Origin of the sequence: Haloarcula sp. CBA1115, from assembly GCF_000827835.1 — an archaeon.
Lineage (GTDB): Archaea > Halobacteriota > Halobacteria > Halobacteriales > Haloarculaceae > Haloarcula > Haloarcula hispanica.
In genome coordinates, this window is the sequence record NZ_CP010529.1 from 731,789 (window position 1) to 784,945 (window position 53,157).

General features: G+C 63.8%; 65 protein-coding genes and 1 tRNA gene (2 of these 66 only partly in view). 25 read left to right on the top strand and 41 right to left on the bottom strand.

Annotated elements, in window-relative coordinates; all coding sequences use genetic code 11:
- Positions 1–1,276, top strand: partial view of a DNA topoisomerase I gene (locus tag SG26_RS03505; RefSeq protein ID WP_050036857.1) — the 3' portion only. It extends 1,250 nt beyond the left edge of the window; the window shows 1,276 of its 2,526 coding nt (coding positions 1,251–2,526); its start codon lies beyond the left edge, outside the window; the stop codon is at positions 1,274–1,276.
- Between the two features lie 24 nt (positions 1,277–1,300).
- On the opposite strand, the gene SG26_RS03510 is transcribed toward SG26_RS03505, so the two are convergent.
- The 3 genes from SG26_RS03510 to SG26_RS03520 form a co-directional block, all read right to left on the bottom strand.
- Positions 1,301–1,492 (bottom strand): hypothetical protein, encoded by a 192-nt coding sequence (locus SG26_RS03510; protein ID WP_050036858.1) that lies wholly within the window; start codon positions 1,490–1,492, stop codon positions 1,301–1,303.
- Positions 1,489–1,890: a Rieske 2Fe-2S domain-containing protein gene (locus SG26_RS03515; RefSeq protein WP_050036859.1), complete on the bottom strand. Its 402-nt coding sequence runs from the start codon at positions 1,888–1,890 to the stop codon at positions 1,489–1,491. The genes SG26_RS03510 and SG26_RS03515 overlap by 4 nt, the downstream gene beginning before the upstream one ends.
- 62 nt (positions 1,891–1,952) lie before the next feature.
- Entirely contained in the window at positions 1,953–2,429 is a 477-nt protein-coding gene (locus SG26_RS03520; RefSeq protein ID WP_050007016.1) for a hypothetical protein, read from the bottom strand.
- Positions 2,430–2,590: 161 nt separating this feature from the next.
- Between SG26_RS03520 and SG26_RS03525 the strand changes: the two genes are divergently transcribed.
- Positions 2,591–3,304, top strand: coding sequence for a phosphoglycerol geranylgeranyltransferase (locus tag SG26_RS03525; RefSeq protein ID WP_050036860.1), 714 nt, complete (start codon positions 2,591–2,593; stop codon positions 3,302–3,304).
- Here the strand turns inward: SG26_RS03525 and SG26_RS03530 are convergent, their stop codons facing one another.
- The 6 genes from SG26_RS03530 to SG26_RS03555 form a co-directional block, all read right to left on the bottom strand.
- Complete coding sequence (locus SG26_RS03530; RefSeq protein WP_050036861.1) at positions 3,305–5,509, bottom strand: APC family permease; 2,205 nt, start codon at positions 5,507–5,509, stop codon at positions 3,305–3,307.
- 2 nt (positions 5,510–5,511) lie between these two features.
- Complete coding sequence (locus SG26_RS03535) at positions 5,512–5,976, bottom strand: NAD-binding protein (protein ID WP_044952261.1); 465 nt, start codon at positions 5,974–5,976, stop codon at positions 5,512–5,514.
- 126 nt (positions 5,977–6,102) lie between these two features.
- On the bottom strand, positions 6,103–6,594 hold the full coding sequence (locus SG26_RS03540; RefSeq protein WP_014040911.1) for an Lrp/AsnC family transcriptional regulator: 492 nt from the start codon (positions 6,592–6,594) through the stop codon (positions 6,103–6,105).
- A gap of 148 nt (positions 6,595–6,742) precedes the next feature.
- Positions 6,743–7,315 carry a hypothetical protein gene (locus SG26_RS03545; protein WP_014040912.1) on the bottom strand — a complete coding sequence of 191 codons (573 nt, stop codon included), beginning with the start codon at positions 7,313–7,315 and terminating at the stop codon, positions 6,743–6,745.
- The gene (locus SG26_RS03550; protein WP_050036862.1) at positions 7,312–8,061 is read right to left on the bottom strand and encodes an ABC transporter ATP-binding protein; all 750 of its coding nucleotides are present in this window, start codon (positions 8,059–8,061) and stop codon (positions 7,312–7,314) included. Before SG26_RS03550 ends, SG26_RS03545 begins: the two co-directional genes overlap by 4 nt.
- Positions 8,058–8,957, bottom strand: a complete 900-nt coding sequence (locus SG26_RS03555; protein ID WP_050036863.1) for an ABC transporter permease subunit — start codon at positions 8,955–8,957, stop codon at positions 8,058–8,060. Before SG26_RS03555 ends, SG26_RS03550 begins: the two co-directional genes overlap by 4 nt.
- 193 nt (positions 8,958–9,150) lie before the next feature.
- Between SG26_RS03555 and aspS the strand changes: the two genes are divergently transcribed.
- Positions 9,151–10,455 (top strand): aspartate--tRNA(Asn) ligase, encoded by a 1,305-nt coding sequence (gene aspS, locus SG26_RS03560; protein ID WP_050036864.1) that lies wholly within the window; start codon positions 9,151–9,153, stop codon positions 10,453–10,455.
- A 423-nt stretch (positions 10,456–10,878) separates the two neighbouring features.
- On the opposite strand, the gene SG26_RS03565 is transcribed toward aspS, so the two are convergent.
- The 7 genes from SG26_RS03565 to SG26_RS03595 all read right to left on the bottom strand — a co-directional run bounded on the left by SG26_RS03565 (position 10,879) and on the right by SG26_RS03595 (position 17,797).
- Entirely contained in the window at positions 10,879–11,061 is a 183-nt protein-coding gene (locus tag SG26_RS03565; RefSeq protein ID WP_014040916.1) for a hypothetical protein, read from the bottom strand.
- 133 nt (positions 11,062–11,194) lie between these two features.
- Positions 11,195–12,025, bottom strand: coding sequence for a halorhodopsin (hop, locus tag SG26_RS03570; RefSeq protein WP_044951950.1), 831 nt, complete (start codon positions 12,023–12,025; stop codon positions 11,195–11,197).
- A 143-nt stretch (positions 12,026–12,168) separates the two neighbouring features.
- Positions 12,169–12,930 (bottom strand): aldo/keto reductase, encoded by a 762-nt coding sequence (locus SG26_RS03575; RefSeq protein WP_050036865.1) that lies wholly within the window; start codon positions 12,928–12,930, stop codon positions 12,169–12,171.
- Positions 12,931–13,010: 80 nt separating this feature from the next.
- The gene (locus SG26_RS03580) at positions 13,011–13,370 is read right to left on the bottom strand and encodes a hypothetical protein (RefSeq protein ID WP_008312718.1); all 360 of its coding nucleotides are present in this window, start codon (positions 13,368–13,370) and stop codon (positions 13,011–13,013) included.
- 156 nt (positions 13,371–13,526) lie between these two features.
- Entirely contained in the window at positions 13,527–16,295 is a 2,769-nt protein-coding gene (locus SG26_RS03585; protein WP_050036866.1) for a PAS domain S-box protein, read from the bottom strand.
- Positions 16,296–16,532: 237 nt separating this feature from the next.
- Entirely contained in the window at positions 16,533–17,138 is a 606-nt protein-coding gene (locus SG26_RS03590) for a hypothetical protein (protein WP_014040921.1), read from the bottom strand.
- A gap of 17 nt (positions 17,139–17,155) precedes the next feature.
- A complete protein-coding gene (locus SG26_RS03595) occupies positions 17,156–17,797 on the bottom strand; it encodes a hypothetical protein (RefSeq protein ID WP_014040922.1) in 642 nt (213 codons plus the stop codon).
- Positions 17,798–17,872: 75 nt separating this feature from the next.
- Between SG26_RS03595 and SG26_RS03600 the strand changes: the two genes are divergently transcribed.
- Entirely contained in the window at positions 17,873–18,475 is a 603-nt protein-coding gene (locus SG26_RS03600; protein ID WP_023843365.1) for a metal-dependent hydrolase, read from the top strand.
- A gap of 64 nt (positions 18,476–18,539) precedes the next feature.
- On the opposite strand, the gene SG26_RS03605 is transcribed toward SG26_RS03600, so the two are convergent.
- The 3 genes from SG26_RS03605 to SG26_RS03615 all read right to left on the bottom strand — a co-directional run bounded on the left by SG26_RS03605 (position 18,540) and on the right by SG26_RS03615 (position 19,368).
- Positions 18,540–18,791, bottom strand: coding sequence for a KEOPS complex subunit Pcc1 (locus tag SG26_RS03605; protein WP_014040924.1), 252 nt, complete (start codon positions 18,789–18,791; stop codon positions 18,540–18,542).
- 107 nt (positions 18,792–18,898) lie between these two features.
- On the bottom strand, positions 18,899–19,033 hold the full coding sequence (locus SG26_RS03610) for a DNA-directed RNA polymerase subunit P (RefSeq protein WP_004517024.1): 135 nt from the start codon (positions 19,031–19,033) through the stop codon (positions 18,899–18,901).
- Positions 19,034–19,059: 26 nt separating this feature from the next.
- Positions 19,060–19,368, bottom strand: a complete 309-nt coding sequence (locus SG26_RS03615; protein WP_004591489.1) for a 50S ribosomal protein L37ae — start codon at positions 19,366–19,368, stop codon at positions 19,060–19,062.
- 75 nt (positions 19,369–19,443) lie between these two features.
- Between SG26_RS03615 and SG26_RS03620 the strand changes: the two genes are divergently transcribed.
- Both SG26_RS03620 and SG26_RS03625 read left to right on the top strand, forming a co-directional pair.
- Entirely contained in the window at positions 19,444–19,668 is a 225-nt protein-coding gene (locus SG26_RS03620) for a hypothetical protein (RefSeq protein WP_008312705.1), read from the top strand.
- A gap of 35 nt (positions 19,669–19,703) precedes the next feature.
- A complete protein-coding gene (locus SG26_RS03625) occupies positions 19,704–20,348 on the top strand; it encodes a hypothetical protein (RefSeq protein ID WP_050036867.1) in 645 nt (214 codons plus the stop codon).
- Between the two features lie 21 nt (positions 20,349–20,369).
- Here SG26_RS03625 and SG26_RS03630 read toward each other — a convergent pair whose 3' ends face one another.
- Both SG26_RS03630 and SG26_RS03635 read right to left on the bottom strand, forming a co-directional pair.
- Complete coding sequence (locus tag SG26_RS03630) at positions 20,370–21,098, bottom strand: DUF2103 domain-containing protein (RefSeq protein WP_014040927.1); 729 nt, start codon at positions 21,096–21,098, stop codon at positions 20,370–20,372.
- 60 nt (positions 21,099–21,158) lie between these two features.
- The gene (locus SG26_RS03635) at positions 21,159–21,995 is read right to left on the bottom strand and encodes a pantoate kinase (RefSeq protein WP_014040928.1); all 837 of its coding nucleotides are present in this window, start codon (positions 21,993–21,995) and stop codon (positions 21,159–21,161) included.
- A gap of 144 nt (positions 21,996–22,139) precedes the next feature.
- On the opposite strand from SG26_RS03635, the gene SG26_RS03640 reads away from it, so the two are divergent.
- The 4 genes from SG26_RS03640 to SG26_RS03655 all read left to right on the top strand — a co-directional run bounded on the left by SG26_RS03640 (position 22,140) and on the right by SG26_RS03655 (position 23,716).
- Positions 22,140–22,442, top strand: coding sequence for a UPF0175 family protein (locus SG26_RS03640; protein ID WP_004517029.1), 303 nt, complete (start codon positions 22,140–22,142; stop codon positions 22,440–22,442).
- Positions 22,439–22,948, top strand: coding sequence for a hypothetical protein (locus SG26_RS03645; RefSeq protein WP_014040930.1), 510 nt, complete (start codon positions 22,439–22,441; stop codon positions 22,946–22,948). Before SG26_RS03640 ends, SG26_RS03645 begins: the two co-directional genes overlap by 4 nt.
- Before the next feature lie 137 nt (positions 22,949–23,085).
- Positions 23,086–23,475 carry a prefoldin subunit beta gene (locus SG26_RS03650; protein WP_004591484.1) on the top strand — a complete coding sequence of 130 codons (390 nt, stop codon included), beginning with the start codon at positions 23,086–23,088 and terminating at the stop codon, positions 23,473–23,475.
- A gap of 4 nt (positions 23,476–23,479) precedes the next feature.
- Positions 23,480–23,716 carry a hypothetical protein gene (locus SG26_RS03655; RefSeq protein WP_005537965.1) on the top strand — a complete coding sequence of 79 codons (237 nt, stop codon included), beginning with the start codon at positions 23,480–23,482 and terminating at the stop codon, positions 23,714–23,716.
- Between the two features lie 34 nt (positions 23,717–23,750).
- On the opposite strand, the gene SG26_RS03660 is transcribed toward SG26_RS03655, so the two are convergent.
- The gene (locus SG26_RS03660) at positions 23,751–24,086 is read right to left on the bottom strand and encodes a hypothetical protein (RefSeq protein WP_050036868.1); all 336 of its coding nucleotides are present in this window, start codon (positions 24,084–24,086) and stop codon (positions 23,751–23,753) included.
- Positions 24,087–24,166: 80 nt separating this feature from the next.
- A complete protein-coding gene (locus SG26_RS03665; RefSeq protein ID WP_050036869.1) occupies positions 24,167–24,670 on the bottom strand; it encodes a hypothetical protein in 504 nt (167 codons plus the stop codon).
- Between the two features lie 306 nt (positions 24,671–24,976).
- Between SG26_RS03665 and SG26_RS03670 the strand changes: the two genes are divergently transcribed.
- The 5 genes from SG26_RS03670 (at position 24,977) to SG26_RS03690 (ending at position 30,492) form a co-directional block, all read left to right on the top strand.
- Positions 24,977–25,438: a bifunctional nuclease family protein gene (locus SG26_RS03670; RefSeq protein ID WP_050036870.1), complete on the top strand. Its 462-nt coding sequence runs from the start codon at positions 24,977–24,979 to the stop codon at positions 25,436–25,438.
- A gap of 43 nt (positions 25,439–25,481) precedes the next feature.
- A complete protein-coding gene (locus SG26_RS03675) occupies positions 25,482–26,156 on the top strand; it encodes an HAD family hydrolase (RefSeq protein ID WP_014040934.1) in 675 nt (224 codons plus the stop codon).
- 90 nt (positions 26,157–26,246) lie between these two features.
- Positions 26,247–28,700, top strand: coding sequence for a bacterio-opsin activator domain-containing protein (locus tag SG26_RS03680; protein WP_050036871.1), 2,454 nt, complete (start codon positions 26,247–26,249; stop codon positions 28,698–28,700).
- A 99-nt stretch (positions 28,701–28,799) separates the two neighbouring features.
- Entirely contained in the window at positions 28,800–29,099 is a 300-nt protein-coding gene (locus tag SG26_RS03685) for a HalOD1 output domain-containing protein (RefSeq protein WP_014040936.1), read from the top strand.
- Positions 29,100–29,523: 424 nt separating this feature from the next.
- Positions 29,524–30,492 (top strand): hypothetical protein, encoded by a 969-nt coding sequence (locus SG26_RS03690; RefSeq protein ID WP_050036872.1) that lies wholly within the window; start codon positions 29,524–29,526, stop codon positions 30,490–30,492.
- A gap of 84 nt (positions 30,493–30,576) precedes the next feature.
- Here the strand turns inward: SG26_RS03690 and SG26_RS03695 are convergent, their stop codons facing one another.
- Together SG26_RS03695 and SG26_RS03700 are read right to left on the bottom strand one after the other, a co-directional pair.
- Entirely contained in the window at positions 30,577–32,085 is a 1,509-nt protein-coding gene (locus SG26_RS03695) for a (R)-citramalate synthase (protein ID WP_050036873.1), read from the bottom strand.
- Positions 32,086–32,281: 196 nt separating this feature from the next.
- Positions 32,282–32,626 carry a DUF192 domain-containing protein gene (locus tag SG26_RS03700; RefSeq protein ID WP_014040939.1) on the bottom strand — a complete coding sequence of 115 codons (345 nt, stop codon included), beginning with the start codon at positions 32,624–32,626 and terminating at the stop codon, positions 32,282–32,284.
- 82 nt (positions 32,627–32,708) lie between these two features.
- Between SG26_RS03700 and SG26_RS03705 the strand changes: the two genes are divergently transcribed.
- The 4 genes from SG26_RS03705 to SG26_RS03720 all read left to right on the top strand — a co-directional run bounded on the left by SG26_RS03705 (position 32,709) and on the right by SG26_RS03720 (position 36,976).
- Positions 32,709–33,257, top strand: a complete 549-nt coding sequence (locus SG26_RS03705; protein WP_050036874.1) for a hypothetical protein — start codon at positions 32,709–32,711, stop codon at positions 33,255–33,257.
- A gap of 71 nt (positions 33,258–33,328) precedes the next feature.
- Positions 33,329–34,426, top strand: a complete 1,098-nt coding sequence (locus SG26_RS03710) for an ATP-binding protein (RefSeq protein ID WP_050036875.1) — start codon at positions 33,329–33,331, stop codon at positions 34,424–34,426.
- A gap of 68 nt (positions 34,427–34,494) precedes the next feature.
- Positions 34,495–35,064, top strand: coding sequence for a GMP synthase subunit A (locus tag SG26_RS03715; RefSeq protein WP_004957654.1), 570 nt, complete (start codon positions 34,495–34,497; stop codon positions 35,062–35,064).
- 55 nt (positions 35,065–35,119) lie between these two features.
- Positions 35,120–36,976, top strand: coding sequence for a DUF2070 family protein (locus tag SG26_RS03720; RefSeq protein WP_050036876.1), 1,857 nt, complete (start codon positions 35,120–35,122; stop codon positions 36,974–36,976).
- 227 nt (positions 36,977–37,203) lie between these two features.
- Here SG26_RS03720 and SG26_RS03725 read toward each other — a convergent pair.
- Positions 37,204–37,288, bottom strand: a tRNA-Ser gene (locus tag SG26_RS03725).
- Between the two features lie 85 nt (positions 37,289–37,373).
- Between SG26_RS03725 and SG26_RS03730 the strand changes: the two genes are divergently transcribed.
- Positions 37,374–38,321, top strand: a complete 948-nt coding sequence (locus SG26_RS03730) for a MoxR family ATPase (RefSeq protein WP_008312676.1) — start codon at positions 37,374–37,376, stop codon at positions 38,319–38,321.
- On the opposite strand, the gene SG26_RS03735 is transcribed toward SG26_RS03730, so the two are convergent.
- On the bottom strand, positions 38,318–38,728 hold the full coding sequence (locus SG26_RS03735) for a GtrA family protein (protein WP_014040942.1): 411 nt from the start codon (positions 38,726–38,728) through the stop codon (positions 38,318–38,320). The genes SG26_RS03730 and SG26_RS03735 overlap by 4 nt on opposite strands.
- 6 nt (positions 38,729–38,734) lie before the next feature.
- The gene (locus tag SG26_RS03740) at positions 38,735–40,153 is read right to left on the bottom strand and encodes a sulfatase-like hydrolase/transferase (protein ID WP_050036877.1); all 1,419 of its coding nucleotides are present in this window, start codon (positions 40,151–40,153) and stop codon (positions 38,735–38,737) included.
- A 220-nt stretch (positions 40,154–40,373) separates the two neighbouring features.
- Between SG26_RS03740 and SG26_RS03745 the strand changes: the two genes are divergently transcribed.
- Positions 40,374–40,901 (top strand): GNAT family N-acetyltransferase, encoded by a 528-nt coding sequence (locus SG26_RS03745; RefSeq protein ID WP_050036878.1) that lies wholly within the window; start codon positions 40,374–40,376, stop codon positions 40,899–40,901.
- Between the two features lie 19 nt (positions 40,902–40,920).
- Here SG26_RS03745 and SG26_RS03750 read toward each other — a convergent pair whose 3' ends face one another.
- The 3 genes from SG26_RS03750 to SG26_RS03760 are packed head-to-tail and all read right to left on the bottom strand — an operon-like array spanning position 40,921 to position 43,840.
- Positions 40,921–42,639 carry an AarF/ABC1/UbiB kinase family protein gene (locus tag SG26_RS03750; protein ID WP_050036879.1) on the bottom strand — a complete coding sequence of 573 codons (1,719 nt, stop codon included), beginning with the start codon at positions 42,637–42,639 and terminating at the stop codon, positions 40,921–40,923.
- 18 nt (positions 42,640–42,657) lie between these two features.
- Positions 42,658–43,014: an Hsp20/alpha crystallin family protein gene (locus tag SG26_RS03755; RefSeq protein WP_014040946.1), complete on the bottom strand. Its 357-nt coding sequence runs from the start codon at positions 43,012–43,014 to the stop codon at positions 42,658–42,660.
- A gap of 49 nt (positions 43,015–43,063) precedes the next feature.
- Positions 43,064–43,840, bottom strand: a complete 777-nt coding sequence (locus SG26_RS03760) for a GIDE domain-containing protein (RefSeq protein WP_014040947.1) — start codon at positions 43,838–43,840, stop codon at positions 43,064–43,066.
- Positions 43,841–43,951: 111 nt separating this feature from the next.
- On the opposite strand from SG26_RS03760, the gene SG26_RS03765 reads away from it, so the two are divergent.
- Positions 43,952–44,878, top strand: a complete 927-nt coding sequence (locus SG26_RS03765) for a molybdopterin-binding protein (protein WP_050036880.1) — start codon at positions 43,952–43,954, stop codon at positions 44,876–44,878.
- On the opposite strand, the gene SG26_RS03770 is transcribed toward SG26_RS03765, so the two are convergent.
- From SG26_RS03770 to SG26_RS03795, 6 genes are all read right to left on the bottom strand, one after another.
- On the bottom strand, positions 44,866–45,513 hold the full coding sequence (locus SG26_RS03770) for an HAD family hydrolase (protein WP_050036881.1): 648 nt from the start codon (positions 45,511–45,513) through the stop codon (positions 44,866–44,868). The genes SG26_RS03765 and SG26_RS03770 overlap by 13 nt on opposite strands.
- A 108-nt stretch (positions 45,514–45,621) precedes the next feature.
- Positions 45,622–46,041 carry an LWR-salt protein gene (lwrS, locus tag SG26_RS03775; protein ID WP_050038243.1) on the bottom strand — a complete coding sequence of 140 codons (420 nt, stop codon included), beginning with the start codon at positions 46,039–46,041 and terminating at the stop codon, positions 45,622–45,624.
- Between the two features lie 10 nt (positions 46,042–46,051).
- Entirely contained in the window at positions 46,052–46,330 is a 279-nt protein-coding gene (locus SG26_RS03780) for a 4a-hydroxytetrahydrobiopterin dehydratase (protein WP_008312658.1), read from the bottom strand.
- Positions 46,331–46,371: 41 nt separating this feature from the next.
- Complete coding sequence (gene hemA / locus SG26_RS03785) at positions 46,372–47,718, bottom strand: glutamyl-tRNA reductase (protein ID WP_050036882.1); 1,347 nt, start codon at positions 47,716–47,718, stop codon at positions 46,372–46,374.
- A complete protein-coding gene (locus SG26_RS03790) occupies positions 47,715–48,362 on the bottom strand; it encodes a bifunctional precorrin-2 dehydrogenase/sirohydrochlorin ferrochelatase (protein WP_050036883.1) in 648 nt (215 codons plus the stop codon). Before SG26_RS03790 ends, hemA begins: the two co-directional genes overlap by 4 nt.
- Positions 48,363–48,408: 46 nt before the next feature.
- Complete coding sequence (locus SG26_RS03795; RefSeq protein WP_014040953.1) at positions 48,409–49,464, bottom strand: Lrp/AsnC family transcriptional regulator; 1,056 nt, start codon at positions 49,462–49,464, stop codon at positions 48,409–48,411.
- Positions 49,465–49,564: 100 nt separating this feature from the next.
- Between SG26_RS03795 and SG26_RS03800 the strand changes: the two genes are divergently transcribed.
- Complete coding sequence (locus tag SG26_RS03800; protein WP_014040954.1) at positions 49,565–49,855, top strand: hypothetical protein; 291 nt, start codon at positions 49,565–49,567, stop codon at positions 49,853–49,855.
- An 87-nt stretch (positions 49,856–49,942) separates the two neighbouring features.
- Here the strand turns inward: SG26_RS03800 and SG26_RS03805 are convergent, their stop codons facing one another.
- The 3 genes from SG26_RS03805 to SG26_RS03815 all read right to left on the bottom strand — a co-directional run bounded on the left by SG26_RS03805 (position 49,943) and on the right by SG26_RS03815 (position 50,919).
- On the bottom strand, positions 49,943–50,353 hold the full coding sequence (locus tag SG26_RS03805; RefSeq protein ID WP_004591450.1) for a DUF5778 family protein: 411 nt from the start codon (positions 50,351–50,353) through the stop codon (positions 49,943–49,945).
- 174 nt (positions 50,354–50,527) lie between these two features.
- Positions 50,528–50,722, bottom strand: a complete 195-nt coding sequence (locus tag SG26_RS03810) for a cold-shock protein (protein WP_004591449.1) — start codon at positions 50,720–50,722, stop codon at positions 50,528–50,530.
- A gap of 2 nt (positions 50,723–50,724) precedes the next feature.
- The gene (locus tag SG26_RS03815) at positions 50,725–50,919 is read right to left on the bottom strand and encodes a cold-shock protein (RefSeq protein WP_004517065.1); all 195 of its coding nucleotides are present in this window, start codon (positions 50,917–50,919) and stop codon (positions 50,725–50,727) included.
- Positions 50,920–51,034: 115 nt separating this feature from the next.
- Here SG26_RS03815 and uppS point away from each other — a divergent pair, with 115 nt between their 5' ends.
- Positions 51,035–51,961 carry a polyprenyl diphosphate synthase gene (uppS, locus tag SG26_RS03820; protein WP_079980806.1) on the top strand — a complete coding sequence of 309 codons (927 nt, stop codon included), beginning with the start codon at positions 51,035–51,037 and terminating at the stop codon, positions 51,959–51,961.
- Positions 51,962–51,965: 4 nt separating this feature from the next.
- On the opposite strand, the gene SG26_RS03825 is transcribed toward uppS, so the two are convergent.
- Positions 51,966–52,574: an undecaprenyl diphosphate synthase family protein gene (locus SG26_RS03825; RefSeq protein ID WP_023843370.1), complete on the bottom strand. Its 609-nt coding sequence runs from the start codon at positions 52,572–52,574 to the stop codon at positions 51,966–51,968.
- Between the two features lie 95 nt (positions 52,575–52,669).
- Between SG26_RS03825 and SG26_RS03830 the strand changes: the two genes are divergently transcribed.
- A protein-coding gene (locus tag SG26_RS03830; protein WP_014040958.1) for a DUF92 domain-containing protein crosses the window boundary here: on the top strand, positions 52,670–53,157 show its start. Its footprint extends 871 nt past the window's final position; the window shows 488 of its 1,359 coding nt (coding positions 1–488); it begins with the start codon at positions 52,670–52,672; its stop codon lies off the right edge, out of view.

Here is a 53,157-nt window from a genome sequence, read left to right on the forward strand (position 1 = left end):
CGGCGGCCGCTCGCTGAAGGCCAACGGCAAGCGCCTGGTCGAACCGGGCTACCACGAGGTGTACCCCTACTCCAGCGCCAGCGAGAACCACGTCCCCGACGTGGAGGAGGGCGAGGAACTGGCCATCTCCGAGGTCCGGATGGAGGCCAAGCAGACCCAGCCGCCGCGCCGCTACGGCCAGTCACGGCTCATCCAGACCATGGAGGACAAGGGGTTGGGGACGAAGTCGACCCGTCACAATTCAATCGAGAAGCTGTACGACCGCGGCTACATCGAGGGCGATCCGCCCCGGCCGACGACGCTGGCGATGGCCGTCGTCGAGGCCGCCGAGGAGTTCGCCGACCACGTCGTCAGCGACGAGATGACCGCCCAGTTAGAGGCGGACATGACCGCCATCGCCAACGGCGAGGCGACGCTCGACGACGTGGCCGACGAGTCCCGCGAGATGCTCAAACGGGTGTTCGATGAACTGCGTGATTCCCGCGAGGAGATCGGCGAGCACCTCCAGGAGTCGCTGAAGGCCGACAAGACGCTCGGTCCCTGTCCGAAGTGCGGCGAGGACATGCTCGTCCGGCGCTCGCGTCAGGGGTCGTACTTCGTCGGCTGTGACGGCTTCCCCGAGTGTCGCAACACGCTCCCGCTGCCGTCGACGGGCGAGCCGCAGGTGCTCGAAGAGCACTGCGAGGAACACGACATGCACCACGTCAAGATGCTCGCCGGCCGGGACACGTTCGTCCACGGCTGTCCCCGCTGTGAGGCCGAGAAGGCCGACGAGAGCGAGGACGAGGTCATCGGGCCGTGTCCCGAGTGTGGCGTTGCTCCGGCGGAGCAACGAGGCGACGGCGGCGAAGCCGCCGAAGCGGAGGGTGGCGAACTCGCCATCAAACACCTCCGTTCGGGCTCCCGGCTCGTCGGCTGTACGCGCTACCCCGACTGCGACTACTCGCTGCCGCTGCCCCGCAACGGCGATATCTCGGTGACGGAGGCCTACTGCGAGGAGCACGACCTGCCCGAACTGGTCATCGACGCCGACAGCGACGACCCCTGGGAACTTGGCTGTCCCATCTGCAACTACGAGGAGTACCAGGCCCGCACCGCTGTCGAGGACCTCGAAGACCTGAGCGGCATCGGCTCGGCGACCGCGGAGAAGCTCGGCGACGCCGGTGTCGATTCGCTGGCGGCGCTCCGGGAGGCCGACCCCGACATCGTCGCTACCGAGGTGCAGGGCGTCAGCGCCACGCAGGTCCGGGAGTGGCAGGACGAACTGGAAGCCTGAGATTTGAAGTCGCCGGTTTTCCGGTCAGTCGGCGACGAACGTCACGCCGTCACAGACCGGACACTCGACGGCGTCCGCGTTGTCGGCTGTGACTGTGTCGACGGTACCGTAGGCGACCGCGTGTGTGACCGGCTCGGGAATCTGGCGCTCACAGAGCGGGCATTCGACGACGCCGGCCCGGAGTCGGTCCCGGTCGATGCTGTGGCCAGTGGTCACAGCTGGAGGTGAGACGTGGAACTCGGGCCGTCGTCGTCATCGATACCGCCCTCGTGGGCGAACGTGTAGTCGTCGTCCGTGAGGAACACGTCGCCGTGAGTCTCCGAGACCTCGACGCCGGGGAGCGTCGTCCCCGCGGCGTCGCCGTTGTCACAGCCGCCGTCGCAGGCATCGAACAGTGAGCCGTGTCGGGGGCAGATGAGCTGGTCGTCCCGCATCGGAACGCCTCGCCCGGTGTCGAACCGCTGTGCCTCGTGCATACATCGGTTTACCCACGCCTCGACGCCGTCCTCGCAGGGGACGAGAACGACCTCCTCCAGGTCGCCGTATGGGTCTTCGGCGGTGAACAGCCACGACCCGTCCTCGTGGACCGTCTCGACTGTCGTAAGTCGCTGCACGGCTGGCGTGTTTGGCTGCCGCCGGTATCAGCGTTACCGTAGTACGGCGAGAACTGTGCGCATCATTCTCCGGTCTCCGCGGCGATGAGGCGCACCAGTGCAGTAACGAACACCTCGAACAGTCGCCAGACCAAGACGCAACTGATGACGAGCACAGCAAGGACGATGGCGACGAGCCAGAGAAGGAGGCCGAACTGCAACTCGGTGAGCAGCCCCGTCGACAGGCCGACGACGAACCCGCCGACGAAGAGACCGCCAGCGCCCTGGAGACAGCGGCGTTGCCAGCGGTCGAACGCCAGCGCGTCGTCGGCTCCCAGCAGCGATGGCAAGGCGATGCCGAGTCCGGCACCGCCCAGCGCAAGAATAAAGAAAACGCTACCGAACAGATACGAGAGCCCGCGGACGAAGCCCGCACTGGACGACGACGCTGTCGGCATCGTCGAGAAGGAGTACAGCACTCCCACCGTGACGACGACCCCCGTAAACACGAGGACGGCCCGGATGGTAGCGACGACGTACCGGTGCCTGTCCGCTGTCATTGTCTGACGATTGTAACATAGCCATCATAAATCTTCGGAGATATACGTATAGCGCCGACGCCACTCGGTCGCTATCTGCCTGTCCGGGCGGGCTGTCAGTGTGACCCACTGTGGTCGGTGTATCCGAAGCGGTTATACGGCCACGCGCAAGTCTGGCAGGTATGAGCGACTGGGCGGACTGGGACCACATCGTGAAGATAGACCCCGACAAGACGCTAGTCGACGGAGAGACGTTCGAAGACGTCGCGGCGACGGGGACCGACGCCATCGAAGTCGGCGGGACCACCGGAATGACAGAAGAGAAGATGAAGCGGGTCGTCGACGCCTGCGGGAAACACGACATTCCAGTGTATATCGAGCCGTCCAACCCCGCATCGGTCGTCCACAGCGACCGCCACGACGGCTATCTCATCCCGGTCGTGATGAACGCCGGCGACGTGGCATGGATCACCGGCGCGCACAAGGAGTGGATACGCATGGACGACGATATCGACTGGTCGCGGACCTTCACCGAGGCCTACATCGTGATGAATCCGGAAGCGTCGGTGGCGTCCTACACGCAGGCCAACTGCGACCTCGACGCGGACGACGTGGCCGCCTACGCCGAAGCCGCAGAACACTTGCTGGGACAGGAAATCGTCTACGTGGAGTACTCGGGGATGCTCGGAGACCCCGATATCGTCGCCGCCGCCGCGGACATCCTTGACGACGCGACGCTGTTCTATGGCGGTGGCATCCACGACTACGAATCCGCCCGCACGATGGCACAGCACGCGGATACCATCGTCGTCGGCGACCTCGTCCACGACGAAGGCGTCGACGCAGTGCGAGAGACGGTGAAAGGTGCGAAAGACACGACGGCGACGGTCCGGTAGCTAGAACGCCAGCCGTTCGAGCAGTCGGCCGACGACGCCGTCGGGGTGACGTTTCGTGTCCACTTCCATCGACGCGTGGTCGCTGTCCTGAATTGCTGACTGCGTAGACCCGTCGTCGTTTGACGTACGAGCCGCGAGCCCACCGTTGTTCGCGTGTATCAGGAGCGTTCTGTCGCTGTCAGCCGCGTCTATCGCCGCTGAAAACTCCTGTCGGTCGACGAAGGTCCGCTCCGTCGGCACGTCACAGAGGTCCAGCAGATCGTCGTGGTACGCTTCGAGTTGCTGGCGTTCCTCCGCGGACTGGCGCTCGTCGAGCGGGTAGAGGAACTGGAGGTCGGCTCCGGTCTCCGTCGCGACGGCGTTGCCGACGCGGACTTTCAGCGGGTCGTACGGGCCGCGGGTGGTGACAAGCGTGATCGTCTCCAGCGCGTCAAGCGGCTGTGCGTCGACGGCGATAGTGTCACAGTCGGCCTGTTTCCGGATGCGGTCGATACTGTCACCCAGTAGCGAGTCTTCGAACGACGCACCGCGTTCCACCAGTAGCACATCGACGCCACGCTCGTCGACGGCGTTGGCGACGGCCCGCTCGGGATGGTGGCTCACGAGTTCGCCGTATTCGACAGGAACATCGAACTCAGCCGCCAGCGTGTCGGTCCGGCACTCGAACTCGAGGTCGTCGTGAGACTGGACGCCGGAGGCGTAATCGAGGGGCTGCTGGTCGGGTACTTCGTCGAACTGGACGATAGAGAGACTGCTACCGTTGGGTGTGAGCGCGGCCCCGACTTCCAGCAGTGTCGCTTCGCTCCGTCGCGAGGACCCTTCGGGAAGCGCGACGAGCACGGCAGTCTCCGCCGTCTCGTCGAGTGTCTCTTCGGTCCGGTCGAGCGCGCGGTCGCCGATGCTCCGGCGGACGGACTCCTTGATCGCGCCCTCTCTGGTGACCCGCGGCCGGACGTAGCCCAGATACCAGACGACGCTGCCGACGACGATACCGACGGCCCCGACGATCGCGATGAGGCCCATCTGCGTCAGCAGGGCGAAGCCGGTTATGGTGCCGAATATCGGCGTCCACGGGTACAGCGGCACCTCGAAGGAAGGGTCGTAGTCGGGGGCGTCGCTCTCGCGGAAGCCGATGAGCGCGACGTTAATGAGCGCGAACACGAGAATCTTGAACGCGCTCGCGAGCTTCGCGATTTCCAGAATCGGAACGAAGAGGATGAGCAGCAACATTACGCCGCCAGTCAGCGTAATCGCGGTCACCGGCGTCCCGAACCGGTCGCTGACCGTGCTGAACAGGTCGGGTGCGAGGCCGTCACGGCTCATGGCGAACGGGTACCGCGACGAGGAGAGGATGCCGGCGTTGGCCGTGCTGACCAGCGCCAGAATCGCCGCGAGAACGACGGCCGCGACGCCAGCAGTTCCCAGCGTCGCCTCGGCCGCGTCCGCGATGGGCGTCGTGCTCCCGGCGAGTTGGTCGAGCGGGATGACGCCGACGACGACGGCGACGACGAGGACGTACAGCAGTGTGGTGAAGCCAAGCGAGCCGAGCATCCCGAGCGGGATGACGCGGTCCGGGTCTTCGACTTCCTCGGCGACAGAGGCTATCTTCGTCACGCCCGCGAAAGAGACGAACACGAGGCCGGTCGCGGCGAAGATGCCGCTCGCGCCGTACTCCCACATCCCGCCGTAACTCGCGGTGTTGACCGCCGGACCGCCGCCGGCGACGAACCAGCCGATCGCCACGAGCATCACCGCGACGATGCCGATCTGGAGTCGCCCGGTCTGTTCCGCGCCGAGGATGTTGACGAGGACGAGAACGACGGCGAGCGTGATTGCAACCGGACGGATCGGCAGGTCGAACAGAAGGACGAGGTACGGCACGCCGCCGACGAGCGCGAGCGCGCCCTTGAACGAGAGTGAGAACCACGTTCCGAGTCCCGAAACTGTGCCAAGCAGCGGCCCCATCGACCGCTCGATGTAGACGTACGTACCGCCGGCCTCCGGCATGGCCGTCGCCATCTCGGCCTTGCTGAGTGCGGCGGGCAGCACGAGCACGCCCGCGAGGAGGTAGGCAGCGATGATGCCGGCCCCGGCGTCTTTCACCGCCAGCGCCGGCAAGATGAAGATGCCACTGCCGACCATCGCGCCGATGGATATCGCTACCACTGACAGCAGTCCGAGGTCGCGTTCCAGATCCTTGGCCATGGTTACGCGGTTTCCGGCGTCCGGAGCGATGTTTCGACGGAGCGTTCCAGTTCCGTCGCCAGAACGCGTGAGCCACAGATCACCGTCGAGCCAGCCGACTCGAACGCCGGCCGGTTCTGTGGGTCGTTGAGCACGACGACCACGGTTTCGACATCGAACTGTGTCCGAAGCAGTTGTGTCACGAGGAACGCCCCGTGGTCCGTCTGCATCGATACCAGAGCGACATCGGTCGTTTGGGCCCCGGCGTCCTGAAGAACAGTACGCTCCCGCCCGTCACCGACTACCACGCGGGTGTCGTCGGGCGTTTGCCCGGCAACGCCGTCGTGGTCGGTGACGAGACAGGCATCGATGCCTCGGTCTAACGCCGTTACTACCTCAGACCCGACGTGACGGTCGCTGATGACCAGCACCGACGGGGGGTCGATGTCGTCGTCCACTCGTTCGCGGAGTCCGGTAAGAGATACCATGAGTTCGTAGGGGCCGGAGTTACCCGACCGGTATCCACCCATTGGTTCCGGAAGCCGATAAATATCTAGAAGATGATTCCGATTCCGGACTATTATAGATATATAATCACCTTTCGGAAGATTATACTATTTAGACTCACCCTCGGTATCGTCGTGCCCGAACTGGTGGAACGGCCGGGTGTACTCGTTCCGAATAAGGTCCTCGTCGACGACCTCCAGTCCGATATCGTTGAGGTCCCTGCCGATTCGGCTCAGGTCGTTCCCGTCGGTTCCGACCACCTCGACGTGGACGTTGTCGGCCCCGGTCATGACCTCCCGGATGGCAACGACGCCGGACACGTCGAGCGCCCGCTGTGCGACCTCCTCGCGCTCGTGGATCGGTGCCGTACAGACGATAAGCGTATGGAGCTGGTACCCCGCGGCCTCGTAATCGACATCGACATCGTAGCCGGCGATAACGCCGGCCTCTTCGAGCTTTGTGATGCGATTCCGAACAGTTCGTGCGGAGACGTCAAGCGATTCAGCGATCTCACTCGCCGACGTGTGTCTCGCATCCTGCTGGAGCGCGTAGATGATGTTCCGGTCCAGATCGTCGATAGGGTACTCCGCGTCGGCCATGTCGATTGTTTCGGCGGCTACCAGTACAAAGGTTCAGGATATTGTCCCGACGCCTTGGTATCGCCCGACTGTCCTCGACACTCCGCTGTGGTTCGCCAGCAACACAGGGACTCGCTATGTGGATTCGAGACACAGACGCCGCTGTGTCTCAGGGAAGCACCGACTGTTCGGTGAGTGTCACGGATACTGACGGGTGGTACGCGACCCAGTCCGCATCCTCGTCCGTGCGGTAGGAGAGGGGGACTTCGTCAAAGTAGCCCTGCAACGTGTACGTGCCGGCAGTTGAAACCCGCCGCCCGATGAGTTCGTACTGCCGCTCGATGGATTCACCAGCCTCCAGCGTTCCGGTGAGTGGGGCGTTGTCTTTGTTCGCTCCGTTTGGCCGTATCTCGACGGTATCTACCTCCGCATACTCGTCAGTCAGTAGTAAGATGTCGAGTGACCCCGAATCGCCTGCTGAAACCAGTCCTAACACCCCGAGTGGCCAGACGCCGGTGTTCTTGATGCTGAGGTCCTGTGTCCCAGTGTTTCGGAGGGTTATGTCCAGCCGACCGGGGCTTTCGATCTCGATATCCCGGTCAACGACTGTCACGTCGAGTGCGAGCGGGTGCGAATCATCTTCGGTTTCAACGCTGGAGATAGTGTACTCGGTATCGCCGAGACAGCCGGCGAGACCGGACAGCGCTGCCGTCGATACAGCCAGATACTGGCGGCGGTTCATGCGTCCACCGCCTCGGCGTGATCGGAGCCGTCAGTCAGTGTCATGAAGATGTCTTCGACTGTCGCGTCAGACGAAAGGTCACAGGTGTCCCGGAGCGCCGGCAGGGTCCCTTCGACAATGAGGTCCCCTTCATAGAGGATCCCGACACGGTCACAGACCAGATCGACCTGCCCGAGGACGTGACTGGAGAAGAACACCGTCGCACCGCGTTCGGACTCGGCTTCGACAACATCTCGCACCAGCGCGACGCCGTGGGGGTCGAGCCCGGTGAACGGCTCGTCGAGAATCAGGAGGTCCGGCTCCCCGACGAGACTCATCGCGAGTGCCAACCGCTGTTCCATCCCCTGTGAGAACTCGCCAGCGGGTCTTTCGATAGCGTCGGCCAGTCCAACGCGCTCGAGCAGTGCTCGCGGGTCGTCGTCCGTACGCTTCGTATCGATCACCAGTTCGAGGTGCCGCCGCGCAGACAGCGACGCATACGTCTCGAAGCGGTCGGGACAGATACCGACACGCTGGTGGCAGGCGACGACATCGTTCCACGGGTCGTGGCCGAGAACGCGGGCCGTTCCCGACGTTGGTTTGATGTAGTCCATCAGTAGATTGATCGTGGTCGACTTGCCGGCACCGTTCGGGCCGAGGAAGCCGTACACCTCGCCCTGTGCAACGGTCATGTTCAGCGCATCGAGCGCAACAGTCTCGCCGTACTGCTTCGAAAGCCCGTCGGTCTCGATTGCCGGCGGTGTCATGCGAGGTCACCTCGCTTGAACCGATAGCCGGCCAGTGCCAGCGGGACGACACCCCAGAAAGGCAGTACGACGAGGGCGAGCGATTCGTGAAGGTAGACCGGAACTGGCTGTCCACTAAAGGCTGCATCAACGACGTACTCGTTGGTTGAGATACCGGGATACAGCACGTCGATGACTGACGTGTACTGGCCACCGGAGTTCGCCAGTCCGAGTATCCAGTTCGTTACAGTTCGGTACGCTCGACCTGGCGAAAGCCGAAGTATAGCGAACAACAGACCGTCAGCCGGCGGTTCGAGCGGATTGACTGCGTTGCCGGTCACAGCCAGGTAGAGACGGACACCAACGACTTTCCACCCCAGTGTCAGCAGCAGAAAGAAACCGCCGAAGAGTACGCTGGTGACACGGACTGTGCTGGTCGTGGCTGCCGATGCCGCTGTTGCGACTGACACGAGCACAACGATGTACAGCACTGTCACCAGAAACACGCCGATGAAACGTAACGGGGAGAACAGCCCGAACTTGACACCGCCAATCACGCCGAGAATAACTGTTGCGAGGGTAAACGGGAGCACAGCCCCGACGCTCCGACCGAAGACCTTGCCGATGAGAATATCAGTTCGCGTGAGGGGCAGTCCAAGCAGGAATTTCAAACTGCCCGACGTGCGCTCCTGAATAATCGACCGATACGTGAGTAACAGGACACCCAGCGGGAGGAGAAACGACCCGGCCACCTGAACGAAGCCAACCGTGACGTTCGGGCCAAGCACGTCCCAACTCTGGTAGGTGGGACCATACCCCCAGACGACGAGCAGGGGCGCAAGTATCCAGGTTCCTTTCGATTTGAGTAACGCGACTGCCTCTTTCCGTGCGACGGGAAACCATCGGGGGAGGGCCATGTTGGCGGGTTTGAAAGTGTATCATATAAAACACACTGTCAACGGCTACTCTGTTTACACGGCACCGAGCTATCGATTCGGCCGGACCTGATCATCAATGGCGTCTTGTCCCGAGACCAACCGCGTCCGAGAGGGACCTGCGCCCTCGCCTCGAAAGACTGTTCTTAAGTTAGGCCCACAAGAACCAACGTCCATGGAAAACCGAACCTACACGGCGGACGCAACGCCGGGTGACACGGTCACCGTCGCCGGCTGGGTCCACGAGATCCGAGACCTCGGTGGTATTGCCTTCCTTATCCTTCGGGACACCACCGGAAAGATTCAGATCAAGTTCGAGAAAGACGAGATGGACGACGACCTCGTGGAGACGGGGCTGAACGTCCAGCGCGAGTCGGTCATCTCGGTCACCGGCGACGTCGAGGAGGAGCCGCGCGCACCGACCGGCGTCGAAGTCACGCCAGAGTCGGTCGACGTGATTTCGGAAGCCGACCCCGAACTGCCGCTCGACCCGTCAGGGAAGGTCGACGCCGAACTGCCGACCCGCCTCGACAACCGGACGCTCGACCTCCGCAAAGAGGAAGTGAAGGCCATCTTCGAGATCCGCGCGGAAGTCCTCCGCTCGGTCCGCGAGGCGTTCCGCGAACTCAACTGCACGGAGATCAACACGCCGAAGATCGTCGCCACGGGGACCGAGGGCGGCACCGAGCTGTTCCCGATCACCTACTTCGGGCAGGAAGCGTTCATGAACCAGAGCCCGCAGCTGTTCAAGCAGCTGATGGTCGGCTCCGGCCTCGAACGCGTCTTCGAGATCGGCCCGATCTTCCGTGCCGAGGAGCACAACACGCCGCGACACCTCAACGAGGCGACCTCCATCGACTTCGAGTCGGCGTTCTACGACCACACCGAAGCGATGGACGCCTGCGAACACGTCGTCCGGTCCGCCTACGAGGGCGTCGCCGAGAACTGTCAGGACGAACTGGAAGCGCTCGGCCTCGAAGATGAGTTCGCGGCCCCCGAGGGCGACTTCCCGCGACTCACCTACGAGGACGCCCTGGACCGCATCAACGCCACCGGCGAACTCGACGAGCCGCTGGTGTGGGGCGACGACCTCTCGACGGAGGCCGAGCACGTCCTCGGGCAGGAAGTCGGCGAGCACTACTTCATCACCGACTGGCCCAGCGAGATCAAGCCGTTCTACATCAAGGACCACGACGACGACGAGGAGGTCTCGACGGGCTTCGACATGATGCACCCGTCGATGGAACTGGTCTCAGGCGGCCAGCGTGAGCACCGCTTCGACCACCTCGTCGAAGGATTCGAACAGCAAGGGCTGGACCCGGAAGCCTTCGAATACTACACCAAGATGTTCAAGTACGGTATGCCGCCACACGCCGGCTGGGGCCTCGGCGGCGAGCGCCTCATCATGACGATGCTCGGGCTGGAGAACATCCGGGAAGCGGTGCTGTTCCCGCGAGACCGACAGCGTCTGTCGCCGTAGGCGACGACGCGACTGTTGAGCGGGAGCTTGTGAGGCGAGCGGAGCAAGTCTCACAGTGTTCCCGCGAGATCGCCAGCGTCTGAGCCCGTAGGAAGCGAGGTTCTGACTGCAGGGAAGACCCTCGAAATCGCGAGCAGAGCGGGACCGAAGGTCCCGCAGGCAGTCGGGCGGTACCACCGCCCGACGACGGGGAGGAACGACCCGTGAGCGGCGAGACCTGAGAGCCAGCGGGACGAACGCAGTGAGTCCCGTAGGACCGACAGCGAATCTCTCCATAGGAACCTCGAAACAGCGAGCGCGAGCGTAGCGATACGCGAGCGCACTGTCTCGCAGCGGTTTGAGTTCGGCAAGTCTTGAGGGATAGCCGCGGATCGACACACTCTATCGGACCGACACGAGGACGGGAGTACGACCCGTCCCCAACTATGCGTTCGCCGCCGCCTGTTTCAGAATCTGTGGCGCAACCACAACTTCGAGCGCGGCGATCCCGAGTGCGACATACCGTATCGTCCCTTCCAAGAAGAGGAACGCGACAGCCGCGACGACCGTGGCGCTGACCAGTGGGATACCGTAGCGAAGGGCTGGGTTTTCGAAAGGGGAGGGCATACAGACTAGTCGCTTGGCCGACATAACTTATCTTTTCTGCATCTGCTACTGTGCGGGCAGGGATGGAGAACGGTCAAAATATAGCTGCGGGGACGCAGGCAGGACGAATACTGCTCACGTCTCGATACGCTACTCAGTCGTCAGCAGGAGCCGCGCCGCCGGAGCCGATGCTCGCCCCGGACCCCGAGACGGTGCCTTCGTTAGCGGCGACCCAGCGCAGGAGCAGGAACGCGAAGACGTACTTCGCGAGGATGTCCAGCCCGGAGTAGCCCCACGAGGTGACGCCGACGCTCAGGAGGGCCACCCCTTCGGAGCCCAGCGCCCACAGAATCGGGTAGCCGAGCCACAGCACGACGGTCAAGAGCTTGAGCGTCCCGAATATCTCGCTTGTCCCGGCGGCCTCCGCATCGGCCGGCCACTGGACGAGCAGGACGTACAGCACCGCGACGAAGAACGCGCAGCTGATGCCGTAGAACACCCAGCGCAACAGGTGCGAGGAGGTGATCAGCGCGGCGGCGAGGCCGGTCACGCACATGCCGATGTCCATCGTAATTGCGGTGAACAGCGACGCGATATCGGTGTCGGCCAACAGGCCCAGCGCCAGGAGAATCATCGGCGTCGAGAGCGTCCACGTCAGGTAGCGGCCCCACGGTGACAGGACTTCCTGCCCGGCGAGAGCGTGGCCCGGCGGCATCTGCAGGAAGCCGACTGTCAGGCCCGAGGCCAAACCGGCGTAACTGGAGATCGAGACCAGCGGAACCAGCATCGTCGCAACCCAGATGAGTTTGGCGCGAGGCGACTCGATATCCCGACCCATCGCGACGAACAGGAGGATGACCACGCCCGCCAGCGCGATGTTCACCCAGAGCGATGAGTTCAGGAGGAAATTCGACTGTATCTCCTGGAGCACATCTGACTGTGTCGCCTGGAGTACTGTCGTTGCAGTGGTACTGGCAGCTGTCATACATTCAATATACGAAAGGACCACTTAAGACCGTATGGCCAAACGGTATCGGTATTCGGTTTATATTCAGACTTCGGAAAGGAACGCTCACTCCGCGAGAATGATATGAAAAACGGCCAACAGCTAACCGCTCCGGGCAAGCATCACTCAGGAAACAGTTCTTTTTCGCGTTCGATGGCTTCGATGCGCGCAATTTCGGCGTCGGTCAGTTCCAGGTCGGCAGCGGCGAGGTTGGCTTCGAGATGGGGTCGGGAGGACGCCTTCGGGATTGTGACGACGTTCTCGTAGCTGGTCACCCAGGCGATGCTGACGGCGGCCGGCGACGTGTCGTGCTGGTCCGCGATGTCGACGACAGTCGGCTCCTCGAACACGCGACCGCCCGCCAGCGGTGCGTACGCGACCAGCGGGTAGCCGTGTTTCTGGGCGTCAGCGAGCAGTGGTTCGCGCCAGAATAGCGGATGGAACTCGACTTGGTGTGCAGCAATTCCATCGAGGTGCTCGCGCGCAACAGTCAACTGGTCCGGCTCGAAGTTCGAGAGCCCGACGTGCTCGGTCAGTCCCGCCTCGCGCACGGACTCGACAGCGGGCAGCGTCGTTTCTGGGTCGTAGTCGCCACGCGGGCGGTGGACGTACAGGAGGTCGACGGTGTCGAGACCGAGTCGGTCGAGGCTGGCTTCCGTGCTCGGACGGACAGCGGTCGGCTCAAGGGCGTCGATCCAGAGTTTCGTCGCGACAGTCAGGTCAGCCCGATCGGTGTCGGCGGTGGCGATGCCTGCACCCACAGTACTCTCGTTATCGTAGATCTGAGCGGTGTCGAGGTGGCGGTAGCCACAGTCGATGGCTGTCCGAACGACAGCCTCGTCCTCGATACCCATCGTGCCGAGTCCGACTGGCGGGAGGTCCATGCTCCGGCGTTCGGACCCCCGTTAAAAAGGAGTAGCGGCTCCGACGGGCCACAGCCCCCCAGATGCGGCCCGCCGGTCGGTTAGAAGTCGGTCCGCTGCGTGACAGCTTCCGCGTGGTCAGCCCACTTTTCTACGGTCGGGGACCCCCAGTACTTCACTGCGCCGCTTCGCTCGTCGTAGTCGATGAGCCCGATCCGATGGAGGACTGGCAGGTGCTCCTCTTCGAGCTGCGTTCGGATCGTCGAGGGTGACGTATCTGTTGCGTCGACCGTGCTCGTCTCCCCATGCTCCGATATTGCCGAGGCTAGCGCCGTGACGTCAGCGGCCGTCTGGTCACCGCTCGCGAAGTAGTGACAGACGGCACGGCGTCGCCAATCAGCCAAAACCTCGAACACGTCGTCTACATCCGCCGTAGACAGCGTTCTGTCCGACGGCGTCATCCCACACCACTGGTCACTCTGAGACCCTCCATTCCTTTGGTTACTCATTTACGCGCATTAAATTAATGGCCCCCAATATTATTAACTCTGTACCTAGACGGCTAGGTACCCGTCGAACACGCTGGCTGTAATTGCCAACAGCGTCACCGGCGCGTATCACTGCATATCGAACACAGCGTCGATGAGATTCCGCTGCGCTCGCCGGAGATGCTGATGGAGCGTCGGTGATGCGATACTGAGCCTCTCTGCCAGTTGCTCGGCGTTCGTATCTCGGGGCCAGGCGTAGTAGCCCGTCAGGAAGGCCGTGCGGAGGACTTCCTTCTGGCGGTCAGTCAGGTGGTTGCGTGGGTCCGTTTCGGTGTCAAGTATGTCGTCTGTCCGGTCGCACTCCTGCTTTGCCGTCAGCGTGCTGTCAGGCACCCGGTCGGAGACTGCGTCCCGTATCGCCCGGGAGTCGGCATCCGGCGGGGCCTCGACAGTAATAGAGAGCGCCCCGTCGTCGGCAACCACAGTCCGGCAGCGGGCACCGACATCGAGAAGCAGCGATTGGACGGTTTCTGTAACCTGCAACTCGATAATGCCGCTGGAATCGTCTGCACGGACGACCCGCGAACCGAGAATCTCCGTCTGAGAACAGAGATGCGCAGAGACTGCATCGGGCGGCCCTTCGTCGACGGAGACATAGAGGAGATGCGTCGGCTCGGTATCGACAGATTCGACGACCTCGATTCGGCATCCGTACGCATTCGCTGCCGAGACAAGGGGTATGTCGGAACATTCCGATTCGAATGTCAGTTCGAGCGTGGTATCGTCAGACAGGAGTTGCCTGTTCTGGACCGCGGCGAGCGTGTACCCGACCATCTTGCCGAGGACAGCGAAACTGTCAGCTATTCGGCCGCCGAACGCCGCTGGCTGGTCGGCGTACACGCAGAGAACGCCGTGGACGGTGTTTCCCTGAACCAGTGGAATCGCTGCGGCGGACTTGAACCCCTGCTCGCGAGCAGCGGCCCCACACTGCTTGAATTCGGACGGGTCGCCGCAGTCCTGTATCGTCTGGACCGCACCTGTCACGAGGGCTGTTTCACACAGCACTTGGTCGTTCCCGTCACTAACGATGAGTTCGTCGAGAACGTCACTATTGTCGCCGGCTACCGTTTTCGGCACGAGTCTATCGTCCGCGCCGGCTCGCTCACCGATCCACGCTAGCTCACAGAGGTCCGATTCGACAATGCGCTCACACACTGTCTCTGCAGTCTCGTGGCGAGTCGCGGCACCACCCAAAGCGTGAATGAGATCCTGTATGAGCATGTTGACCCCGTTGAGTGTCGCCAGTTCGTCGCGCTGTCGTTCGATCGCATCCTGACGTTTCCGCTCTTCGGTGATGTCCTGATGGATCCCGACGGCCCTGATCGCCTCGCCGTCGTCGTTCCACTCGAACACCTTCCCGATGTCCCGGATCCATCGCCAGTCCCCGTCTTTTGTCCGCATCCGGAACTCGCTCTGATACAGATCGGTCTCCCCGGACTTCAGTTCCGCGAGCGCCTGTTCCACTCGGTTGAGGTCGTCTGGATGGACGAGGTCGGCCCACGTCTCGTAGTGTGGCTCCAGTTCGTTCGTGGTGTAGCCGAGCATCCCGGTCCAGCGCTCGTCGAAGGTGACATCGTTGGTTTTGGGGTTCCAGTCCCAGACGCCGAGTTCCGCGCCTTCGAGCGCGAGATTCAATCGCTCAGTCATCTCCTGATACTCCCGCTCGCGGTTACAGCGCTCCGTGATGTCCCGAGCGACGCCGATCAACCCGCTGTAGTTGCCGGCTTCGTCGTGAATCAGCGTATAGTTGATCGACACCTCCCGTTCGGTACCGTCTTTCCGATAGAACGTCAGATCGGCAGTCGTGCTCTCCTTCTCAGGCGTTTCGAGCAGCGTTTCCACAGTCGCCTGCCCCTTCGACAGTTCACCGGGGGCCAGCACTGTCGAGGCGTGTTCGCCACACAGTTCGTCCGGCTCGTACCCGAGGTTCGCCGCGAACGACTCGTTACAGAAGTCGATGACACCCCGTTCGTCGAGCGTGTAGAGGCCGTCCTGTGCCTGCTCGACGAGGAGATCCAGCAGCGCCGTGCGGGCATCACGCCGGGCGGTTTCGGTGATGTCTCGCAGTAGGACGAGCGTGAGTCCCCCTGCGGCGTCCGGTAGCTCGTGCCCGTGTCGAAGGAGGTACTGGTCGCGGTCGCTACCCGGAACCCGGACCGCAACCGGTTCGGTCGGGGCGTCCCGGAGTCGCTGTAGCTGTCGACGGCCGCCGGGCGTGTCGGGGAGTGCCGTCCGCATGGCGTCGTAAAAGCCCTCGACCCGGCGGGTATCGTCGAGGCGGTCAACGAACGTCGACACCGAGTCGCTCGACCAGTGTACCGTTCCGTCATCCGCCAGTAGGACAGCGATTTCGTTCGCTTCAGCGCGCGATTCGATTCCGGACAGCGCATCTCGGAGCGCGGACTCGGTCCGATCGGCCGACGCCGACACGACGCTGACAATCTTCTCCGCCAGAAACGTCGGCTGTCCGTCCCCCTGTTTCCTGACGACCGTCTCTGCATCGTCGAAGACAGTCGCAGCGCTGTCCGGGGCAGTGGCGTCGGTGTAGAGGACGACCGGGTAGCGGTCGTTCGACACCAGTGGGGCCGGGATATCGCCCAGTCCAGTCGGGTCGAGGACGAGACAGGAGACCGCTGTCGACGCGGCAGCTTCCAACGCGGCATCCGTCGTTGCCACGCTCGTCACCGTCATCTCGGCGCTGTGATCCGCCAGAACCTCGTGTATCTGCTCTCGTGCCGTCGCGTCGGAGTCGAGATACACGACTTCGATGTCTCGACTGGCAGCGCCGGTCTGTCTCGCTCCCGCAAACGCGACATCGTCGAGGCCATTCCCAATCATCGCCCTGGTATGCTGTTCAACCACTTTACTGAGGCATAATAACTGTTCGGCGGCCACAGCGGCTCCAGACAACGATCCGACACGTTCGCCGACACAGTGGCTACCCCATCGGGGATAACACACGGTTCCTGTCGTAGCCCATCGGACAGAGAACGCTCGGACCGATGACGCACCGTATTTAGCCACCACGTCCCCGTTAGCTGTCACTCGGGTAACGGGGCCGGTGACGCTTCGGCGTCAGTCGAGCACGAACAGCCGCTCCCGGAGGGTCTCGGCGACGTCAGTGAGATGAGCCTGTCCGAACGCCGCGACCAGCAACGCCCCGAGCGAATTGAACATCGTGTCCCGGACCGTGTCATCGAGGCCGTGTTGCGCCAGCGGCATCGTGACACCCGTTTCGGTGGCGACGATGTCGAGCGCGAACTCGAACAGTTCCCAGATCACGCCGAAGGACAGCACGACGACGAAGATGTACACGAAGAAGACGCGCTTGGGGATGTGAATCGAATCGTTGTGGAGGTCGATGGTCCGGGCCGTCGTGTACCCGAACGCGGCGATGAGCGAGGCTGACATCGCGTGGGTGAGGTGGTCCCACCAGCCGATCTGTCCGTAGAGCCCGGCCGACCCGAGGGTGTGCAGGAACACCGCGGTCGTGATCCAGAGGGCGAGCCACGGGTCCAGGGCCAGATTGTAGTTTCGCCGCATCACTGCGGGGAGAAACGTGACGAGCAGGCCGATACCGCCGTTCGTGATCGGCTTCGGTTGGCCGGCGACGATGCCGTAGCCGACCAGCCCGAGCAAGACGAGTTGCATCGCGCGGGTGATCCGCCGCTGGTTCCGCATCGACGGTCGGGGCAGCCTCATCGCCGCACCATCCGTCGGAGACCACGCCAGAGGCGGCGGTCCCGCCGTCTGAAGTAGCCATCGAACAACACACCCGCGGCGAGTCCGGCGAGGGTGACGTACAGCCACTCGGTCATCAGCGCCTCGTTGGTCGTGAGATACGACGTCCCGAGAAACCGGTCGGCGTTCCACCGGAACACCGTCCAGGCCGCCACGGCGGCGAGTGTCGTCAAGACGACGAGACAGACGGCGAACCAGTGTGTGACTTCCAGCTCGGTGAACATATGCAGTTCCACGATGACGAGTAGCGACAGCGCTGCCAGCGAGAGATACGTGGCAAAGGTTCCGACCGTCCCCCCGACGAGGCCGCGGACCAGGATCGGCAGGCAGGCGAGAAAGAGCAGTTCCCAGGGCAGCATGACGCGCCACTCGCGGAACGCCACCGGCGGCACGAGGACGACGAAGCCGACGACACCGACGAGCAGTATCCACTGGTAGTCGATATCGAGGACGCTTTCGACGAACACAGCCGTGAGAATCGCGACGAGCACCCACGCGATGATCGCGTTGGTTCGCCCGTCACGAAAGAGCTTCTCGAACGTGTCATCGAGGTCGATAGCCCCGAGACTGCTGTCGGGACGGCCGGCACCATCGCTCATTGCAGTGGACTGGGGTACGACGGAGAATAAACCCAGCGACGTGTTTATACCGGCTACGGCCCCTTGTACAGGTATATGATGCTGCCGACGCACGCGATAGCGGGGCTCGCAATCGCGACACCGCTGCTCGTCCTTGCGCCAGACCACGCCGCAGTAGCGCTCGCTGGCGGCCTCGTCGGTGGCGTTTTGCCCGACCTCGACCTGTACTCGGGCCATCGGCGTACGCTGCATTACCCAAGCGGGTACACGCTCGCGGCGCTCCCGACCGCCGGGTTCGCCGCTATCCTCCAGACACCGCTGCTCGTTGCGCTCACGTTCGTACTGCTGGGCGCTGCCCTCCACTGCCGGATGGACCGGTACGGCGGCGGCCTTGAACTCCGCCCGTGGGAAGGCACGTCCGAACGCGCCGTGTACGACCACGTCCGCGGGCAATGGCGGTCGCCCAAGCGATGGATACAGTACGACGGTGCACCGTCGGATGTGGGGCTGATGGTACTCGTGGGTTCGCCGCTGTTCGTCGTTCTAGACGGGCCGTTCCGGTGGGTCGTCGCCGCGGCCCTCGTCACCGGTGCGACGTACAGCCTCCTCCGGCGTCGACTGGCAACCCTGGCCCCGGTCGTGTTTGGCAACGTTCCCGAGTCGATCTCGGCCCACGTCCCGGACCGTTACCGGCAGTAGCGCTCGGCTACTGACCCGTTTCCGATATTTCTGTGACGCCGCCGTTATTTCCGCGCCGCTTTCCTCACTGCGGTCCCGCGACAGCGTCTTCAGCGACGCCGCGTAGCGTCAGCCATGTGTTGATTCCGGCCCGCAGTGCGACGAGATCACTCGCCTCGACCGTGAGTTCGACCCGCTGTCCGTCCCGGCTGAGGCGCGCCGTCGTTCGGTCCCCCTCGATGTCGTCGATTTCGGGACGGATGCTCCGCTCGATGGCGCGAGCCCGGTCGGCGTTGTCGTACTCCGCAGTCAGGTGGGTCCGATGTGGTGCAGTCATACTGTTCGAAATGGGAGCGTCGTCGTATCAGTCGCGGGACTGCCCCAGAAAAGCCGTTTGCAACGTGGCGCAGTCGGCCGTCGACCGTCAACGGCGTACCGACAGTCTCAGTTGACGTTGATCTCTTTGACGTCGGGTGACCGCTCCTTCAGCAGGACGCGGTGTCCGCAGTACGGGCAGCGAACGCCGCCGTACTCGTCCAGCGTCACGTCGCGCTTACAGCGTGAACACTTGTAGCTCATAGTTGAGAGATTGGAACGGGGGTCCTTTACTCCTCGTCTTCGGACAGTGCGGCCCGAATGGAGCGTCGGACGGTCTTGCCGCCAGGCGTCTCCGGCTTGTAGCTGCCGCCGGTGAACTTGTAGTCACAGTAGCTGCACTGCCAGATGCCCGTCCCCTGGCGGTCGACTCGGTCTTCGCCGCAGTTCGGACAGGCGTGGTCCTCGTTCATCTCCGATTCGATCTCCGCGACGCGGCGTCGGGACACGCGACCGTAGCGAGCGCCGAAACGGCCCGAGCTGCCGGTCTTTCCGCTCTTGCTAGCCATAGTGGTCTGTTGTCCGCCGAGCGGCCACATAAGGCCTTCGAGATGCGGCCCGGTCGACCGACGGCCACAGGGATTAACAGGCCCGGCCGGCAACGACCGACTGACATGGACGAGCTACTCGACGTCGTCGACCTCGTCGCGGACTCCGGGTTCGAGGGTATCGTCACATGGCTCGTGCGAATCGTCGGTCTCGTCGCGCTGCTGGGCGGGCTCGGGCTGTGGCTGTTCACCGAGATGGGACTGCTCGTCGTGCCGGCAGTGCTGATACTCGCCGGTATGGTCCTGCTCGTCGCGCCCAGCATTCTCCTGCTGACCGCGGAGCTAGCCTAGAGAACTCAAGAGGGAGGCGGGCAAACCGTCGGTCGATGGCAGCGTTCGACGGGCTTCGAAGTCGCCTCCAGCGGGTCGCACCGGCCACGAGCGGGCGGCTTACGGCCTCGGAGTTCTTGCTCTCGGGCGCAGCAGCCGGACTGCTCGGCTGGGGCGGCACCCAGGCGCTCACCTGGCTCGACCACGCCAACGGCCAGCTGCTCGCAACGGTGCTGTGGGTCGTCTTGATCGGCGGCTTCGTCGGCCTGACGGTCCTGCACGCACCGGACTCGGTCCGCTTCTCCGACGCGATGCTCGCCTGGGGAACGGTCAACACCACTGCGACGGCGCTGACGGTCGGCGGCCTCCTCAGTGTCGTCCCCGAACAACTGGCGTACTGGCACGCGTGGGTCGGCGCGACGGCCATCGGCTACTGCTGGACCGGCGGCGTTCTGAAAGGGGCGGGTCAGCCCGCGCGCGGACGCGGCTACCTCGGAGCGGGCGTCGTCGGCCTCTGTCTGCTGACTATCGGGGCCGTCGCGTTTCCGCTGGTCGCCCCGACCGGCTATCTGGCGCTCGCCGCGCTCCATGCAGGTCCGATGGTACTCGACGTGCGGACGGCGTTACCGGCTGTTCACCGGACTGGTGTCGTTGGAGCCGCGGTAGCCGCTGTGCTCGTTGTCGGCGTTGTCGTGGCGTGACAACCGGTCCCGGCGCGGGTGCTACTCCTGCAGTTCGGCTTCCTTGAGTGCCTCGTTCAGATCGGCCCGGACGTGTTCGCCCAGTTCGCGGTCGCCGGCCGTCGTGACGACGCGGTTCTCCTGGACGCTTGAGCCGTCGCGGATGAGCACCCGGACGTTGCCGTTGGCGTCGGCGCGGGTCGCCTTCGCTCGGACGCCCGTCGGCGAACTCGCGCCGCCAGCGTCGATGGGACCGGGGATGACCTTCTTGACGTGGGGGTGGCCGGCGACGGTCTGGATGACTCGCTGGCCCGACCGGCCGCCGATGAGCGTCGAGTGGCTCCCGCCGAGTTTCTCCGAGGGCGCGGCGTCGACCACTTCCAGCGCGGGCTCGCCCTGGCGGTCGATGACCCGCTGAACCGGGTCGTCGCCCTCGACGCGGAAGAACTCGTAGTGCAGTTGCGGGCGGACGGCGGCGATGACGTCGCGGTCGCCCGTGACGTACACCTCCTCCGGTCGTTTCCGTCGCACCTCGTCCGCGACGAGGCCGGCGAAGTTGCGGAGCTCGACGACGACCGTTTCGTCGCTCCCCTCGCCCTCCGGCGTCGTCGTCACCGTCCGCTGGCCGACGACCGACCCGTCCAGCAGCGAGGTCACTGTCGCCCGCTCGCGGTCGAGTTCGAGGACGACGGCGTCCGTATTGGCAGTGTGACAGACCAGGCAGTAGTCGCCCGGTCGGTCGAGCGGCGTGGCACACTGCCGACAGTCCATAGCTGTGGCTACGGCTGCGCGCTGATAAGGAAGCCGGTTCGGTGGTTTTGCGACGTGTGGTCAGCCCTCGTCTTCGATGGTCGCACCGGGCGGATAGATAGCGGCGACGGTCGCATCGTAGCCCGCGTCGGTGAGGCCGGTCCCCAGCGCAAACACTGTCTCGCCGAGCATCGCCATCGCGGCGTCCCCGCCCGCTTCGGCCACGTCGTCGATGACGCTTTTCACCTCCGGCGTCAGCAGCTCCGCTTCACGGGAGAACTGCCGGGAGGCCTGGATAAACGTCGACAGTTTCGGCTCCTTGACGACGGTAGAGAGCGCGCGCTCGCCGGCAGCTGTCAGGATGTCCGTGTCGCCGCCGACGACATCCGCCGTCGATAGCTCCCCGAGTGTGACGTACTCGATGCGGCTGCGGGCCGGAATGGCGTCGAGATAGTTGAACTGCGGCCCGCCGGGTTCGAGCCGGAGCGGCACGCCGCCGCGGGCCTGCGCGACAACGTCGCCGAGCCCGGAACCGGCCTGGACCTCCGCGCCGTGGGCGATGGTCACCAGTTCGTTGTACGAGAGCCCGTGGCCGAAGACGGCATTGGCCGCCAGTGCGGTGCCAAGCGCCAGCGCGCCGGAGACGCCGAAGCCCGACCCGAGCGGGAGCGGCGTTTCAGCAGTGACAGTCGCCGTGGTTCGCAGCGCGTCCAGCACTCGCTCGACGGCTTCCACCTCGATTTCCTCGCCGTTCAGCGTTATCTTGGTTTCAGCCCCGCGGCTGACGGTAACAGAAACGCCGTCAGACAGGGCCAGCCCGCCGCCGCGGGAGCCGGTCTCGATCGGGTCATCGCCACGGTCAACGGTAAAAAAGCCCGTGATGTGGCCGGGGACGAACGCGTGTGCTTCGTCGGTCATTGCCTCCTCGTGGGACCCAGTGGCGTTAAGGATTGGTGGTCGCCCGCTCCGTCCGCACACGCTCCGCCCAGAGTTTCAGGAGACCGACAGGCGATTCTCCGACCCGTAGTTTGATGTATGTTTACACGAGATGACTGTGAAAACATGCCGACAATCAGCGCGCGGCTCCCGAGTGAAGAGAAAGACGAACTGGACGACGTCGCCGAGTTGCTCTCCGAGGACCGGTCGACCACGATTCGGAAAGCCCTGCGGGAGGGACTGGAAACGCTCCGGCTCCGCGTCGCCGTCGAGCAGTACCAGTCCGGCGACGTGTCGGCGGCCGAAGCCGCACAGCTTGCGGACCTCTCCATCGCCGAGTGGCTCGACGTGGCCCGCGAGCGAAACCTGACGACGCAGCTTGAGCTGTCCGACTTGGAGCTCGACGCCGACACGGCCGCGGAGCTATGACCCGCATCTACGTCGGGCCGACGTCGCTGTACTCGCTGGGACAGGTGGGGGAACTGTCGCTGCTGGACGCGTTCGACGGCGACATCGTCATTCCCGAGCCCGTCATCGACGAGGTCCAGGTCGAACCGACCGCAACGAACCTGACCGAGTACCGCGAGAACGGCATCGACACCGGCGTCGACGAGGACTACGTCGACCAGGCCGAGTCCCTGCTCGGCGATTCCGATCTCGGAGCCGCTGTGACGGTGCTCGCCGGCGTGCTAGCCCACCGCGACAGCGACGACCGCTCCGCCGTGGCCGTCGTCTCCGAGGACCGCACTGTCCGCCGGATGGCGCAGGGCCTGGGGGCAGAGGTGACGAGCAGTTTCGGCGTCGTGGTCCGGGCCGCTATCGAGGACAAGTACCTCAAACCGACCCAGGCGAAGCGGATCGTCAGGCGGATTGATCAACACGGGATGCACCTGACCGGGGAGCTACGGGAGCGGGCGGTTGGAGAGGTCGCCTGAGTTCACTGCCGCGAATAGTGGGTTCATGTCTTTTAGCGCCGGGTTTTCGACAGAACGACTGTGCTCTCAGCCCCTTGCCACCCCGCTGCTGGACTTGAAAGCGTGGGTTTAACAGTGCGGCCCCCAACTCTGGAGGTATGCAGGGTAATCTTCCGCCTGAAGCACAGGAGAAGCTCGAGGAACTGCAGGACCTTCAGCAGACAGCACAGCAGGTCGCCGCACAGAAACAGCAGGCCGAGACAGAGCTCCAGGAGTCCCAGACGGCTCTGGACGAGCTCGACGACATCGACGAGGACTCGACCATGTACCGCGAGGTCGGCGAACTCCTCGTGAAGACCGAGTTCGACGAGGCGCAGGACGACCTCGAAGAGAAGGTCAACAGCCTCGAAGTCCGCGTCGAGACGCTCGAAAAGCAGGAAGAGCGCGTCCAGGAGCAGTTCGAAGAGCTCCAGAGCGAGCTCCAGCAGATGCTCGGTGGCGCAGGCGGCGCGGGTCCGGCCGGCGGCCCCGGCGCTGGCGGCGCATAAGGCGATGCCGACAGACGATGAGGTCGTCGAGACAGCCTCGACCGCAGCCGAAGACGTTGTCTTCTCGCGATACGATGTCAGCGCGGTCGAGGACCTCGACGTGACTGTCACCTTCGAAGACGGCGTACTAGATGTCGACGTGTACGTCAACGCGCCCGACAGTCGTCAGGACGAGGCACAGGTCGCGGACGACGCTGCCCTTGCCGCTCGGGCCGCCGTCGACGACCTGTTCGAAGAATAGGGACCCGCAACGGAGCGGGCAATCGCTCGGTGTTCTACCGACGCCGCGAACCGTCAGTCGTGGCTGGGTCCCCGGTCCGGTCGCTCGCGAACCCGGTTCGGAACGCAATCCAGCCCAGCACTGAGACGAACAGTATCGGCGGGAGAATCATGAACCCCCATAGCGGGTCTAAGCCCCAGCCGAGTAACAGGGCCAGGTCGAACAGCCCGATAGCGAGAAACGGCGAGACGAACAGGAGGGCGCGCTTCCGGTTCACCCCGTCCGACGATTCCGACGCCGACGAGTCCTCGTCACCCGCAAGGAGGTCTGCAGTCGTACGGTCACGGGGTCCGTCGTCGGCGTGGACGCTGGACTCGGCGGTGTCATCCATACCCGTCACTCGGAGTTCAGCAAGCAAAAAAACCGCGCTTGGTCGATCGTCGAAGGAAGAGCCGTCAGGTCAGGGGGGGATTACGCGTCGCTGTCGTCGCTTTCGTCGTCAGTGGACTGTTCGTCGTCCGCGTCCGTCTCGTCGGTGTCGTCCGCGTCAGCGTCCTCGGACGCGGATTCGGTTTCGTTCTCGGCCCCGTCGCTCTCGTCACCGGGGGTCAGGTCGCTGATCTGTGCGCCCAGGTCGCCCGCGAGTTCGCCGGCCTGCTTCTGCCCGATGAGCGTGTGAATCTCGCTGACGAAGTCAGGGACCTGTCCGGGGAGGTCCGACGGCGGGCCGCGCTGGTCGCCTGCCTGGCCGGCGTCAGCGGGCGGGCCGCGGCGGTCAGCTGCCTCGGCAGCGCCGCCTGATTCGTTCTCGTCTGCGGTCGTTGTTTCGTTCGCTGCCTGCTCGGCGGCGTTGTCCGCCTGTGCGTTGTCCGCGTGGTCATCGGCCTGTGCGCCTGCTGCGCCGGGGAGTGCCGCCGCCGAGCCCGTGATGACGAGCACGGCAAGCAGGCCGCCGGCAATCGTAGTGAGTTTCATTGTGATCGTTGCCTCCGCTCGTCTCTCTGTCCCAGTGGCATATGAAGGGGGCAAGCCGAAAAGGCGAATTAAGTCGAATTTATCCGAATTGGCCGTTCTATCGCCCGTTTTAATTCGGTTTAATCGCGATTCAGTGTGCGCTCACCAGGCCGTCGCGTCCAGACTGGACTGCTGGGCGGGATGGCTGGCGTGCGCGTCGTGCGGTCGCGAGAACGTAGCCGGGCCGGCCAGGCGATAGCAGACAGGACAGCGCCCTGAAACCGCCGCCGGGGTAGCTTTTCATACCCGCGAACCCAACACTGGTCCATGGAACACGATGCCACGGTCGAAGGGGTCGGCGTCGGCGTCAGCGAAGAAGGGAGTGGCACGCCGGTCGTTTTGCTCCGTGCACGCGAGGAGATCATTCCTATCTTCGTCAGCACGGATCAGGCCCAGTCGATGCAACTGGCGATAGACGGCGAGCCCTTCGAGCGCCCGCTTACCCACGACCTGTTGGTCGAGATGGTGACGGAGTTCGGGGGAGCTATCGACCGGGTCCGTATCGACGATCTGGCCGACGGGACCTTCTACGGGAAGATCGACGCGGAGCAGTACACCGACGACCGGCGGAAGGACATGGTGTTCGATGCCCGCCCTTCGGATGCCATCGCGATTGCCCTCCGGGTAGACTGTCCGGTCGTCGTGACAGACGATGTTATCGACGAGGCCGGGCGACCGCCGGAACAGTTCGACCAGAGTGGGAGCGGCAGCGAAGACCTCGGACTGTGAGAACGCGAAACATTTCTGCGTCTGTCCGCCCTTGATACCGTTGATGGGGTACGAATCGGTCATTTTCGACAACGACGGCGTGTTGCTGACGCTGACTGACATGGACGCACACTACGTCGGCGCGCGCCGTGCCTTCGAGGAACTCGGCGTGCCGTCGCCGTCGACAGCCCACGTCGAGGCCATGAGTATCGGCGTGACTGTGCCCGAACTCACCGACATCTGTACCCAGTACGATATCGACCCCGAGCGGTTCTTCCGGGCCCGTGACGAGGCACTGACTACAGTGCAGCGGGCGCTTATCCGGGCCGGCGAGAAACAGCCCTACAGCGACGTGTCCATGCTCGACCGACTGGACTGTCCGCTGGGCGTGGTCTCATCGAATCAACGGGACACCGTGGCGTTCGCGTTCGAGCATTTCGATATCGGTCACTACTTCGACACCGTCTGGGCGCGCGAGCCGACAGTCGAGAGCCTCCGCCGGAAGAAACCCCGGCCGTACTACATCGAGCGGGCGATGGCGGACCTCGATGTCAGTGACGCCCTGTTCGTCGGCGACAACGAATCTGACATCGAGGCGGCACACCGGGCCGGAATCGACTCGGCGATCATCCGTCGTCCGCATCGGACCGACACCCGACTCGACGTGACGCCGGACCACGACGTGTCCGGCCTCGAAGACGTGGTTCGGATCGCTGGCCGACGCAGCGGGAGCGACTGAGCCGTATCCGGACCTAACAGATACATAGTCAGCACATTCTGGTACGTATACTGAAAGCAACCTTTCCCATGGCAAGTGCCGTGAAACGGTATGGAGAAGCCGGTCGGTGGAACGGACGAGAACGAACAAGCGGCACGCGACACACCGGCACAGCAGTCTCCCCCTGTGCTGTTGGAGACTCTCGCCGCGCGAATGCCCGAGCCAGTGGTCGTCACCGCCGCGGACGGGGAGATACGGACCGGGAACGATCACCTCTGTGACCTCCTCGACTCCGACCCGTCGGACGTGTTCGGGCGTCCGATAGCCGAGTTCTGCCCGGATCTGCGTGACGTTGACCTCGGAACCCACTGCAATCAGTCGCCAGGAACACCGCTGACGTCGTCGTGTTCCGCCGGCGACACGGAACGGTGGGTCGAAATCGCCTTCGAACCCCAGCAGTGGGACGGCGAGGAACTGTACCTGGGTATCGTCCACGACATCACCGAGCGCCACGAGCGGACGGAGATGCTCGAACAGTACGAACGCATCGTCGAGACCATCGAGGACGGCATCTACACGCTCGACGAGGGGTTCACGATGCAGACGGTCAACAGCGCCGTCGAGTCGATGACCGGCTACGACAAGGACACGTTGGTCGGGTCGAACGCGACGCTACTGGCGGACGAATCCGTTATCGAGGAGGCCGCGGAGATGTCCCGGCAGTTCATCGAGGGCGAGCGCGACGTCGGGACGCTGACGACGGACCTCAGAACCGCTGACGGGGACACGCTCCCGATAGAGACCAAGTTCACGACGTACGACCGCGAAGACGGAAGCTATCGGCAGGTCGGCGTCGTTCGGGACATCTCGGACCGGAAGCGGTTCGAGGAGACGCTCGCGGCGCTGCACGAGTCGACCAGAAAGCTGCTGCACACGGAAACCAAGACAGCCGTGGCCGAACAGATACTCGACACGGCCGTCGACGTGCTGGAACTCCCCGACGTGGAGATCTACCTGTTCGACCGAAGCGACAACACCCTTCGCAGCGTCGGCGACGCCGAAGCGGACCGAAGCGCGTCGGTCGGGCCGGGTCAGAGCGCAGTGTGGGACGTGTTCGTGCAGGACAGCGCCGTCGAGGTCGCCCCCGGCGAAAGCATCGACCTCGGAGCGGGACCGGTCACGGCGAACGCGAAGCGGCTCTGCCTCCCGCTCGAAGACCACGGCGTGTTCTACGTCGAACTGGGCGAGCAACACAGCGACGCCAGGACCCGAGAGATGGTGGATCTGCTCGCCGCCAGCGCGGAAGCCGCGCTTGCGCGCGTCGACCGCGAAACGACGCTCCGCGAACGCGAGGCCGAGCGCCGCGAACAGAACCGCGAACTGCGGCGGCTCAAGCAGGTCAACGCGATCATTCGACGGATCGATCAGGTGCTGGTCGAAGCGGAGACCACCGAGGAGATCGAACAAGCCGTGTGTGACCAGTTGGCCGAATCCCAGTGGTTCTCCTTCGCCTGGATCGGCCGACAGGACGCGACGGAACTCGTCCCCAGAGCGTGGGCGGGCGACACCGCCAGCTATCTGGACGCCATCTCGCTGTCGCTGGAGCGCGAGGGCGGGCCGCCGGCCGTCCAGACTGCACAGTCCGAAGCGATGACTATCGTCCCGTCGGTGGCTGACAACCTCCGAGGCGACCATTGGCGGACGGAGGCGCTCTCCCGCGAGTTCCAGTCGGCGCTCAGCATCCCGCTCGAATACGACGACTTCGTCTACGGTGTCCTGACGGTGTACGCCGAGCAAGAAGACGGGTTCGACGAGATGCTTCAGGAGGTGTTTGCCGAACTCGGTGAGACCATCGCGAACGCGATACGGGAGGTCGAGTCCCGGCAACGCCGGGCGGGTGACGGCACTGTCGAACTCGAACTATCACTGTCAGCCCCGCAGTCGTTCTTGACGCACTTCTCGGATCGCGTCGGCGTCCCGGTCGTCTGTGAAGGGGCCGTCCAGCGGAGCGACGGTGCGATCCGTCTCTTCCTCGCTATCTCGGACTGCGACCCGGCTGTCGTCGAGGAGCAGATGCTGTCGATGGCTCGCGTCGACACCGCGCGAGCGATTTCGACCGACCAACTGGACGGGCTCTATGAGGTTGTCGTGACCGGCCAGACTGTCGCGGAGACGCTACTGGAGCAGGGCGGGCGGTTGAAATCGATCCGAACGTCGACGGGCGGACTCACGGTGACAGTTGTTGTCTCGGACGAAACTGATGTCCGCCAGTTCGTCGAACAACTCGGCGAGCGCTACGCGGACGTCAAACTGATCGCGCGCCGTGACGGCGCACAGTCCAATGGCCAGCGGGACAGTACAGTCCGGTCGGCGCTGGAGGAGCAACTCACCGACAGACAGCTCGAAGTACTCCAGACGGCGTATCTGAGTGGCTTCTTCGACTGGCCTCGGGAGACGACCGGCCAGGAAATCGCGGCCAGCCTGGACGTGTCACAGCCGACGGTCAACCGGCATCTCCGCGTCAGCGAGCGAAAACTGCTCGAACTCGTGTTCGGCGATAGCTGAGACCGTCGCTATAGTATTAGTGACCAGTCCGGCGGGCTGTATCTGTATAGCCACAATCACCTTTTCAATCACTCATCAAGGGACAAACAGCGACAAACTATGTCCCAGGCAAAACTGGTCTACAGACCGACACCCAACGAACCGTTGAGCGAAACCATCGTCCACGCTGTGGCCGACACGCTGGGTATCGACCCCGTCGACCTCGATGACCGAATCAGTGACTGTATCGACCCTGATGCGCTGGACCGGCTGTTCCGTCCGGATACGGACGGCACCCCGAGCCCTGACGGGCTGGTCGTGTTCAGTATGGCTGGCTGTCGTATCGAAGTCGAAGGGAACCGTTCGGTGCTGGTGACACCGTCCCGCGACGTCTCGGCGGCAACTGGACTCGAAGCGTAACTCGACTCCGTGTGCGGGTGTTCTGCTGGCGCTGTGTACCCTTACCCGTGGCCCTCGTCAAGAGGTGCATTATTATCGCCTTATTTTCCTCACTCATTTGAATATCATTGAGAAAGTTCAGTAAGCAGATATTTCCTTTGCAGTAGCAATTGAAAAACTGGTACGTAACTTGGAGTAAAATTGTGTAAGTATACCGTTAATAGAACATTACCAGCACCCTACAGGTCAGTACCACTATAAGCGCAACTTCGCCTCTCGAATGTATGGACCTCGGACACCAACTGATCGAAACCGGCTCGCAGTCGGGCAAGAGCGTCGAGGCAGTGACCGGCCAATCTGAAGAAGTAGAATCACCCAAAAGTCGGTTAATCAAACATTATTCCACTGCCGAGATGCAGGGTGCAAGCGTTGGGGGACAGTCACAATGAGTGTTGAGTCACCCTCGGTCGATACACAGGACCTTCTCGAAGAGGTTCGGACGACCAGTCTCCCCGACCGGGTTGCAGAACTGGCAGACGAGTACGAGCGGGTCTGTGGCGAGCGTGACCGATTCCTCTGGCAGTGGATCTACTCGCTGTTCCCCGAGTTCACGCTCTCCTCCGTCCACCCGGACCACGCAGACCACGTCCGGACGCAGAAGACGGTACTCACGATGTACGTCACGATTCTGGACGACATCGTCGAGAACGACGGGGACCGAGACACCTTCGAAGAGGCCCGACGACTCGTGCAGGATCCGTCGTCCGTTGACCCGAGCCGTGCGGCGGTAAGCGAGGAATATTTCTCCTTTATCGAGCGTGTGTGGCGAGAGTTCGAGGGGGGACTAGCTGACGCGCCCCGGGTCGACGAGTTCTACGACGTGTTCACCTACGATATGCGACAGACGCTGAACGCGATGGATTACAGCGCCGTCGTCAACGAGAACCCACGGATTGCGAACCTCAGCGGGGCCGAAACATACGGGGCACATAACATGGTAATGTTCCCCTACGCGGCCGTTGACCTCATGTATTCGCCGGAATTCGAACTCGCCGATTACGGCACGGTCCGGGACCTGATCTGGGACCTGCAAGAAATGGCCCGCATCGGCAACTGGCTCACGACCTGGGAACGAGAAGTCAGGGAGGGAGACTACACCGCGGGAATCGTCGTGCTGGCCCTTCAAGAAGGGTTCGTCACTCCCGAAGAACTGGAAAACCCTGACGGAAAGGCCGAACTCATCGACAAAATCAAAGCCGAACAGTTCGAGGCCCGGTTCCGGGACCGGTGGGCCGACATCTACCAGTCCGTGCGCGACCGCGAGTTCGATACGGACAGCGTCGACCTCAACGCGCTGGTGGAGGGCATGGAAACCGTGTTCCAGTACCACGAAGCCAGCCGCGGACACAAGTAACGTACCGGGATCGGCCCCGTGGTCCACGGGCACACTGGCGTCTAATTCTACGGAATATCAGTCGAAACGGGAGGTGCTGTGCCGTCAGTCGTCGGCGACGAGCGGGTCCTCGTCGTCGGTGACGAGGCGGTCCATCGCGTCGACCATCGCGCGCACGGACGCCCGTGTGATGTCAGAGTCGCTGGCGGAGACGACGACGTGGTCGTCGCCGCGCGACATCTCGATTTCGACCGTGACGAGCGCGTCCGTTCCGCCGGTGATGGCGTCGACGTGGTAGTCTTCGAGCGTCGCGTCGGCGGTGTGGGACAGTGCCACCTCGGCGGCGTTCATCGCGGCGTCGACCGGCCCGGAGCCGACCGCTGCCTCCTTGCGTTCCTCGCCGTCGACCGCGAGTCGGACGCTCGCCGTCGGCGTGTCGGAACCGGAAACGGCGGTCAGGCCGAGCAGTTCGACCCGGCGGTCGCGCGCGTCGCCGGTCACCTCGTCGGCGATGGTCAGCAGGTCGGCGTCGGTGACGCGCTTGCCGCGGTCGCCGATCTCCTTGACGCGGCTGACGATTTCCGAGAGCTGGTCATCGGTGACCTCGACATCGTGCTCGTCGAGGGCGGCCTCGACACCGGCTCGGCCCGCGTGTTTGCCGAGTGCGAGGCGGCGCTCGCGGCCCACTTTCTCCGGCGGGTACGGCTCGTACATCGAGTCGTCCTTGAGCGTGCCGTCGGTGTGGATACCGGACTCGTGGGTGAAGGCGTTCTCGCCGACGACCGCCTTGTTGGGAGCCAGCGGGATGCCGGTCCGGTTGGCGATGAGCTGGGCGAGGTCGTACACCTCGGTCAGGGCCATCGACTCGACGCCGTACCCGTGGTCAAGCGCGATAGCGACCTCTTCGAGGGCGACGTTGCCGGCGCGCTCGCCGATGCCGTTTATCGTCCCGTGGACGAGGTCTGCACCTGCCGCGATGGAGACCAGAGCGTTCGTCACTGCGAGCCCCAGGTCGTCGTGGGTGTGGGTACTGACTGGGCCCAGGTCGGAGAGCCGGGAGACGCATTCGAGTGCGCGGTCCGGCGTCGCGTGACCGACGGTGTCGGCCCAGCAGATGCGGTCCGCGCCGGCCTCGACGGCGGCTCCGAGCAGTTCTTCGAGGTAGTTCAGGTCGGCTCGCGAGCCGTCCTCGCCGATGACCTCGACCCAGAGCCCGTGGTCGGCGGCGTACTCCACCAGTTCGACGGTGTTCTCGACGTTCTCGGACTTGGACGTGCCGACCTTCTGCTCGACGTGCTTGTCGCTGGCCGGAACGACGAGATTGATGCCATCGACACCACAGTCGAGTGCGAGATCGATATCGTTCCGGATACCGCGACAGAAGCTAGTGACGGTACCGTCGAGGTCGAGCCCCGCGACGCGAGAGATCGTCTCGCGCTCGCCGGGGCCGGTACAGGCGCTCCCGGCTTCGATGACATCGATACGGGCCGCGTCGAGCGAGCGGGCGATATCGGCCTTGTCGTCCGGCGTCAGCGACACGCCGGGGGCTTGCTCACCGTCGCGAAGTGTCGTGTCGAGAAACTGTACCTCACCGACATCTGAGAGCGCACGCATCGCTGGGTGCCCCTCGAACAATGTGTTCTGACTCACAGAAGATGCTCCATCACGCGCCACGAATTTCGCGGCCAGCCGCCTCGCGGCGACTTCCTCTATCCTCCGTCGGGTATTCCGACATAGTGGTGTCTACTCTACTCTTCACGGTCTAAAAGGTGACGGAACTGATTACCACGACCCATGCTATTGAGACTCGTTATTCAAGACGGACCGTATCGCCCTCGGAAACGTCCGACGCCGCGCCACCGGGCAGTTCGATGACAGTATCCGCGTTCGCGTAGCCGACCGAGCGCCAGGGCTGTAGGGTTTCGACGGCCTGGACCTCCTCGTCGACGAGCCAGAGCACGTCGAGTGGGAACCGGACGAACAGCATATGGATGAACTGTCGGCTCGCGCGGTCGAAGGGGAAGACCAGCGCGTAGTCGTCGGGAATCGACGACCGGAACATCAGCCCCCGGCCCTGTTCGAGCATCGACTCGGCGTACTCCACCTCCGTCGCGAGGGAGCGAGCCGCGCCGTCGGGGTCGTGGACGAGACGCATACCACCGCGGAAGTCGTAGGCAGGCAAAAAGTCTTCTGTCGGAACGGAGGGTTTGAGGGGGCACGGCCACTCACTATGTCGCATGGAGAAGGCTCCCGGGGGAACGTCCGTCGGCGTCGACGACCCATACGACCACGTTCAGCGGTGTGACTTCGTCACCGGCGAGGGGAAGTGTCGCTGGGCGCGCGAACACGGCCACCACGACCCCGAGTTCGCCAACACCCGTAGTGCCGACGACTTTCGCTGTCCGGCAGCGATTGCACCAGATGACGCGGACGCAGACGCGGAGCCGGAATGGGACTGGGTCGACTGCCCGCATTTCCGCTCCCGGAACCACGACCGGGAGTGTGTTCGTTGCGGACTCGAAGAGCGGCGGATGGCCCACTCCGAGGACCGACCGCTGCTAGAGGAACACCACCTCTCGTACCGCGAAGGCGGCAACGAGCTATCACACGAAATAACGGTCTTTCTCTGCCGGTGGTGTCACGCGAAGATTCATCAGTCGTGGGCGCGGCTCGACGATGACGCGAATCCGGACCCTGAAGCCATTGCACAGCGGGAACAGCGCCGCTCTAAGGAGGAATCCGAACTGGGCTTTGAATCGGCTGCCGACCGCTACGACGACTCGTAGCGCCACTTAATTATCAAACCCGATAATTGGTGGCAGACGGATAAGTAGGCACACAGTAACTGATTAGTATAGTGACCTCTCCGGCGCTCACGAAGCAGTCGCTGGGGACGGGATATGTCGTCGCAACGGGTTTCGTGATTTCCGGCGCGTTACTCGCCCACGGCATGGCTATCGTCCGGCCGTCCCCGATAGACGTGGTCATCCTCAGCGTGGGGTTGACACCGGCGCTAGCCCTGGTAGCCGCGAACTACTGGCTCCCGGTGAGTGGACTGTCCGGAGATCAGATATGGACTGCCGCGGAGTGGTGCGGACTGGGCATCGCGCTGTTTACGCTCATCAAAATCGTCGTGCTGCTCGCCCCAGTACCGCAGTCCTCGATGATCCCGTCGATACTCGCGAGCGGGGTCGCAGTCGGCGGGTTTGGCGGGGTTCTGTTCGGGTGGCTACTGGAACTCCGGCGGTCCCGGCGCAGACTCACCCAGAGCAACGAGGTGTTGTTTCGAGTGCTCAGGCACGACCTCCGGAACGACCTCAACGTCGCACTCGGGCATCTCGGCGAACTGCAGCGGGAGACAGCAGAGCGTGGCGACTCCAAGTCGCGTGCGCACGTCGAGCAGTTGAACGGTACTATCGACGATATCATCGCCACTACGGAGAAGGCGAGGCAGATAGAGTTCGCGTTCGACGCGGACCGTCGCGCACAGCAACCGATCGACCTCGTGCCGTGTGTCAGAGAACAGGCGAAAAAGATCACGCAATCGCACCCGGAGACAACTGTTGAACTCGACCTCCCGGATCAGTCGAAGGTGTACGCCGACTGGATGCTCGACACTGTGCTTCGGAACGTCATCGAAAATGCGGTCGTTCACTGCGAAGATACCCCGACGCTGTATATCTCAGTCGAAGAACACGGCCGAACCGTGTTCGTTCACGTCGGGGATAACTGCCCGTCGATTCCACAGCACGAACGGGATGTCCTCAATAGCGGCGTAGAGACACAACTGTGCCATTCAAAAGGGATCGGGCTATGGCTGACGACGTGGATCGTCGAGAGTTACGGCGGGGCAGTACACCTCACGACCTCGGACGGCGGCAACACCGTGACGCTGGAACTGCGTGGCCCGACAGTTCTCGACGGGGTTCGCCAAACCCTTCGAGAGTGGCCCTGAAACCGGACGCGGGGGAACCGTCGACCGCATCAGGAGATATATACGCCTTCGTAGCCTTCGCGTCAGTAATGACCCGAATCGACGTTATCGACAATCACGGACAGTTCACACATCTGGAGCAGCGCGCGCTCCGGGACATGGGCGTCGACGTCTCACTCAGGGACAACACGACCCCGCCAGAGGAGATCGACGCCGACGGCATTGTTCTCTCCGGCGGCCCCGACATGGACGATATCGGGAACTGTCCCGAGTATCTCGATCTCGACGTGCCCGTGCTCGGCATCTGTCTGGGGATGCAACTCATCGCCGACGAACTCGGCGGTCGGGTCGGCGGCGGCGAGTACGGCGGCTACGCGGACGTGACGGTGGACATCCTCGATGATGACGACCCGCTGCTCGGCTCGCTGTATCCCGAAACGCGTGTGTGGGCCAGCCACGCTGACGAAGTGAAGGAAGTCCCGCCCGGATTCGAGCGGACCGCGACCTCCGATGTCTGTGGCGTCGAGGCGATGAGCAACACAGACGAAGCGATATACGGCGTCCAGTGGCATCCAGAGGTCGCTCACACCGAAGAGGGCGAGGAAGTGTTCGAGAACTTCCTGTCGGTCTGTGACCAGCAGTCTGTCGCTCGCCAGTAATCGCTGAAGCGTGATGTAACTGGTTTTATATTCACGCGTAGGATGTGATACATAAATGACGGCGACACAGGGAAATCTCGCTAGTCTTTCGCGGTTTATTTTCAGGGCTCCGACCTGGTATACGAGCCTGGCCTTTGCACTGGTCATCGCGGCGATGACTGGTATCGTTGCGTTCGATTCGCGGTTCATCCTCGACGACGCCTGGCAGGGCGTGTTTCTCATCGGCCTGCCGACCTCAATCGCCAGTGCCGTGACGCCGTGGGTCGACCGGCAGCTGGGCGGACAATTAACCCCGAACCGGGCCACGCTGCTTGCGGTCATCTGTGAGTTGATCACTATCGCGATGCTGACTGTCGCCGGCGTTATCGCCATCTTTACCGTCCGCCTCGGGCAGAACTTCGTCTTCGACGTGCTGTTAGTCGCGCTGGCGTCGATATTCGCCTTCCGGCTGCTGATACTGATGGCCGTCTCGCGGCACTCACTGCTGAAGGCGGCGATTCCGGCGAGCGTCCAGACGGTCACTGCCGCCGTGTTGCTGGCGATATACAGCGGGGCGACCGCGTTTATTCTCGAAGACCCGATGCTTCGGGAGTACCTCTCCCGCCCGGAGGAGGTCCCGCCGCAGGTACAGGGGTTTATTCCGCAGGACTTCATTATCCTCGCGGTTATCTGTGTCATCTACGCGCTAGCAGTCTGGCTGTTCCTGGTCGTCATCGACCAACCATGGCGCTCCTCGCTCGGCGTTTCCGCGCTGGATTTCCTCCGGGGGTTCATCGGGCACATCGCCGAAGGCACGCGCGAACTGGAGGAGTTTTTCGAGGACATCGGCGAAGAAGCCGTCGTCCCGGTCACCTTGCTGTCGGTCCGTCGGCCGGGCGGCGAGGAGAAAGCCCGGTTCGTCCTGCCGATGATTCACCCCGGCCCGATGGGTGAAATCGGCGGCGGTAACCTCCCCAGACGCGTCGCCGAATCGGCCGACGGCCTGGCCTTCCCGCCACACGCGACCGCCGGCCACGACTTCAACCTCGTCACGGAGCGGGAGGTCGACACGATCCTGTCGACCGCAGAGACGGCGTACCAGAACCTCGAATACGACGACCAGGCGACGGCGGGCCTCCGTGTCACAGAGGGCGAGGCCACGCTGACGGGGCAGGCCTTCGGCTCCGATGCGCTCGTCGTGAACACGTACGCGCCGGGCTGTGCCGACGACGTGGAGTACGCCGTGGGTCTCTCAGCGATGTCGGAAGCGCGGGCCGACGGGCTCGACGACGTACTCCTGGTCGACGCACACAACTGCAACGACGGGCTCGAGGGCGACGACCTCGGCCACGTCGTTCCCGGCAGTCAGCGGTCATTCGACATGCTCCACGGGGCCGGTCAGCTTGGAAACTTGCTCACAGATGCCGAAACCGGCCAACTCCGCTGTGGAGTCGCCTGGGACAGGACCCCCTGGGAGCCCGAGGAGGGCATCGGCCCGCTCGGAATCCGGGTCTGTGTCTTCGAAGTCAACGGCCAGCGGACGGCGTACGTGCTCATCGACGGCAACAACATGGAGCCGGGCCTCCGTCAGCGCATCATCGACGCCGCCGACGGCGTGGATATGATGGAGGTGATGACCAGCGACACCCACATCGTCAACACCGTCGAGGCCGAGAATCAGGTCGGACAGGTCATCCCCGAGAAGGAAATCGTTGCGCTCATCGGGGACCTCGTCGACAGAGCCGTCGCCGACCTCGAACCCGTCGAGGCCGGGATGGCGAGCGAACAGGCGACCGTGACGGTGTTCGGCAACGACCGGACCGAGACGCTGGCCTCGACTGCCAACGCGATGGTCTCGATGGGTGGCGCACTGGCCGGGGCGTTCATTCTCGTCGTAATGACGATCAGCGTGTTGATTTTCCTGCTGACCTGACGGCGGTCGGCCGGATACGATCCGATTCCTGCAGCACTACCGACTCGCTACGCTCGCCGACTCTGGTACAGAGAACGCCGAGGAGGAGATTTGAACCACGCCCAGACGGTCCGGGCGTGCGGCGCGGTGCGCCGTTCCGGGCTGCGACTGGTCTACTCCAACTCTCCACGCATCACGGTCCTGCAGCACTGCCGACTCGCTGCGCTCGTCGGAATGGCTGCAGAGAACGCCGAGGAGGAGATTTGAACTCCTGAGTCCGTGAGGACAGTTGCTCTCGAAGCAACCGCCTTGGCCAGGCTAGGCTACCTCGGCTCACCCATCAGTACCGCCGTTTGCTCTTTAGGGGTTTCGATTTCAGACTCGACACCCCTTTACCGGACCCGTAACATGACAGGCTATGGACGCTACCGAGGCAAGCGAGGTGTCGAGTCAGATCCTCGACGAGATCGGGAGTGCCGTCATCGCCGACCGCGGTTTCTTCGAGACAGTGCTGCTGGGGGTCGTCGCGAAGGGCCACGTCCTGCTCGAGGACGTTCCCGGCACGGGAAAGACACTGACCGCCCGCAGCGTCGCGACCGCGCTGGGGCTGTCGTTCTCCCGCATCCAGTTCACGCCGGACCTCCTGCCGGCCGACATCACGGGAACGCACATCTTCAACGAGGAGTCCCGGAGTTTCGAATTCACCGAAGGACCGGTGTTCGCCAACGTTCTGTTGGCCGACGAGATCAACCGCGCGCCGCCCAAGACCCAGTCCGCCCTGCTCGAAGCGATGGAAGAGGGACAGGTCACCGTCGACGGGGACACCTACGACCTTCCCGAACCGTTCTTCGTCATCGCCACGCAGAACCCAGTCGACATGGAGGGGACTTTCGAACTCCCCGAAGCGCAGGTCGACCGGTTCCTGGCAAAGACATCACTCGGCTATCCTGACGACGAAGGCGAGGTCGAACTCCTCCGGCGGCGTGCCGGCCGGACGACACAGAGTCCGACCGTGGAGCCGATACTTGACGCGGAGTCGGTCACGGAACTCCGGAGCGTTCCGGAGACGGTTACCGTCGACGACGACCTGCTGCAGTACATGGCTGCCCTCGCCCGGGCGACCAGAGACGATTACCGCGTGGACGTCGGGGTCTCACCGCGCGGGACCCAGCGGCTGTTCGAGGCAGCGCGGGCGATGGCGACCATCGCGGGCCGGGAGTACGTGGCACCGGACGACATCAAACGGGTCGCACAGCCAGTGCTGGCACACAGACTGGTGTTGACGCCTGACGCCCGCGTCGAGCAAGTCGACAAGGGGACCGTTATCCAGAGCGTGCTCGACGAGGTCCCCGTCCCGACCGTCTAACCCCACGTCCAGCGGGCGTCAAGCGCGTACCGGTACACACCCGTGATGACGATAGCCCCGCCATTGCCGACCAGCGGCACGACGCCGCCCCAAGTGACAAACGCGTAGAGGAGGCCCAACTGGAGCGGGATCGCCGTCCCACGAACGAGGTTCGTCTTCCCTAACCCGACTACGTACTCTCGCAGATCCGAGTGCTGTGACCGGTGGAACGTCCAGGCGTTGTTGAGGACGTACTGAAGCAGAATCGTACACTCGATTGCGATAGCGGCCGCGAGAATGTAATTCAGGCCACCGACATCGTTGAACAACCATAGCAGCGCTTGCTGAATTGACGCAGCAAACACACCGACGAGGAAGAACCGGACGAGTTGCTGTCGTCGGGCCGGTGTGACGACAGCGGACGCCATACAGCCTTACTGATAACCGAGCGCCTTTAACCGTGCTGTTATCTCGTCGGATGCCTCGGTGTTTTCCGCCCCCGTCCCGTCGCTATCGAGTTCTGCGAGGTGTTCGGCAACTGCATCCGAGAGCCGGTCGAGAACGGTCACAGGCGGATCGGCGTCCGCCGAGTCCGAACACAGATCGACCTGCTCTTCGGGATCGCTCGTCCGGTCGTACAGTTCCTGACGCCCCGATTCCGTGAATTCGATGTACGTGTAGCGCTCGTCGCGTGCGCTGAGGAGGAGCTCCCCGTCCGCACGGCTCCGCGGGATCGGCTGGCTGGTCACGCTCTCGCCCCGGACCGCTGCAGAGACGATGGGGCCGCGGTCCTCGATGTCCGCGCCGTGGATCGCCGGGGCGACGGACGCTCCGTCCCACTCCGTCGCCGGCGTGAGCGACAGCAGATCGCACACCGTCGGCGCGATCGTGTCGAGGCCGACCGGCGTCTCGACCGACTGGCCCTCGCTGTCCGGTGTCGAGACGATGTAGGGAACGTCGATGAGCTCCCGATAGAGCTTGGGGTAGTGAGCGAGATGGCCGTGTTCGAGGAACTCCTCACCGTGGTCGCCGGCGACGACGACGGCCGTATCGTCGCGATGGCCCTCTGTTTCGAGGGTGTCGAGTAACCGACCGACGCTGGCGTCGACCTGCCGAACCGTCGCCTCGTACAGCGTCCGGAGCGTCTCCAGCGTCCGGTCGTCGACTTCCCAGCCCAGCCCGGTTCGGAGGTGGGAGGTGAGCATTCGGAGGACACCGAAGTGGTTGTCCGACACCTCGCGGATGTGCCGCGGGGCTGGCACGTACGGCGTGTGCGTGTCCATGTAGTGGACCCACAGGAAGAACGGTCCGTCGGTCGTCGCCAGAAACTCGGTGGCGCGGTCTTCGAGGTCGCCCATCCGGGACACGTCGGCGAAGGGCCGTTCGTCAGACCCGCCGCTGAGGACGGTCGCAGCACGACGGAACGGTGAAGTGCCGAGTTGGACCCACGCCTGGATGGTCGGGTGGGCCGCCAAGTACTTGCTGTAGCCGCCGCTGTCGACGAACGGCTCGAACTCGTCGAACCCGCGGTCGTATCCCCAGTGATCGGTGAGAAAACCGTTTGCGGCGTTAAATCCTGCCGTCTCGATACCGGCATCGGACACCTGCTCGGCCAGCGTCGGCGTCGACGCCAGACCGATGTCGTCGCTCTCAGCGAACACCGGCCGCGAGCCGTGGATGGACGGGAACGAGAACGGCGTCCAGTTCCCCTGTGCGACGGCGTTTTCGAAGACAACGCCCGACTCAGCGAGCGAGTCCAGGACTGGGGAGACGCTGTCAGCGCCACCCAGTGCGTCCGCTCGCAGCGAATCAACCGTGACCAGCACCACGTTGTTCGTTGCCGGGGCCGTCATTGTCGGCCCACACTCCTCCGTGATCGTAATGGTATCGACGTATCGCGTCCGCGATCCGGGGTTTGCACCCGGTACGTGCCACCGTATTTTCTCATACCCCCTATACCAGACACTGAATACTGAACGTTCCGGATAAATTCAGGGGGCTATAATAGAACCATACTCTGATAAGGTAGAATTAAACCCGTTCTCCGATAATGTGCTGTCCAGAACATATTCGATGACCAACTCCATTCAGCTTCGGTCCTACGACGACCGGGACGCCGACGCTGTCTGGTGTCTCCACGAGTGGGCAATGCGAGCGACCGGCAATGACCCCAGTGACATCCCCGGAACGTCGGACCTGCAAAACATCGAGACGCGGTATTTCGACACCGGCGGCGCGTTTCTCGTCGGCGTCGTTCCCGATGCCGACGATGACCTCCCACAGACGTTCGACGGCGGCCTAACCGCGATGGGCGGGTTCCTCCCGAATGAAGTCGGGCACGCGGACGAGCGAACCGTCCCCGGCGCGGCCGAACTCCACCGAATGCGGGTCGCCCCGTCCCGGCAGCGGCGCGGCTACGGTCGCAGCCTCCTCCACAAGCTCGAACAACAAGTGGCCGAGCGGGGGTACGAGGTCCTGCTTGCGACGACGTCACAGAGCCAGCCCGCCGCGGTCGCGTTCTACCGCGACGAGGGGTATCAGGAGGTCGGCCGGTCGACGCAGGGCGAGTACGAACTCGTCCACTTCGAAAAACGTCTCTGACCGTATAGCCGGAGGGCGTTCAGTCGCCGCTGTAGGCGTCGTCGGTGTCCTCGCCGAAGGAGGTGTTGAGCCCACCCGGGCTCTCCCGGTCCTGCTCACGCATACTCTGTCGCGTGAACTGCGGCTTGGCGCGGACGGCCTTTTTCGAGCGGAACGACCACCACAGCGCCAGAGAGAGCCCGACGGTTCCAGCGATGCCGACACCAGTGGCCGGCAGCGACGCCTGCGTGTAGAGGAACGCTGTCGAGAACAGCGTGCTCGCGAGCAACATCCCGAGGATGAGCCGCTTGGTCATCGTCGCGAGCAGGCCATCGGAGTCCTCAATGTCGGCCTGTACGCGGAAGTCCTCCCGCTCGACTCTGTCGAGGGCGGACTCCAGTTTTGGCGGGATACGGACGGCCGACCGGGCGGCGTCGGACACTTCGGTCGCCCGGTCCTCGACGAAGTTCCGCACGCCCTCGGCGAGATACCCCTCCTCGCGGAGATAGTCGGTAGCAACGCCGATGAAGTCGAAGTCCTCGTCGAGGGTGACACAGACGCCTTCAACGACCGTGGCGACACGCAACACGAGCGCCAGATTCGCCGGCAGGCGAAGCGGGAACTCGTAGATGGTGTCCTCGACCTGCTGAATGATCTGCTGGACGCGGTACTGCTCGATGTCCTCGCCACGGGCGTCGGCGATGGCCAGTTCCATCACGTCGCCCATCACCTGCCGGTCGGCCTCCGGCGAGAGCGTCCCCATCTCGATGAGGGCATCGAGGATGGCGTCGATGTCCTGATCGGCGACGGCGGCGTAGAAGTCGATGATCTTGTCCTGCACGAACGGGTCGACTCGACCGGACATCCCGAAGTCGTAGAAGACGAGTGTCCCGTCGTCCTGCACAGCGAGGTTCCCGGGATGTGGGTCGGCGTGGAACACGCCATCGTCGATAATCATCTGGAGGTACGCCCGCTGGAGCGTCTCGGCCAGTTCCGTCCGGTCGATACCACCCGCATCGAGGCTGTCGATGTCGTTGATCTTCGTGCCCGGAACGTACTCCATCGTCAGGACGCGCTGCGTGGAGTGGGACTCCTTGACCTTGGGAATGCAGATACGGTCGTTGTCCCGGAAGTTCTCCCGGATTTCGGTGAGCATGCGGCCCTCCCGCTGGTAGTCCATCTCCTCGCGGATGGTCTTCGAGAACTCGTCGGCTAGCGTCTCAAGCGAGAACGACCGGGAGTCGTCGATGAAATACATCAACAGCGGGAGCGACCAGCGGACGACCCGCAGGTCGGCCTCGACGAGCGTCTCGATACCGGGCCGGCGGATCTTGACGGCGACCTTCTCGCCGTCGACCTCCGCCAGATACACCTGGCCGAGCGACGCGCCGCTTATCGCCTCTGTCTCGAACTCGTCGAAGCGGTCGTCGACGGAGCCCAGTTCGTCCTCGATGACGACCCGTGCCTCGTCCCAGTCCGCCGGTGGCACGCGGTCCTGCAACTTCGAGAACTCCTCGATGTACTCCGGCGGCAGGACGTCCGGCCGGGTCGAGAGTATCTGTCCGAGTTTGATGAACGTCGGGCCGAGCGTCAGCAGCGAGTCGAGCAGTTGCTGTGCACGTTTGCGACGCTGTTCAGGCGTGACACGGCGCGACGAGCCGACCACGAAGAACCGCTTTCGGTCTCGTGCGTACGCGACCAACAGGGGCAGGAAGTGGCGAGCGACGACGAGGAACCGCCAGTACGCGCGAAGGTTCACCGGCTTGCCACCTCTGGGTCAGTCCCCGTCGATCGGGATTGTAGTGCTCGGTGCGGCTGTCGCCTTCGGCAGGCGGAGCTCGAGGACGCCGTTTTCCACGGTCCCCTCCCCGCCCTGCCCGGTCGTGTCCGGCGGGAGCGGGAGCTCGGCGTCGAGGAACACGGAGCGGTCCTCGCGGACGAACGTGAACTCCCCGGGCACGTCTTTGGTCCGTTGCCCGTCGATACGAAGGCGGCCCCCTTCAACGGTCACGTCGATTGTGTCCGCGGTCACACCCGGCAGGTCGAGCACGAGCAGGTATTCGTCCTCGGATTCGAGCACGTCCGCGAACACGGCGTCGGGAAGATCCCGAAGCGCTTCACGCAGGGCTGGCATACGCCTGTCTAAGTGGTACGCAGTGGTAAACCCGACGGTCTCTGCTACTCTACAGGGGTACGGAGAGGAGGACGGCAGCACCGATGAGGACAGCCGCTAGTCCGAACACAGTTTCAGCGATAGCGCCGCGAACAATCCGTCGGGCCGTGCCACGCTCGCTGGTGTCGGAGATGACGAACACCGGCGTCCCATCGCCATCCCCGACGACGGCGTCGACCAGATTACTTCCCCACTCCGATGCGGGGCCGCGCATCGCCTGGCCGTAGACGTACACGTCCTCGCCGACATCCAGCCGACGCTCGGTGAAGCGCTGTTTGTTCCCCAGACTGATCTCAGTGACGAGCAGATTCACGGATCCGTCCTGTGCCTCGACGGCATCCGTTCGCTCGACGTAGCCGGCCAGGCGCTCGGGGAGTTCAGTCCCGGGGGATACCGTCACGGACTGGGACTCGAACCGTACGTCCGCGCCGTCGGGATTCACGCGGACGCGAGCGTTCCCGTCGTCGACGATGAAGTCGACGCCGGCCTGCCCCTCGTCTAGCGTCTCCCAGCTGGAGTGTTTCCCCGACGACCGATACTCCTCGACCTCGTAGGTGTAGGCCAGACACTCGCTGCCGGTGAAGGGAGCCGTGACGGTTCCGGCGTCCTCGTCGGCAACGGCTGTGCCGGTGATTTCGACGGGACCGGAGTGCCCGTCGAGCGAGCGCACCGGGACTGGATCGTTCCGGAGGATGTGAAACACCGTTCGGAGTTCCCGGCCACCGCGGAGGAGGACGAAGCCGCCGATGACCAGGAACACGATGGCGACCAGTTGCGGGAGGACCATACGGCCACTCCGCGTCGGACCGAACAAAAGCGTTCCCAGTCCATGTAGGCGAGCGACTGATGGGACGTGGCCACTCGGGGCGTTTTTGCCACAGTACCCACTAGCAAGGGTATGGCTGGCTCCCCGCCGTCGGAGGCCGAGTCGCTCGCGCTGGAGACTGCCCGCAGACAGCTCGGTAGCTTCGCTGTCCCCGTCGACCGGACAGACAGGATTCCGCTCTCCGTCGCTGTCGGACGAGTGCTGGCGACAGATGCGACGGCGAACGAACCCGTGGAAGCGGCGGATATCTCGGTCGACGACACCGTCTTCCAGCAGGGGCATCAGGTACGGCCCGGCGATGTGGGACTGTTGCGGGCAAGCGGCGTCTCCGAACTGCTCGTCCGCCAGCGACCACAGGTCGGAATCGTACCGACGGGCGACGAACTCCGAGCGGCTGCCAGCGCGGCCCGCGAGGTCGAGACAGCGGGGTTCACGCTGGCGCAGTACGCCGACCGGTGGGGCGGGAAAGTGACCTACCGGGACCCCGTCGCCGACGACGCACCGGCGCTCCGGATGGCCGTCCAGCGCGACCTCACCCGTGATGCGCTCGTCATCACCGGGACCGAGCCGGGGGACACGCTTCGAGAGGTCGTTGCGGACCTCGGCGAAGTGTTCACCGACTACGTCGATATCGACCCCGGCCAGCGGACGGGAGTCGCCGTCGTCGAGGACCGCCCGGTCCTGCTGTTGCCGGAGTCGCCGAGTGCAGCCCGCGTCGGCGCGGTACAACTCCTTCGTCCGCTACTGAAGGCGTTTGCCGATGCACCGCTGTCGGATCACCCCCACCAATCAGCCTCACTGAGCGACGGGGTAGACAGCCCTGCATCCGTCCGTTCGTTCGTGCCGGTCACCGTGACCGACGGGACAGCGGCGCCACTGCCGGGCGCTGACCTTGCCACGGCGACCCGAGCCGACGGCTGGGTATCCGTGCCTGCAGACGAAACTGGTATCGATGCCGGAACGACTGTCACCGTGGAAAACTGGGACTACCTCCCCTGAGACGACGCCAGATCGAGCAGCGAGGCGACGCGCCTGTCGCCGCGCACGCACCGACCCATCTCCGCCGGGGACCGCCGACCGACGTGGACCCCGTCGAGGCCCGCGTTCCACGCTGCACCGATGTCTGACGGATTGTCCCCGGCCAGCACGCCGCTGTGACCGTTGTACCAGACATCCATCTCCCGCATCGCCAACTCCACCGGCTTGGGGTCGGGCTTCCAGCCGATGTCGTCGTCACAGCAGACGACCGTCTCGAACCAGTCGGCGATGTCGAGATGGGCAAGCACCGGTTCGGTGAGGTACTGCTGGCAGTGTGTGACCAGTCCGACCGGTGTGTCGAGGGTGGCGAGGAACGCCTCGGCGTCGTCGTAGAGATACGTCGCCTCGGCCCGGGCGACAGGGTCTTCCTCCTCGTGGAACAGCCGCCAGAACTCCTGTTGGTCGACATCGCGCTCTGCGAGTGTCTGTGACCGAGTCCCACCGAATCCGTACCAGAGCGCGTCCCGTTCCCGGTCGGTGAACTCGACGCCGAGGCGGTCGCCGACAGCACCCATCACCTTCCGGGGGTAGGCTGGCTCGATGTCGACGAGCGTCCCATCGAGGTCGAACAGCCAGAAATCATAGTCGGTGGTCATGAGGGGTGATTTTATTGGGGATTTTCTAATAAAGTCTTTCGGGCCCTACTACCAGTTTTGATGCGTATAACACCGCTGTAAACACTGACTACGCAGCGACGTTTCTTTTCACGCCACACGGATCGAACTGCCGAGGTACTTGTTGAGCACTTCGCTGACCGAATCAGCGTTGAACAGGGCCAGGTCGTCGGCGATTTCGGCTTGTAGCGCGTCGAGGTACACCTCCTCGGTCCGGAGTTCACGGAACGACGCCGAGACGACCGGGCAGCCGAGTTCGTCCTCGACAAGCCGACGGAAGTGCGGTTCGTCGGCCAGTTCGCCCCGCCAGAGCGTGTCCCGGAAGAACAGCCAGCCGCCGGTCCCCGGGGTGTCGGCCGCTCGATACAGCGTCGTCTCGAACCGGTCGGGGTCAGTCCACAGCCCATCCGCGTCCGGCTCCAGCCGGATTTCGACCCGAAAGACGTACCGTGCGGTCGCCCCCTCGGGGTCGGTCGGCCGGAGCGACGCGAGTCCATCGGCGGTGTCCACGGTCACACCGTCAGTCGTGGATGCCGTTCAGCCGCTCGGCGAGATCGATGTCGTTCTCGGTGATGCCACCGGCGTCGTGGGTCGTGAGTCGGACTTCGACCTCGCCCCAGCGGATGGTCATCTCCGGGTGATGCCACGCGTCCTCGGCGAGGCCAGCGGCGGCGCTCAGAAAGCCCGACGCGTCCAGATAGCCGTCGAACTCGAAGACGCGAACGATTTCGTCGCCGTCGCGGGTCCACTCCTCGGGTAGCCGGTCGCTAATCTCTGCATCAGAGAGCAGGTCTGCCATATCGGATACGTCGGACGGCGTGGGCAAAAAGGTGGGCGTGGTCAGTCGTCAGAGAGTCGGTCGAGCATCGCGTTCGGGATCTCGTCGCGCATGCCGTCGGGGATGTCGTCGACCGACATGCCCTGGGTGAACTCGGGCGGGGTGACCTGGTCCGGGCCGCCGAAGTCCGGGTCGAACAACTGGAGCGCCGTATGAATCGTCGACCAGTCGTCCTCCTCCGCGGCGTCGCGCAGGCTCTTGGTCGGCGCGGCGAGGATCTGCGAGACGATGGCGTCGGCCATCGCTTCGACGACTTCCGCCTGGTCATCGTCGAAGTCAGCCGCCGAGAGCGCGCTGTTTATCTCGGCCGCCTTGACCTGTTCGGCGCTCTCGTACATCGTCGAGATGACCCTGTCGGCGCGTTTGCGCTTGTACTGCGTGAGCAGGCGGTCGAACTCCTCGTCGACGATGCGTTCGACTGCCTCGGCGGCTCGCTGCCGCTTGTTCCGCGTTTCGGCGGTCACCGACTCCAGCGCGTCGAGGTCGTACACCGTCACTGACGGGAGTCGGTCCGCGCCGGCCGGAACGTCACGCGGCTGGGCAATATCGACGATAGATACGTCACCGGCATCGCTGAAGGTCCCGATATCGAACACCTGGTCGCCGCTCCCCGTCGCCGAGATGACGGCACTGGCCTCGGAAACGGCCGCTTCGATGCCGTCGAGCGCAACCGCACTGGCGTCGATGTCGACCGATTCGGCGACGTGCTCCGCGTGTGGCACTGTCCGATTAGCCACGAGCAGCCGTTCTACCTCCTCGCTGAGCGCATCCGCAGCGAGTTGGCCCATCTCGCCGGCACCGACGACGAGCGCTGTCCCGTCAGTCAGCGAACTCTCCTGTTTGAGCAAGCGAACCGCGGCGGAGGCAATCGAGACGACACCCTCGTTGATCTTCGTCTCCGTGCGGGCGCGCTCGCCGACGTGAATCGCTTTCGTGACACCGTCTTCCAGCATCGGCCCGATGCCGCCAACGCCGCGGGCTGTCTCGTAGGCGGTCCGGAGCTGGCCGAGGATCTGGTCCTCGCCCAGCACAATCGATTCGAGCCCGGCGGCTACCCGGAGCAAGTGACGGAGGCTCTCCTCGTGACCCATCTCGACGACGACATCTTCGGGCACGGCGCGGGTGAACAGTTCGAGCGCGTCGAGCCCGTCCGCGTGATCAGAGACGACGACGTACCCCTCGGTACGGTTACACGTCTGTAGCGCAATCGCCTCTTCGACCTCTGGGTTGGCGAGCAGGGATTCGACGGCGTGGCGCTCGCTGTCCGCCGCAGCGGTCTCTAATTGGTCGACGCTTGCGCGTTCATGGGAGATACAGACCCCAACGATTGCACCAGTGTCCCCTCTCACGTTTGATCACCAGGTAACTCTCCGATCACGTCTCTAGCTACTTGCTCTCCCTTGTACCTGCCACTATCTAAAGCCTTCCAAACTTCCCGTGACCTGACAACGAACCTGACGGCGTCACGCCGTTCGGCCGGCGGGACGCCCCGGTCGCGAAGGTCCTCACGGAGGTCACCAACGAGTTCCGCCATCAGACCGGCGTTTCCGAACTCGTCTTCGAAACGCTCGCGGAGGTGTTTCGACAGCGCCGGCGCGCGCCCGCCGGTCGCAATCGCCAGCGTCACCGGGTCGTCCCGCACTGTCGCCGGGACGACGACATTGCCGAACGACTGGTCACCGTGGTCGTCGGCACGGTTGACGAGCGCGCCGTGCTCCTCGGCAACCGCGGTGAAGGCGTCGTTCAGGGCCGAGTCGTCCGTCGCGGCGACGACCAGTGCCGGGTCGGTCCGCTCGACCCATTCTTCGGCATCCTCGGGGTCCGGGGCGGCCCGGACCTTTTCGGCGTCCGCGAACGCCCGGTCGGCGAACTCGGGACTGAGGACGACGACGCTCGCCTCCGTGGCGAACGTTCGGGCCTTGCGCGCACCGACCGGACCGCCGCCGACGACGAGCACTGTCTCGCCCTCGAAGTCGTGCATGAGCGGAATCATCGGTGCTCCCCTCCTGATCTGGCGCTGCTACACCAAGCGGACACGGTCACGCCGTCTCTGTGTTCTGCCGCGCTCGTTCGTCCAGCCTGATTCCCGTCTTCTTCAGGATGCGCGTCGAGAACAGCGTGTCCCAGTCGTCCTCGGACACGTCCCAGTGGTCGGCCATCCGGTCGCGGACCTGCTGGATGCGCTCCTGGCTCTCCGCTTCGCTTCGCCCGTGGGTCATCGCGAAGAAGTTGTACGGCCAGACGCCGTCGTGGCGCGGCCGCTCGTAGCAGTGGGTCACGAAGTCGAACTCGGCGATAGCCGGGCCGACCTCGTCGATGACCTCGTCGGGGACGTCCCAGACGGTCATCCCGTTCTCGCTGTAGCCGAGCGCGTAGTGGTTCGGGATGACCCCGACGCGGCGGACCTTCCCTTCCATGTTGAACCGCTGTATCGTCTCCAGCACCCAGTCGACGTCGGCGTCGATTTCGTCGGCCACGTCGGCGTAGGGCGTGGCGGTAATCGGCAGGCCGTCCTGGATTTCCAGCACGAGGTCCAGTTCGTCGGCGGTCAGGGACTGGCTGTCGGTCGGCGTCACGTCCGGCCCCAGGTCCGAACAGTCGATATCTTGCGTCTGTGGCCCCTCGACGGGGAACTTCGCGCCGACGTGGAACTCCTGCTGTTTCGGGAGGTTGTACGTCTCCTCGCCGGTTTCGGCCTCGATTTCTGCCAGGACCTCCTCAACCCGGCCTTCCTCTGCCACCGAGAGGACGAACCACATGTTCAGATGCGGATGTTCGCGTTCGTAGTTGTGCGCGACCTCCGGGTACGCGTTTATCATCTCGGCGTGTTCGTCGTAGCTGTCCTCGGGGGCGTGAGTTGCGACAAGGGTGGCGGTACCGCCGATAGCTTCGGCGTTGATGAGTGCCCCGAACCGCGTGAGAACGCCCGCGTCGTCGAGGTCCTGTACACGCGCTAACAGCTCGTCCGCGTCGATGTCGACGCCGTGGTCGGCGAGGGCCGCCGCGGCCGGTTCGAACGGCCGTTCGACGACCGGGAAGCCGCCCTGGAAGGCGTTCAACACCGCCCGGTCTACCGTCCCGAGGTCTTCGCTCATGCCGAAAGCTGGGGGGCCTGCGAATAAAAACAGTCCGGGACAGCCGGTACCATGTCCGGGTCGCCGGAGCGTTTTACCCCCTTGCGCCCCTAACCCGCGCGTGGCAATCTCGACAGCCGAGCTGGCGGTCCGGCTGCTGGTCTACCTGTTTGTCCTGATAGGGGTACCGCTGTGGTTCGTGCTGATGTTCCGGCTCATGGACTACGCCGCACACGATACGCTGGTCGAGCAGTTCAGTGGTCGACGTAACGGTCGCGACACCGGCCAGCTCAACGCCTACTTCGAACAGGCCGCCGTCGAGGCCACGACCTGTCGTATCTGTGGCGCAGCGAACGGCCCGGACTACACCTACTGTCACAACTGCCAGGAACGGCTGGCGGCCGGCGACTGATACTGTTGGACGTAACTTCGTACAGCTATTCGCCACCCTGGGAGTGGCGACATTCTTGAAAGGCTTCCGTCCGACAGTACGACGCGGTTACTCGCCTTCGACACCGGTTACCGCGTAGCCGGCGTCCTCGATAGCTTCGAGAATGCCGTCGTGGTCGGCGCTGGCCTCGTAGTAGAACACCAGATCGAAGGAGCCGTTGCGCAGGAGCTGCTGGCACTCCCAGACGAACTCCTCGCCGTCCAGCGTGAGGCCCTGGTGCTGGTTCGACGCGAACTCGGGGTCGTCGCTGCCGGAGTAAACGTACGTATCCTTCGGGTCCAGGCCCGCGCCTTCGGCGATGAGTTCGCCGACCTCGATGGTGGCCTGCATCATCTCGATCTCGTCGCTGCCGTCGTACTCCGTGTGGACGACAGCGCCGTTGAGCTGAATCTCGCCGGGCTCAAGCAGTTGTTTAGTCCGGCGGTAAAGGTCGTCGTCAAGTGCGTCGGCCTCGCTCATACCATGCGGTCGGTGTTGCTGTCCCTAAGACACTTCGGATTCCAAACGCTGGTCGGCTCTACCCGAAGATATTCGGTTCGAGGGGCGGCACAGCGACAGCGGTGGGAACCCACGCGCTGCCGAGTCGCACCGCTCGGTCAGTCGTGAACCCGTTGAAAAGCGAGCCGGTCTCGCTTACAGTCGCGTGAGGTTCTTCGCTCGCGGGCCTTTGTCTGCCTGTTCGATGTCGAATTCGACTTCTTGCCCTTCTTCTAAGTCCGGGCCGCCGACGTCTTCCATGTGGAAGAACACGTCTTCGTCGGCATCGTCGGTTTCGATGAAACCGTAGCCACCCGTATCGTTGAAGAAGTCGACAGTGCCTGTCGCCATGGTTACAGCCGCGTGAGGTTTTTCGCGCGCGGGCCTTTGTCGGCCTGCTCGATCTCGAATTCCACTTCTTGCCCCTCCTCGAGGTCAGGACCGTCGATGTCCTCCATGTGGAAGAAGACGTCCTCGTCGGAGTCTTCGGTATCGATGAACCCGTAACCGCCTGTGTCGTTGAAGAAGTCTACCGTACCGGTCGCCATTGCAATTTGAACGTTAAGCCGGGGTATATTAAAACTATGCGCATATATTTCGATAGATTAGGTGGGAAATAACTGTACCCAGTCCCTTCCACAAAGCCCTTATTGAGTGGTTGAAATGTACACAACGATGCTATCGAGGGGGAAGCGACTGGGATATGCGGCCTACGAGCGATTGCTCCAGTGGGAACTGTCAGGGACGCCCGACCACGTCGCAGTCATTATGGACGGGAACCGAAGATACGCGGAAAAGCAGGGCGCCAAAAAACAGGAAGGCCACAGAGAAGGAGCCCAAACAACGGAGGCGCTGCTGAACTGGTGTGACGAACTCGGCGTTCGTGAGGTGACGCTGTACACGTTCTCGACGGAAAACTTCGACCGCGACCCCGAGGAACGCGAACACATCTTCGACCTCGTCGAACAGAAGCTCCGAACATTTGCCGACGCCGACCGGGTCCACGAGGCCGGCGTGTGTATCCGCGCCATCGGCGAGACAGAGATGCTACCCGACCGGGTCCGAGACGCTGTCGACTACGCTGAAGGGCGAACCGCCCAGTACGACCAGCTCAACCTCAACATCGCGCTGGCCTACGGCGGCCGGGCCGAACTGCTCGGCGCGGCCCGCAACGTCGCCACTGCCGTCGAAGACGGAACCCTCGACCCGACGGACGTCTCCGCGGAGACTATCGAAGCGCGGCTCTACGAGGGGCCGACCCGCGACGTTGATCTCATCGTTCGAACCGGCGGTGACGAACGCACCTCGAACTTCCTGCCGTGGCACGCCAACGGCAACGAGGCTGCCACGTTCTTCTGTACGCCCTACTGGCCCGAATTCCGGAAGGTCGACTTCCTGCGAGCGATTCGGACGTACCAGAACCGAGAGCAGTCCTGGCGGACGACCCGTGCCGAGCGCTCGCTGGCACTGGTTCGTGCCATCGAGCAGTCGGAACTCCCGACGGCCAAACGGATGCTCGGACGGTTCCGGGACGCGCTCCCGAGCGCCGAGCGCGAGCAACTTGAGGACGAGTACGAAATCGCAGACTGACCTCTTACCGACCGAACCGCCGCTGGCGCTCCTGGTAATCCCGCAACGCCCGCAAGTAATCCCGAAGCCGGAAGTTCTGCCAGTTCACGTCAGTGAAATACAGCTCCGAATACACGGACTGCCAGATCATGAAATCGGAGAGCCGCTCGGCCCCGGTCTTGATCACCAGATCCGGGTCGGTCGGGAAGACGAGATGCTCCTCGACCGCAGCCTCGTCGATATCGTTCGGGTCGAGTGAGCCTGCATCGACGTCTTCCGCGAGCTTCTGGACGGCCGTCGCGAACTCCGACTGTCCGCCGAGGCCGATGGAAATCTGGATCGGGGCGTCGGCCGTCGTCTCGTCGTCCGGTACTCTGACCGCTATCTCCCGTGGCGCGGTGACACTTTCGAGTTCACGCTGCAGCGTCGGGATCGCTTCCTCGTCGAGGACACTCACGTAGACGACGACGGTATCGGTGCCGTACTGAACGGCCCAGTCGAAGAATCGCTCTAAGGTCCGGTATGCACCGTCTCCCAGGAGGTCCCGCTCGGTGATCACCAGCGCGACCGTCTCGGGCAGGTCGGCGTCGCTGCGCCGAACGCGCATCGCGAGATATCGGTCGTATAGTCCCACGCCCGCCGGTATGCTGACAGCCCCAGTAAATCTCACGGTACCGTCGCCTCCGCAGTTCGGAAAGGGTAAGTGCCTCTCGGGGATACCGGTGGGACGTGACTGGCACAGTCCGTCGGGCAGGCGCGTTCGCCGCCGTGGGGACCCTCGCGGTCGCCGTCCCGGCCGCAACGGGCTTTCGCTCGCTCGAACTCGCGACTGTCGCCGCTATCGCACCCTTCGTCCTCGTCGCCGCGCTCGGCGTGACGGTCATCGGGCAGGACTCGCGGCTGTTCGACCTGTTCGCCCGTCCCGGCGACTACGAGGACGGGAAACTGTACGGCCTGGCGGCCTTCTCGCTTGCCGCCGCCGGGCTCGCGCTGCTTGCCGTCCGATTCAGTCTACCGGTGCCGGTGTTCGTCGGCGTCGTCGTCATCGTCGCCTACGGGAACCTCGGCCAGCGACTCGCCTACACCGTCCGCTCCGACGAGGTGGTCGCAACCGCAGGCTTCGTGCTCGTCGGCTTCGTCGCCGGCGTCGCGGGACAGGTGGCGGGAACGCGGATTCAGGCCGCCGTCGGCGAGGGAGCGGCCGCCGTCGACATTCC

What these genes read in the sequence shown, in the direction of transcription:
- SG26_RS03520 (WP_050007016.1), bottom strand. Translation starts at nt 2,429, where the DNA reads ATGACAGCGGACAGGCACCGGTACGTCGTCGCTACCATCCGGGCCGTC.
- SG26_RS03525 (WP_050036860.1), top strand. Translation starts at nt 2,591, where the DNA reads ATGAGCGACTGGGCGGACTGGGACCACATCGTGAAGATAGACCCCGAC.
- SG26_RS03530 (WP_050036861.1), bottom strand. Translation starts at nt 5,509, where the DNA reads ATGGCCAAGGATCTGGAACGCGACCTCGGACTGCTGTCAGTGGTAGCG.
- SG26_RS03535 (WP_044952261.1), bottom strand. Translation starts at nt 5,976, where the DNA reads ATGGTATCTCTTACCGGACTCCGCGAACGAGTGGACGACGACATCGAC.
- SG26_RS03540 (WP_014040911.1), bottom strand. Translation starts at nt 6,594, where the DNA reads ATGGCCGACGCGGAGTACCCTATCGACGATCTGGACCGGAACATCATC.
- SG26_RS03545 (WP_014040912.1), bottom strand. Translation starts at nt 7,315, where the DNA reads ATGAACCGCCGCCAGTATCTGGCTGTATCGACGGCAGCGCTGTCCGGT.
- SG26_RS03550 (WP_050036862.1), bottom strand. Translation starts at nt 8,061, where the DNA reads ATGACACCGCCGGCAATCGAGACCGACGGGCTTTCGAAGCAGTACGGC.
- SG26_RS03555 (WP_050036863.1), bottom strand. Translation starts at nt 8,957, where the DNA reads ATGGCCCTCCCCCGATGGTTTCCCGTCGCACGGAAAGAGGCAGTCGCG.
- aspS (WP_050036864.1), top strand. Translation starts at nt 9,151, where the DNA reads ATGGAAAACCGAACCTACACGGCGGACGCAACGCCGGGTGACACGGTC.
- SG26_RS03565 (WP_014040916.1), bottom strand. Translation starts at nt 11,061, where the DNA reads ATGCCCTCCCCTTTCGAAAACCCAGCCCTTCGCTACGGTATCCCACTG.
- hop (WP_044951950.1), bottom strand. Translation starts at nt 12,025, where the DNA reads ATGACAGCTGCCAGTACCACTGCAACGACAGTACTCCAGGCGACACAG.
- SG26_RS03575 (WP_050036865.1), bottom strand. Translation starts at nt 12,930, where the DNA reads ATGGACCTCCCGCCAGTCGGACTCGGCACGATGGGTATCGAGGACGAG.
- SG26_RS03580 (WP_008312718.1), bottom strand. Translation starts at nt 13,370, where the DNA reads ATGACGCCGTCGGACAGAACGCTGTCTACGGCGGATGTAGACGACGTG.
- SG26_RS03585 (WP_050036866.1), bottom strand. Translation starts at nt 16,295, where the DNA reads ATGATTGGGAATGGCCTCGACGATGTCGCGTTTGCGGGAGCGAGACAG.
- SG26_RS03590 (WP_014040921.1), bottom strand. Translation starts at nt 17,138, where the DNA reads ATGCGGAACCAGCGGCGGATCACCCGCGCGATGCAACTCGTCTTGCTC.
- SG26_RS03595 (WP_014040922.1), bottom strand. Translation starts at nt 17,797, where the DNA reads ATGAGCGATGGTGCCGGCCGTCCCGACAGCAGTCTCGGGGCTATCGAC.
- SG26_RS03600 (WP_023843365.1), top strand. Translation starts at nt 17,873, where the DNA reads ATGATGCTGCCGACGCACGCGATAGCGGGGCTCGCAATCGCGACACCG.
- SG26_RS03605 (WP_014040924.1), bottom strand. Translation starts at nt 18,791, where the DNA reads ATGACTGCACCACATCGGACCCACCTGACTGCGGAGTACGACAACGCC.
- SG26_RS03610 (WP_004517024.1), bottom strand. Translation starts at nt 19,033, where the DNA reads ATGAGCTACAAGTGTTCACGCTGTAAGCGCGACGTGACGCTGGACGAG.
- SG26_RS03615 (WP_004591489.1), bottom strand. Translation starts at nt 19,368, where the DNA reads ATGTGGCCGCTCGGCGGACAACAGACCACTATGGCTAGCAAGAGCGGA.
- SG26_RS03620 (WP_008312705.1), top strand. Translation starts at nt 19,444, where the DNA reads ATGGACGAGCTACTCGACGTCGTCGACCTCGTCGCGGACTCCGGGTTC.
- SG26_RS03625 (WP_050036867.1), top strand. Translation starts at nt 19,704, where the DNA reads ATGGCAGCGTTCGACGGGCTTCGAAGTCGCCTCCAGCGGGTCGCACCG.
- SG26_RS03630 (WP_014040927.1), bottom strand. Translation starts at nt 21,098, where the DNA reads ATGGACTGTCGGCAGTGTGCCACGCCGCTCGACCGACCGGGCGACTAC.
- SG26_RS03635 (WP_014040928.1), bottom strand. Translation starts at nt 21,995, where the DNA reads ATGACCGACGAAGCACACGCGTTCGTCCCCGGCCACATCACGGGCTTT.
- SG26_RS03640 (WP_004517029.1), top strand. Translation starts at nt 22,140, where the DNA reads ATGCCGACAATCAGCGCGCGGCTCCCGAGTGAAGAGAAAGACGAACTG.
- SG26_RS03645 (WP_014040930.1), top strand. Translation starts at nt 22,439, where the DNA reads ATGACCCGCATCTACGTCGGGCCGACGTCGCTGTACTCGCTGGGACAG.
- SG26_RS03650 (WP_004591484.1), top strand. Translation starts at nt 23,086, where the DNA reads ATGCAGGGTAATCTTCCGCCTGAAGCACAGGAGAAGCTCGAGGAACTG.
- SG26_RS03655 (WP_005537965.1), top strand. Translation starts at nt 23,480, where the DNA reads ATGCCGACAGACGATGAGGTCGTCGAGACAGCCTCGACCGCAGCCGAA.
- SG26_RS03660 (WP_050036868.1), bottom strand. Translation starts at nt 24,086, where the DNA reads ATGGATGACACCGCCGAGTCCAGCGTCCACGCCGACGACGGACCCCGT.
- SG26_RS03665 (WP_050036869.1), bottom strand. Translation starts at nt 24,670, where the DNA reads ATGAAACTCACTACGATTGCCGGCGGCCTGCTTGCCGTGCTCGTCATC.
- SG26_RS03670 (WP_050036870.1), top strand. Translation starts at nt 24,977, where the DNA reads ATGGAACACGATGCCACGGTCGAAGGGGTCGGCGTCGGCGTCAGCGAA.
- SG26_RS03675 (WP_014040934.1), top strand. Translation starts at nt 25,482, where the DNA reads ATGGGGTACGAATCGGTCATTTTCGACAACGACGGCGTGTTGCTGACG.
- SG26_RS03680 (WP_050036871.1), top strand. Translation starts at nt 26,247, where the DNA reads ATGGAGAAGCCGGTCGGTGGAACGGACGAGAACGAACAAGCGGCACGC.
- SG26_RS03685 (WP_014040936.1), top strand. Translation starts at nt 28,800, where the DNA reads ATGTCCCAGGCAAAACTGGTCTACAGACCGACACCCAACGAACCGTTG.
- SG26_RS03690 (WP_050036872.1), top strand. Translation starts at nt 29,524, where the DNA reads ATGAGTGTTGAGTCACCCTCGGTCGATACACAGGACCTTCTCGAAGAG.
- SG26_RS03695 (WP_050036873.1), bottom strand. Translation starts at nt 32,085, where the DNA reads ATGCGTGCGCTCTCAGATGTCGGTGAGGTACAGTTTCTCGACACGACA.
- SG26_RS03700 (WP_014040939.1), bottom strand. Translation starts at nt 32,626, where the DNA reads ATGCGTCTCGTCCACGACCCCGACGGCGCGGCTCGCTCCCTCGCGACG.
- SG26_RS03705 (WP_050036874.1), top strand. Translation starts at nt 32,709, where the DNA reads ATGGAGAAGGCTCCCGGGGGAACGTCCGTCGGCGTCGACGACCCATAC.
- SG26_RS03715 (WP_004957654.1), top strand. Translation starts at nt 34,495, where the DNA reads ATGACCCGAATCGACGTTATCGACAATCACGGACAGTTCACACATCTG.
- SG26_RS03720 (WP_050036876.1), top strand. Translation starts at nt 35,120, where the DNA reads ATGACGGCGACACAGGGAAATCTCGCTAGTCTTTCGCGGTTTATTTTC.
- SG26_RS03730 (WP_008312676.1), top strand. Translation starts at nt 37,374, where the DNA reads ATGGACGCTACCGAGGCAAGCGAGGTGTCGAGTCAGATCCTCGACGAG.
- SG26_RS03735 (WP_014040942.1), bottom strand. Translation starts at nt 38,728, where the DNA reads ATGGCGTCCGCTGTCGTCACACCGGCCCGACGACAGCAACTCGTCCGG.
- SG26_RS03740 (WP_050036877.1), bottom strand. Translation starts at nt 40,153, where the DNA reads ATGACGGCCCCGGCAACGAACAACGTGGTGCTGGTCACGGTTGATTCG.
- SG26_RS03745 (WP_050036878.1), top strand. Translation starts at nt 40,374, where the DNA reads ATGACCAACTCCATTCAGCTTCGGTCCTACGACGACCGGGACGCCGAC.
- SG26_RS03755 (WP_014040946.1), bottom strand. Translation starts at nt 43,014, where the DNA reads ATGCCAGCCCTGCGTGAAGCGCTTCGGGATCTTCCCGACGCCGTGTTC.
- SG26_RS03760 (WP_014040947.1), bottom strand. Translation starts at nt 43,840, where the DNA reads ATGGTCCTCCCGCAACTGGTCGCCATCGTGTTCCTGGTCATCGGCGGC.
- SG26_RS03765 (WP_050036880.1), top strand. Translation starts at nt 43,952, where the DNA reads ATGGCTGGCTCCCCGCCGTCGGAGGCCGAGTCGCTCGCGCTGGAGACT.
- SG26_RS03770 (WP_050036881.1), bottom strand. Translation starts at nt 45,513, where the DNA reads ATGACCACCGACTATGATTTCTGGCTGTTCGACCTCGATGGGACGCTC.
- SG26_RS03780 (WP_008312658.1), bottom strand. Translation starts at nt 46,330, where the DNA reads ATGGCAGACCTGCTCTCTGATGCAGAGATTAGCGACCGGCTACCCGAG.
- SG26_RS03790 (WP_050036883.1), bottom strand. Translation starts at nt 48,362, where the DNA reads ATGATTCCGCTCATGCACGACTTCGAGGGCGAGACAGTGCTCGTCGTC.
- SG26_RS03795 (WP_014040953.1), bottom strand. Translation starts at nt 49,464, where the DNA reads ATGAGCGAAGACCTCGGGACGGTAGACCGGGCGGTGTTGAACGCCTTC.
- SG26_RS03805 (WP_004591450.1), bottom strand. Translation starts at nt 50,353, where the DNA reads ATGAGCGAGGCCGACGCACTTGACGACGACCTTTACCGCCGGACTAAA.
- SG26_RS03810 (WP_004591449.1), bottom strand. Translation starts at nt 50,722, where the DNA reads ATGGCGACAGGCACTGTCGACTTCTTCAACGATACGGGTGGCTACGGT.
- SG26_RS03815 (WP_004517065.1), bottom strand. Translation starts at nt 50,919, where the DNA reads ATGGCGACCGGTACGGTAGACTTCTTCAACGACACAGGCGGTTACGGG.
- uppS (WP_079980806.1), top strand. Translation starts at nt 51,035, where the DNA reads ATGTACACAACGATGCTATCGAGGGGGAAGCGACTGGGATATGCGGCC.